Source organism: Limosilactobacillus caccae (assembly GCF_900156885.1).
Classification (GTDB): Bacteria; Bacillota; Bacilli; order Lactobacillales; family Lactobacillaceae; genus Limosilactobacillus; species Limosilactobacillus caccae.
The window spans coordinates 173,015-230,219 of the sequence record NZ_FTOY01000011.1; the positions used below are offsets into that span (position 1 = coordinate 173,015).

The window sequence follows — 57,205 nt, forward strand, 5'->3', positions numbered from 1 at the left end:
GCATTGATCCGGATGAATGGATCAATCGGTCTAGCAAATCGAAGTTTAATTCTTAATATTCAAACTGAAAATCCGGCGATTGCCCGGCGAATTTATTCGTTACTTAAGCAATTTTATAAGGTTGAGAGTGAAATCGTCGTCCGCCGGAAGATGAAACTGAAGAAAAATAACCAATATATTGTCCGTTTACGGTATTCCGCGCAACGGGTCCTTGATGACCTGGGAATCCTGCAAAATTTCCAAATCAAGGAGCAAGTACCATTGGAACTGCTCAAGGACGAGTGGATGGTGCGGTCATACCTGCGGGGAGCCTTTCTGGCAGGAGGGTCGGTTAATAACCCAGAAACCTCCCGCTACCATTTAGAGATTTACTCCCTTTACGAGGAACACAATGAAATGATTGCGGAGATGATGAATAAGTTTGGCTTAAACGCCCAAACAACCGCCCGGCGTAGTGGCTTTATTGTCTACCTCAAGGAAGCAGAAAAAATTGCGAACTTTATGTCGCTGATTGGGGCGACAAACTCGATGCTGCAATTTGAAAACTTCCGGATTGTTCGCGATATGCGTAATTCGGTCAACCGGTTAGTTAACTGCGAAAATGCCAACCTAAATAAGATTGCCAATGCGTCAACGAAGCAGATTAAAAACATTGAATTTATTGACTCACGGGTGGGGCTGGGGAGCCTCCCTGATAAGTTGCGGGAAATTGCCGAGACGCGGCTTGCCCACCAGGAGGTTAGCTTAAAGGAACTAGGAGAGCTGGTGCCTGGTGGTCCAATCTCAAAGTCCGGTGTTAACCACCGCTTGCGGAAGTTAAACGCATACGCTGATGAATTACGGGCATCACAAAAAATTGGTTAAAAGAAAAAAGCCTCGCGTAGCTAACCGTGGACAGATATTGCTGTCCATGGTTGCTCGCGAGGCTTTTTCTAATATAAAAGAGCTACAAAAATTTGCAGCTCTTTTAATCATTTATTTTAACTTGGAATTATTTTCCATAATTCCGTCAAGCAGGCCGTAATCAACCGCTTCTTGAGCTGACAAGTAGTGGTCACGCTCAGTATCGTGGTTAATCTTTTCGATTGACTGTCCTGAATTTTCAGCCAAGATGCCATTAATCATCTTCCGGGTCTTCAAAATTTCAGTAGCAGCAATTTCGATTTCCGTCTGTTGACCTTGGGCACCACCAGATGGTTGGTGAATCAATACTTGAGAGTGTGGTAAACCGAACCGCTTACCCTTTGCACCTGAAGATACTAATACACTTGCCATTGATGCTGCCATCCCGATAACGATGGTTTGAACATCAGCCTTGATGAAGTTCATCGTATCGTAGATTGCCATCCCAGAGGTAACAACACCACCAGGAGAGTTGATGTATAAGTAAATGTCTTTAGTTGAATCTTGCGCGTCTAAGAACAAGAGTTGCGCAACAATTGAGTTTGCCATTTCGTCTTCGATTGGGCCAGAAAGCATAATGATCCGGTCCTTCAGAAGCCGTGAGTAAATGTCATAAGCACGTTCACCGCGTGATGATTGCTCAATGACAGTTGGAACTAAGTTCATAGTGTGGCCTCCTTAATTTAATTAGCACTCGTCAGCGTCAGATGCTAACGGATAATATTACTATACTCGATTGGTCAAAAAAGGTCAAATATTTAACAAGCAAATCCTAAAATAATTTAACCAATCGGCGTAACAATGTAAGTAAAGCACAAAAAAACGACGCTGTCGACAATTACGTCCCAGCGCCGGTTCCCCCAAGATAATCTGATGATTACTTTTGATTAAGGCTTTCGCTTACTAAGGCTAATTCAGCGGCAGCACATTCTTGGTCTAATTCTTTCCAATTAGTTGTAACATTAAAGATGTTTAATGCGTTTGTCTTCATCATAAATTCCTCCACGAGCATCTTGCTCATAACTTTATATCTCATAACTTCACCTTGTATAATACTATAATTGGTATGATTTGCAAGCCTTTATTTAATGGGATTTATAAAAACTAACGATAAATTGGTCTAGTCTTATTGGTGGAGGAATTGTCATGGCGGGGAAGATAATCGTTTATCAAAATGGCAAATAATTTCGCAAAAAAGTGAAATTATTGAAGGACTTGCTTTTTATTGCATGGACCGGTATAATCGAAACGTTAATTAATTTACGTTTAATAATAAAGGAGGCATATTCACATGCGTAAAGCACACCCATACGGCGTTCAAGGTCGTCGTCCAATCGCTCCTAAGTACAAGCGAGCATTAAAAGAAAAGAAGATTGAAGCTATTCGTAAGTGGGCAAAGGAAAAGCCAGCTGAAGAAAAGTAATTTAAAAATCATAAAGGGTCAGGCATATCCTGGCCTTTTTATTTTTAAATAATACTTGCACACTTGGTTATTGATTGATGTGTGTTCATCGGCCTTGTGACAGTAAATGAACATTTTAATGCTGGTTGCCTACGGGGCCCCGACGACCTTAATTGAACTTCCGGGACTAGCACTGTTTTTGAGTTTTAACCTGGCAGGAATTGTCATGATGCTGCCGAATACCAGCTTTAGCCAGAAATAACATTCTATAGAAAAAGCACCGCCCAAAATTGAGCGGTGCTTTTTCATGCCATTATTGCAAAAACAAAAACGACCGAGAATTAACTCGGTCGTTTTCTAGGATGCGCCCCCCGGGAGTCGAACCCGGATCTCGAGAACCGGAATCTCACGTGCGATCCATTACACTAAGGGCGCGTCAACAAATATTATATTATCTTACTCTAAAATGAATTGCAAGCATTATTTGAAAAAATTAATCAAAAAACCGCTTACATCAGAAATTTGCTATGTTTGAATAGACAATTCACTTTAAGATGAGTATTATTAAGGTCGTAGGGTATGTACGATGTTTAGACCTTACCACTGCGTCACTTACAATGGTTGACCTTGCGATGCTGATGTAATGTGATAAACTAAACAGGTACATTAATTATGTTTTTCCTAAAGGAGGAATTTGCAGTATGACTGTAAAAATTGGTATTAACGGTTTTGGCCGTATTGGTCGTTTAGCATTCCGTCGGATTCATGAACTTCACACTGATGACATTGAAGTTGTTGCAATTAACGATTTGACTACGCCATCAATGTTGGCTTACTTACTCAAGTATGACTCAACTCATGGTAAGTTCCCTGGTGAAGTTTCAGCTACTGATACTGGTATTGTTGTTGATGGTAAGGAATACCCTGTATACGCTGAACGTGACGCACGTAACATTCCTTGGGTAAAGAACGATGGTGTTGACTTTGTCCTTGAATGTACTGGTTTCTACACTTCTGCTGAAAAGTCACAAGCACACTTGGACGCTGGCGCAAAGCGTGTATTGATTTCAGCACCTGCTGGTAACATCCCAACTGTTGTTCCTGGCGTTAACTTGGATACTTTGAAGGCTGAAGACAAGATCGTTTCAGCTGGTTCATGTACTACTTCATGCCTTGCACCAATGGCTTACTTCCTTAACAAGGAATTTGGTATCAAGGTTGGTACGATGACTACTATCCACGCATTTACTGCTACTCAAGCTATCCTTGATGGCCCTCGTGGTAAGAAGATGCGTAACAACCGTACTGCAAGTGTAAACACTATTCCTCACTCAAGTGGTGCTGCTAAGGCTATCGGTTTAGTTATTCCTGAATTAAACGGTAAGCTTTCAGGTCACGCACAACGTGTTGGTGTTGTTGACGGTTCATTAACTGAACTTGTTTCAATCTTGGACAAGAAGGTTACTGTTGACCAAGTTAACGACTTGATGAAGAAGGCTACTGAAGGTAACGACGCTTACGGTTACACTGAAGACCCAATTGTATCAACTGATATCATTGGTTCAACTTACGGTTCTGTCTTCGATCCTTCCCAAACTGAAATCATGGAAGGTGACGACGGTTCACAATTAGTTAAGACTGTTGCTTGGTACGACAACGAATACGGTTTCACCAGCAACATGATCCGGACTTTGCTTCACTTCGCTACTCTCTAATCGAGTAAGTCTGGATTAATTGATTAAGGTGGGAGGAGGTATACTCCGCTCACCTTTTTTCATCAAGAAGGAGGAAACAAACATATGGCTAAATTAACTGTAGAAGACCTTCCTTTAGAAGGTAAAAAAGTTTTAATGCGGGTCGACTTTAATGTTCCAATTAAGGACGGCGTTGTTGGTGATGACAACCGGATCGTCGCTGCATTACCAACCATTAAGTACGTTATCGACCATGGCGGCCGGGCAGTATTATTCTCCCACCTTGGTCGGATTAAGAAGGAAGAAGACAAGCCAGGCCTTTCAATGCGCCCAGTTGCTGAACGTCTTTCTAACTTAATCAATAAGCCAGTAACTTTTGTGCCAGTTACTGAAGGCAAGCAATTAGAAGACGCAATTGACAACATGAAGAACGGTGAAATTTTGCTTGTTCAAAACACCCGTTACGAAGATGTTAAGGATGGCGAATACGTAAAGCGTGAATCTGGTAACGACCCTGAATTAGGGAAGTACTGGGCTTCACTCGGTGACGTATTTGTAAATGATGCTTTTGGTACTGCTCACCGGAAGCACGCTTCAAACGTTGGAATTGCTACTAACATGCCTGGCAAGGCTGCTGCCGGTTACTTGATGGAAAAGGAAATCAAGTTCTTGGGTGACGCAGTTGATAACCCAGAACGGCCATTTGTTGCCATCTTAGGTGGTGCGAAGGTTTCTGACAAGATTGGTGTTATCGACAACCTTCTTGAAAAGGCTGATAAGATTATCATCGGTGGTGGGATGGCTTACACCTTCTACGCTGCTAAGGGTATCAAGATCGGTAATTCCCTTGTCGAAAAGGACAAGATCGACGTTGCTAAGCAAATCCTTGACAAGGCTGGCGACAAGTTAGTATTGCCAATTGACAACGTCGTAGCTGACAAGTTCAACAACGATGCTGACAGCAAGGTTGTTGAAGGCGACATTGACGATGGCTGGATGGCCTTAGACATCGGTCCAAAGACAGTTAAGTTATACGAGGATGTTTTAAAGGATGCCAAGACGGTTGTTTGGAATGGCCCAATGGGTGTATTTGAAATGCCAAACTTCGCTAAGGGAACCCTTGAAATTGGTAAGTTCCTTGGTACTTTGACTGATGCGACGACAATCGTTGGTGGTGGTGACTCAACTGCCGCTGTTAAGGAATTGGGTGTTGCTGACAAGCTTACCCACATTTCAACTGGTGGTGGTGCTTCATTGACTTACCTTGAAGGCCAAGAATTACCAGGAATTGCAGCAATTTCTGAAAAGTAAATTAATTAAACGCGGGACAAGCCTTTAGGCAAGTTCCGCTTTTTTTGAATCATTAAGAGGGTGAACAAAAATGCGGGTACCAATTGTTGCAGGGAACTGGAAAATGAATAAAAATGTGGCAGAAGCCATCGCCTTTGTCAACCAGATCAAGGCCTCATTGCCGCCAGCTAGTCAGTTAGAAACCGCCCTCGCTGCTCCCACGCTGTGTTTAGTCCCGATGATTGAGGCAGCGGAAGGATCCCCATTAAAGCTGATGGCAGAAAACTGCTATTACAAGGATGCCGGCGCTTATACTGGTGAAACGAGCCCGCGGGCGTTGTACCAGGCGGGAATCCATCACGTCATCCTTGGTCATTCTGAGCGGCGGACATACTTTCATGAAACTGACGAGTTAATTAATAAAAAGGTTAAGGCGGCATTGAAAAATGGCTTGTGTCCAATCGTCTGCTGCGATGACACAATGGGACGGCGAGTTGCCGGCAAAAAAGTCCACTGGGTCGTTAGCCGGATCTTAGCTGACCTGCATGGCCTATCTGATGATGAGATTTGCCACGTGACGATTGCCTATGAACCAAGCTGGGCGATTGGGACTGGCGATAGTGCTGATCCGGCACAGGCGGCGGAAGGTTGTTACCTTATTCGGCAGACAATTGCGGATATGTACGGTGATAATGTTGCAAATAACGTCCGTATCTTATACGGCGGGAGTGTCACCACGGTAAATATTAATTCGTTAATGGCGAAGCAAGATATTGATGGTGTTTTAGTGGGAAAAGACAGCTTAAATCCAACAACATTTTTGCAATTAGTTAACCATTAACCCCGTTAAATGCTTGTTTTTAGTTGTGCAAAATAATACAATGTTAAGTGGAATTGCTTTCCAAATAATTGACAGAGGAGAGATTCATCAAATGTCACTCATTACAGATATTTACGCACGCGAAGTTCTTGATTCACGTGGTAACCCAACAGTTGAAGCAGAAGTTTATACAGAAGCCGGCGGTGTTGGCCGCGGGATCGTTCCTTCCGGTGCTTCAACTGGTGAACACGAAGCCGTAGAATTACGTGACGGCGACAAGAACCGTTTTGGCGGTAAGGGTGTTTTAAAGGCTGTTTCAAACGTAAACAACATCATTGCTAAGGAAATCGTTGGCATGGAAGTTACTGACCAAATTGCAATCGACAAGGCAATGATCAAGTTGGACGGTACTCCAAACAAGGGCAAGTTAGGTGCTAACGCAATCTTAGCTGTTTCATTAGCTGCTGCTCGGGCTGCTGCTGACGAATTACAAGTACCTCTTTACAACTACCTTGGTGGTTTCAACGCTCACGTATTGCCAACACCAATGATGAACGTTATCAACGGTGGTGCGCACTCAGATAACAAGGTTGACTTCCAAGAATTCATGATCATGCCAGTTGGTGCACCAACTGTTCGTGAAGCTATTCGTTGGGGTTCAGAAACTTTCCACGCTTTGAAGAAGGAATTGGAAGATGCTGGTAAGGTAACCTCTGTTGGTGACGAAGGTGGATTTGCTCCTGACTTTGCTAACAACGAAGAACCATTCCAATACTTAATCAAGGCAATTGAAGATGCAGGTTACAAGCCAGGTAAGGACATTGCCATTGCCTTTGACGTTGCTGCATCAGAATTATGGAATGACGAAGACAAGAAGTACAAGCTTCGTTGGTCAACTGGTGAAGAATACACCACTGAAGAATGGATTGACTACTTATCAGGAATCATTGAAAAGTACCCAGTAGTATCTGTTGAAGACCCAATTGACGAAAACAACTGGGATGACTGGGTAACCATCACAAGCAAGTTAGGCAAGAAGGTTCAACTTGTTGGTGATGACTTCTTCGTAACCAACACTGATTACTTGAAGAAGGGAATTAAGATGGGTGCTGCTAACTCAATCTTAATCAAGCTTAACCAAATCGGTACTTTGACTGAAACTGTTGAAGCTATCGAAATGGCTAAGGAAGCTGGTTACACTGCCATCGTTTCCCACCGTTCTGGTGAAACTGAAGACACAACCATTGCGGACTTAGTTGTTGCTACTAACGCTGGACAAATCAAGACTGGTTCAATGAGCCGGACTGACCGTCTTGCTAAGTACAACCAATTAATGCGGATTGAAGATCAACTTGGCGACGTAGCTAAGTACAAGGGTATCCACTCATTCTACAACTTGAGTGAACAAGCTCGTCAAGATATCGAAAACCGTTAATCAGCAGACAACACGCTGTTGATTGTAAAAAGAAGCTGGATTTTCTCCGGCTTCTTTTTCGTTTTAAACGCTAAAAAAATAAAATCAAACAACATTAAAAAGTAATGAGAAAAGATGTTTGCATTTGGTAAAAAATATAATATAATCTTAAAGAGTTTAACTTGACGAAAAGGACATGATAAAAATGAAAAAATCGGCACCGGAGCTCAAACGGTCGATGACTGCCGGCCAGATGGAAATGATTTCTCTCGGTGGGGCAATCGGGGTTGGGCTCTTTATGGGGTCTACTTCGACGATTAAGTGGACAGGGCCGTCCGTCTTATTAGCATATGCATTTGTCGGTCTTATCCTCTATATTGTAATGCGGGCCCTGGGTGAAATGATCTACATCAATCCTGGAACGGGTTCCTTTGCGGACTACGCGACAGAATATGTGCACCCGCTGGCGGGATATTTAGCTAAGTGGGCGAACGTCTTTGAATACATTGTCGTGGGGATGTCTGAGGTGGTCGCCGCGACGGAGTACCTGAAATATTGGTGGCCGCATATGCATACCTGGATTGCCGGGGTGGTAATCATCGTCTTCCTTGTACTAGCCAACCTTGCTAGTGCGAAGGCCTACGGGTCACTTGAATTTTGGTTTGCAATGATTAAGGTAATTACAATTATCTTTATGATCCTCCTCGGCTTCATGGTCATCTTCTTTGGTTTTGGTAATGGTGGGCACCCGACTGGCTTTAGTAATCTCTGGGCGCACGGTGGCTTCTTTACCGGCGGCCTAAGTGGCTTCTTCTTCTCAATGTCGATCATTGTTGGTTCGTATGAAGGAATTGAGTTATTGGGAATCTCGGCCGGTGAGGTTGCTAACCCCCAAGAAGCAATTGTTAAGTCTGTTAAGTCGGTATTATTTCGAATCTTGATTTTCTACGTGGGAGCAATCTTTGTGATCGTGACGATCTACCCATGGAACCAGTTGAGCAGTGTGGGGTCACCATTTGTTTCGACGTTTGCAAAAGTCGGAATTACGGCAGCGGCGTCGATCATTAACTTCGTTGTTTTGACCGCAGCTTTATCCGGGGCAAACTCTGGGATTTATAGTTCCAGCCGGATGCTGTTCAAACTTTCTCATGAAGGAGATGCACCAAAGATTTTCGGGCGCTTATCCAAACGGGTAGTTCCAGATGCCGCCATTCTTGGCATCTCTGGGGGAATTTTGATCGGCTTTATTATCGATATGATTTCTTCAATTTATAGCAAGTCAACGTCTGATATGTTCGTGGTGGTCTTTAGTTCGTCGGTGCTTCCGGGAATGATTCCGTGGTTTGTGATCCTGCTGGCAGAATTACGCTTCCGGCATAACAACCACGACTTGATGACTGACCACCCGTTTAAGCTGCCACTTTACCCTTTTTCAAATTACTTTGCTTTTATAATGTTGATTGTGATCGTTGTCTTTATGTTCATTAATCCGGACACCCGGATTTCGGTGATTGTCGGGGCACTAGTCCTGATCATTGCTACGGTCGTTTACATTGCTCGGCACGGCTTAAAGCGCCAGCGAGTTGAATAGGATTTCATTGGCTGTGGAATTTATCCACGGCTTTTTTGTTTAATTACTGAATTTTTTAGGATCTTCGTTGGCAACGGTTGGGGAGACTGTAGTAAAATGACAATTAGACTTTTTAACGAATGAGGGAAAAAGATGCATAGTAAAGGAGAAACAATTCGCCAGCAAAATCAGTTAAGCCAGTTAGTGCGGGCAATTATCATCGGAATGTTGACCGGCCTAGTCGTAAGTCTCTTCCGGTTAATCATTCAGCACTTTTTACAATTTGTTCAAGCGAGTTTTCACTACTTTCACGGTCACCCCTGGGGGTTAGTCCCGTGGACAGTTGGGTCGGTGATCCTAGCACTTCTCCTTGGGTGGATGGCCCAGCGCAATCCAAACATTAAGGGGTCCGGGATTCCCCAGGTTGAGGGGCAGCTGACCAACCAGTTTGATGAAAAATGGTGGCCGGTTTTATGGCAGAAGTTTCTCGGTGGAATCTTTGCGATTGGCTCTGGCCTATTCCTTGGCCGCGAGGGACCATCAATCCAGCTAGGGGCAACGATTGGTCAGGGGGTTGAAGAGCGGTCAAAAGCGGGCAAGCTGAACCGACAAATCGGGATTGCGAGTGGGGCGGCCGCCGGGCTTTCCGCGGCCTTTAATGCCCCAATTGCCGCCACAATCTTTATCCTGGAAGAGGTTTATCATAACTTCTCACCATTAATCTGGCTGGCGACGTTTGTGAGTGCCCTTTGCTCTAACATGGTGTCGATGCAGTTCTTTGGCTTAAAACCGGTGCTCAATGTTCCGTATAATTATATGCTGCCGAATAGTTTGTACTGGCACCTACTAGTTCTCGGAATTTTACTTGGGGTTCTCGGCCGCTTTTACCAGGTGGTCATCTTACGGCTAAACGGTTGGCTGGCGAAAATTAAGTTTTTGCCGCCAGTGGCTTACCCGGTAGTGCCGTTCTTACTGGTGATCCCGATTGCATGGTACCTTCCCTTGACGCTCGGTGGGGGAAATGAACTGATTATTAAGCTGCGTTTCTTACCGATTTCCCTTGCCTTGTTTGTCGGGCTTTTCGTCCTGCGCTTTGTCTTTTCAATGATTAGTTATGGTTCCCAGCTTCCTGGGGGAATTTTTTTACCGATCTTGACCCTGGGGGCAATCCTGGGGGCGGCGTACTGCGCCTTGATGGTCCAGTTGGGGCTGATTCCTGCTAGGTATATGCCAAATTTCATTATCTATGCGATGGCTGGGTACTTTGCCTGTATCAGTAAGGCCCCGTTCACGGCGATCTTATTGATTACGGAGATGGTTGGCTCGTTAACCCACCTGATGCCGCTGGCCATTGTTGCCGTTGTTGCTTACCTGGTGGTTGACGCCCTGCATGGCGAGCCGGTCTATACGGCAATGTTTAATGCCTTTATTGGCAATAACCCGGAGCAGCAGCGGAAAGAAGATGTCACAATGTCGGTGACAATCTATGCGGGGGCCCGCCTAGACGGGTGCAAGGTGATGAACTTTCACTGGCCGAGTGACTGTATCGTGATGGTTGTCTACCGGGGGGAAGAAAAAATAATTCCGAACGGCCAAACGAAACTGCAGGCTGGAGATACTTTGCTGCTACGGGCTAATTCATCGATGACGAAGCAGGTTTACCATGAGATAACCACTGCTGCTCATTATGCGCAAGGATAGCAATGGCCAGGTAAGTATGGTATTATTATTAAGATATAGCGTGAAAGTATTAGGAGGAAAAATCCTTGTATAACACATTAATGTTTTTATTCTTAATTGATTGCGTTGTTCTGATCGCGTGTGTGATGATGCAACCAGCAAAGAACAATAATGATGCAATGTCAGCGTTAACCGGTGGTGCAGGTGACTTGTTCTCACGGCGCAAGGCCCGGGGGTTTGAAGCGGTTATGCAGATTGTTACGACAATTTGCGGGGCGTTATTCTTCATCCTGGCATTGGCAATGATTTATGTTTCGTCACATTAAACTTAAAGTACCTCCTGCAGTTTTTAATTTCAGGGGGTACTTTTTTATCATAAGGAAGCGGTAAGGGGATGTTGTAATGAAGACTTATACCGGTGAGTCCTTTTTCTTCCCCCATAGTGGGAAACGTGGTGTAATCTTGCTCCATGCTTACACCGGCAATACTAACGATGTTCGGATGCTTGCGCGCCATCTAAACTGGTGCGGTTATACTGTCTTTGCGCCGCTCTTTAGTGGGCATGGCGGTGATCCCAAGAAGATCTTAGATTCGCGCGGGCCCGCGGACTGGTGGGATGATACCCGGATGGCAATCTTTCGCCTTCGTGACGTTGGGGTTGACCAGATTGCAATCTTTGGCTTATCACTCGGCGGCCTTTTGGCGACTAAGGCTCTGGAAAATGATCCGCGGCTTGTGGGCGGGGGTGTCTTTGCCTCGCCAATCACCAGTTGGGGGCAGTCTAATGTTCCGGAGTACTTTCCCAAACTGGCGGCTAACTATTACCGGCAGCAAAAGATGTCACCAGCGCTAATTGAGGAAAAGGTTGCAAAACTGGAAAAACGATTACCCTCCCAGCTAACGGCAATTCAGGAGATGGCCCACCAGATTAGTGATGACCTGGGAAAAATTCACCAGCCATTTTTTATTGGCCAGGGCGGGCAGGATGAAATGATCGATTCACAATCGGGCGCCCAGCTAAAAGAAGCGCTGACGGCAAACCAAACACCGGTGGACTACCATTATTACCCAGACGCAAGCCACTTATTGACTATTAATACTGCGCATCGCCAGTTATTTAGCGATGTTGAAAAATATCTACAAAATTTATTCGAGGTATCACTTAATGACAACAAACAATAACCTAAAGGAAAAAATTCTGGCCCATTTAACTGCCAATGCGGGGATGAGCTTTTCGGCTGAACGGATTGCCCACCACTTGGGGATGACTGATGCTGATCAATTTACACCAATCATTCAAGAATTAGCGCAATTAGAGCGGGAAAAGAAAGTTCAGGTTACTGACCAGGGAGAATTTCAGGCAGTGATTAAACAACAACCACTGACCGGGGTCTTCCACGGTAATGACAAGGGCTTTGGCTTTGTCGATTATGATCCGGACCTAGATGATATGTACATCAACCCGGACCACACCCTGCACGCGCTAAACGGTGACACAGTTGAGGTCAAGGTACTGCGGACTGCCAAGCCGGGGAGTGACCAGGGCCCAGAAGGACAGGTCACCCGGATTGTTGAGCACAATTACGAGCAAATGGTCGGTGAATTCAAGCAGGAGACCGTGGGTAATTACATCGGTGAGATTCTGCTTAAAGATAAGAAGCTTTCCCAGTTCCGTTTCTTTGTGACTGCCAAGGGGTTGAAGCCCCTTGATGGGCAGATCGTCACTGCAACGATTGAGACTTACCCAAGCGATGAATCACCACAAGTCTTGACCGGGGCCGTCACGGAAGTCATCGGGGATAAGGATGAACCCGGAATTGATATCATGTCGGTCATCTATGCCCATGATGTGCCACATGAATTCCCCCAGGAGGTCATGGACCAGGCCAATAGTATTCCGCTTCATGTTCTGCCAGAAGAAAAGAAGGGGCGGCGGGATATTACTAAGCAGCCGTTAGTGACGATTGACGCGATTGAATCGAAAGACTTGGATGACGCGGTAGTCGCTTGGAAGATGGATAATGGTCACTATCACTTAGGGGTTCATATTGCGGATGTTAGCCACTATGTTCAGCCGGGGACGCCGCTTGACCGGGAAGCCTTTAAGCGAGGAACCTCCGTTTACCTAACTGACCGGGTAGTGCCAATGCTGCCAAAGCGCCTTTCTAACGGGATCTGTTCCCTAAACCCTGGTGAAGAGCGGTTAGCGATGAGCTGTGAGATGGAAATTGATGAGCAAGGGCGGATTGTTAAGCATGATATCTTCCAAAGTGTGATGAAGTCGCATGCGCGGATGACTTATAAAGCGGTCAACCGGATCTTGGAGGCTCATGATGCGAAGACCATTAAGCAGTACCAGGAATTAGTTCCAATGTTTGAAACGATGGGGGAATTACACAAGATCTTGCTCAAGAGCCGGAAGCGGCGAGGGGCAATTGATTTTGAAGCCCCAGAAGCAAAGATCATTGTTGATGATAAGGGGCACCCGATTGACATCCAGCTTCGCGAGCGGGGCTTGGCGGAACGGATGATTGAGTCATTTATGCTTGCTGCTAACGAAACGGTGGCGGAACACTACTTCAAAGAACATGTGCCGTTCCTTTACCGGATCCACGAAACACCTGATACTGACCGGGTTAAGTCTTTCATCGACTTCCTTAGTGTCTTCGGGATTAATGTCCACGGGGATATTAACAATATCAAGCCCAAGATGTTACAACAGGTCTTAAAGGACGTTGCCGGCAAGCCGGAAGAACAGATGGTTCAGGTGATGATGTTGCGGAGTATGCAACAGGCAAAGTACGCGGATGAAGAGTTGGGTCACTTTGGACTCGGTGCAAAGTATTACACCCACTTCACCTCACCAATTCGGCGGTACCCTGATGATACCGTTCACCGCTTAATCAAGTGGTATGACCAACACGGCAAGGATGAGAGTGCTAAGGCCCACTGGCGGGAGAAATTGCCAGAGATTGCGGAACATACGTCAGTGACAGAGCGGCGGGGGATTGATACCGAACGTGATGTCGATAGTATGAAGAAGGCTGAATACATGGAAGATCACGTTGGTGAGACCTTTGATGCCGTTGTCAGTTCAGTAATGAAGTTTGGCCTGTTCGTTGAGCTTGAAAACACGGTTGAAGGGTTGATCCACATTAGCGTTATGAAGGACGACTTCTATGAGTATTCAGAGAAGCACTTGGCGTTAATCGGCCGGCGCTCCCACCGGATTTTCCAGATTGGGCAGCCGGTTAAAGTTAAGCTGTTGCGGGCAGATAAGGATCTCCGGGAAGTTGACTTTGAGTTGATCAATCCGGAAACTGCCCCGAAGACCAAGATTCGGATTCCACATAATGATGACCGGCGTGGTGGTCGCGGCCGTGGTCGTGGTTGGCGTAATAATAATGGCGAGCACCGCGGTCATTACCGTAATACACAGGGTAAGTGGCGCCACAGCAATGAAGAGAATGGTCACCAAAACAACCGGCAAATCAACCGTGGACAGACCCGTCACCACAATAATTCACGTGACCACGAAGGTAATAATAACCGTCGTCGTCGCCGTCATTAAAAACGGGGAGGGATAACATGGCTAAGAAATCCCAGCAAGAAAATAACCGGAACTTAGTTGCTCAAAATAAAAAGGCCCGTCACGATTACTTTGTGACGGACACATTTGAAGCCGGCTTAGTTCTGACGGGGACAGAGATTAAGTCTGTCCGGGCACACCGGGTTAACTTGAAGGACGGTTTTGCCCAGGTGCGCAACGGCGAAGCATGGTTAATGAATGTTCATATTAGCGAATATGATAATGGAACCTACTTCAACCAGGACCCGTTGCGCAATCGAAAGCTGCTTTTGCATAAGAAAGAAATCAATAAACTTACTGGTGCGTTGCAGGATAAGGGGGTTACCCTTATTCCACTTAAAATGTACATTAAGCATGGCTATGCAAAGGTCTTGCTTGGCTTGGCGAAGGGTAAACACCAGTATGATAAGCGTGAAGCAATCAAGCGGCGCGAACAAAACCGAGAAATTGAACGGGTAATGAAACACTATTAGTGTCTTCTAGACGTTAAAAGGTAAGAGACCAGGGAAATGGCTCCCTGGTCTCTTACCTTTTAAATTTATTAACTGGGTTATTTAACTGATTGCTGATTGAAAATGACATGCTGGTTCCCCAGGTGGGATTGCACTTGCGTAAGCGGGCCAGGAGTGGTTCCTGGTCGCCGCGGCGGGCCCAGTGGTTGAGGATGCTAGCGACTAAGATCGCTAAGGGCTCGTCCGCTTCATTACTGACCTTTAACTCGTGACAATATCCCCCGGAGAACTCGACGGGCTGAATTGAAAAAACAAGGTGACTGCCCCGGAAAACCTTATACCGGCTAGTCAGCGGTGAACCTACAATGATCCAATTGATTCCCCGGATATAGACAACTTGTTGCATAAAGCCGAGACCCTTGCCGATTGTACCGACACGCTGGCGGTTAACGTATAGTGCAAATTTAGGAAGGAGACCAAGGGTGAGTTGCTTTACTTCCGCAAGCAGCTCCCCGCTGATTGCATAGAGGGATAACGCATCGTGGTGCATCCCCCATTTGCCAACGAGTAGGTAGCAAGACTGCCCTTTTTGATCACGAATGACGGTTGTCCCGTGAAGGTCAGTCGAACGGTCTCGAATATATAATTGTCGCACTTTACCACCACCATTCTTCGGTAATCTATCCTTTATTTTACCAGCTTCTTGCAAAAATTGGTAAATAAACTACAGTTCTAAAAAACGCTTTCATTTTATCGCACGGCTTTGTTTACTTATGCTAAAATAAGAAATGAGGTGCTGATAATCGTGAAACAATTAATTCATAATGACTGGTGGGAAGTTTTAAAACCCCAGTTTGAGAGTGCGTACTATGCACAGTTGCATAACTTTTTAAAGGAAGAATATACTCATCAGACGGTTTATCCCGAGATGCATCATATTTTTGAGGCATTTGAATGGACGCCTTTTAGTAAGGTTAAGGTCGTCATCTTAGGCCAAGACCCGTACCACGGTCCACACCAGGCTCATGGGTGTAGTTTTTCCGTCTTGCCGGGGGTACCGGTACCGCCGTCCTTGCAAAATATTTATAAAGAACTGCAGGCAGACCTCGGTTGTACACCGGTTAACCACGGCTACTTAAAGAAGTGGGCGGACCAGGGGGTCTTGTTATTAAACTCAGTGCTGACAGTCCGTGATGGGCAGGCATTTTCCCATAAAGGTCATGGCTGGGAACGGCTAACGGATGCTGCAATCCATGCCTTGTCAGAACGACCACAGCCAGTTGTCTTTATATTATGGGGCCGGGCAGCACGTAATAAGAAGACCTTGATCAATCTAAAGACGAATATTGTCCTTGAATCGGCCCACCCGAGTCCCCTTTCTGCTAACCGCGGATTTTTCGGCTCCCGCCCATTTTCAAAGACAAATGAAGCACTTCAGGCAATGGGAGAACAGCCAATTGACTGGCAACTCCCCGCCACCCCAACTATCGATAAAGGCGTGACTGCCTAACCAGTAGTCACAACTTTAAAAAATGTTTAGTAACCATTAAGGAGGTACTTGCATTATGGAATTATTTGATGAGATTGCTGCAAAGGTAAAGGGACAAGACAAGACGATTGTTTTCCCTGAAGGTGAAGATAAGCGGGTTCTAGGCGCTGCTATCCGGCTGAAAAAAGATGGCCTCGTAGAGCCAATCTTACTCGGTAAGAAGGCCGAGATCGACGAGACGGCAGAAGAAAACAGTCTTGACCTTGCCGGATTACAAATCATTGATCCAGCGACGTATCCAGAAGCAGATAAGAAGGCAATGTTTGATGCTCTGCTTGAACGGCGGAAGGGGAAGAACACCCCTGAACAAGTTCACAAGATGCTTGAAGACGTTAGCTACTTTGGGACGATGCTGGTTTACATGGGCAAGGCTGACGGAATGGTTTCCGGCGCGGTTCACTCCACGGGTTCTACTGTTCGTCCAGCATTGCAGATCGTTAAGACTAAGCCAGGCGCTCACCGGATCAGCGGGTCCTTCTTAATGATTAAGGGCGACCAACGTTACATCTTTGCTGACTGTGCAATCAACATCGAACTCGATGCACCAACGATGGCCGAAGTAGCAGTGCAAAGTGCTGACACTGCTAAATTATTCGGCATTGATCCCAAGGTTGCCCTCCTAAGCTTCTCTACTAAGGGTTCTGCTAAGGGTGACATGGTTACTAAGGTTGCCGAAGCGACAAAGCAAGTTCATGAATTGGCACCAGACTTACCTGCCGATGGTGAACTGCAATTTGATGCGGCCTTTGTTCCAGAAGTTGGGGAATTAAAGGCGCCTGGCTCAACAGTTGCTGGTCATGCGAACGTGTTTATCTTCCCAAGCCTTGAAGCTGGTAATATCGGCTACAAGATTGCCCAACGGTTTGGTGGCTTCACCGCTGTTGGCCCAATCTTGCAAGGACTTAATGCCCCAATCGCTGACTTATCACGGGGCTGCAACGAAGATGACGTATACAAGGTTGCCCTGATTACGGCGGCGCAAGCACTATAATTACTACTGACTTAACTGAGGTTGGGATTAGTCCAGCCTCTTTGTTGTTTTAAAAGTAAGTCGATGCAAGTATACTCCAGCGACCGGCTAGTCATTTGCGACTGAATAGTTCACTTCACTTCCCTAATAGGCTACAATAAGGTTAATTATTTAGCGAGGAGAAAAATGATGAAGGAATTAACTTTAACTAGTCGTGAGAAGACGATTGAACTGGGGAAAAGAATCGGTGAGCAGCTGCAATCGGGGGACGTCCTTGTCCTTGATGGTGACCTTGGAGCGGGCAAGACGACCTTTACGAAGGGGATTGCTGCTGGATTGGCAATTCCAGACATTATTAAGAGTCCAACCTTTACCATTATTCATGAATACCAGGATGGGCGGCTACCGTTGTACCACATGGATGCCTACCGGTTAGAGAATGGTGGTGCCGCGGATCTTGGCCTTGAAGAATATTTTGATGGCGATGGCGTCTGTGTTGTTGAATGGGCCGAGTTTGTTGCAGAAGAACTTCCGGCTGACTTTTTAGCGATTCACTTCAAGCGAACGGCTGATGATGAGACACGGATTTTAGCATTTGAGCCTCACGGGGCCCACTTTACGCAAATTGTAAAAGATGTGACAGCATAATGGCAGATGAAGTAACAATTAAATTAGCTCAAAGTACTGATGCCGCAGCTGTGTTGCGCTTTCTTCGCGAAGCCGCGACTGAGAGTGATGCAGTCCTAATTCCCCACTTGCAGGACGTTAGTGTTGACCAGGAGGCTCATAACATTGACCTGATTAACACCTTTGATGACTGTGTGATGCTGTTGGCGGTGCTGGGCGAGGAGATCGTTGGCCTGGTGACCATCATGGTGCTTGCTGACCAACCGACGACCGGCGAGCTAGGGGTAGTTGTCCGGAAGAAATACTGGCGGAATGGCATCGGCCAGCTCCTCGTTGACGAAGCAGAGTACTGGTTTGACCATTATTCCAGCTTGGAAACGCTGATCTTATCAGTTTTTCAAGAAAATCTCCCGGCAATTAAGCTTTACCAGAAGATGAACTTTGTCCAAACCGGGGCCGCCGACGAGGAAGGCCACCATGCTATTCAGATGAAATATGTTAAAGAAGAAAAAGAGTGAAAAGCCACCGGTGACTTTTTCACTCTTTTTATTTTTTATTAAACATCTGCTTAATGTTTCGCCAGAGGGAACCACGCTGTTGGTGGTTGCTGACATCTTGGGTGACCTCAACGCAACCGACATAGTTATTATCGTCATCGCGAAGGGCATAGAAAGAAATATTGATTGGCTTATCGTGGTGTATGATTGTGATGCTGATGGAATCACGGTCACCACTGTGCATATCATGGAGGACCTGCTTAACCCGGCCTTCACTGTGGCCAGGATGGACTTCCAGGACGTGCTTACCGAGGTCGTCGTCGGTCCGTTTGAAGATCCGGTGACGGTTAGCTGACGACCAGCGGACAATGTCATTTTCATCAATGAAGTCGAACTCCTGGGGAATCGTTTCAAAAATTGTGTTTAGTTGTTTGCGGGTGAGCTGACCACCCTTAAGATTAATCTCAGTCATTATTGAAGCTCCTTTAGCCAACCATGTTAATAAAGGGTTGAATTTGTTGAGGGGTAAAGTGATGACTCTGGTAAAGCAGGATGTTGGCGCAAGCCTGAGCGTCATCAAGGGCATTATGGTGGTGGTGCAAGTCGATGTCTAAAGCATCACAGATGGTATTTAGCTTATAGTTGGCTAAACCGGGGATGAGCTGGCGACTACTCTTGACGGTATCAAGGGTCTGGTAGGCCGGTGCTTCGATCCCGTAATGTTCCAGGGTGCTTTTGAGGACGCTATTATCAAAGCGGTTATTATGCGCAATCACCAGTTTATCCGGGGTATAGAAGTTTTTGATGTGTTCCCATACTTCGGGAAAGTCCGGGGCATCTTGAACGTCACGTTCATGAATCCCGTGAATTTGGACGTTCCGCCAGAAAAAGTCAGTATGGGGGTTAATTAAGGTGTAGAATTCATCAGCGATCTGTCCGTTGCGGACGATTGTGAGAGCTAATGAACAAGCGCTGTAACGTTTGCCGCTAGCGGTTTCAAAATCCATTGCCACAAAGTTCATCGATTATCCTCCTCGTAAAAGGTTAATACTTTTATTGTACAGAGCAAGAGGAATTTTTTCAAAACTTTTAAGTAAAAATGATACAATAGCTGAGGAGAGAATTAAATGAAAAGGAAGACTAATAATGGCTAACTTAATGAATGAATTTCCAGAGATTGATATTAAACAAGATGAACCATTGATGAATTATACTTATACCCACACTGGCGGGCCAGCAGATTGGTTGGCTTTTCCCACGAGCGTGGCGCAGGTAAAAGAACTTGTCGACTACGTGCGGGCAAATGAGATGCCGCTGACTGTTCTAGGCAATGCCAGCAACTTGATTGTTGGGGATGGGGGTATTGATGGGTTGACCATTATCCTTACCCGTCTTGATAATATTGAAGTAAATGGTAATGAGATTACTGCGCAGGCCGGAGCGTCGTACATCAATACGACCCGGGCAGCGTTAGATCATAAGTTAACCGGCCTTGAATTTGCGGCAGGAATCCCCGGGAGTATTGGTGGAGCAATCTTTATGAATGCTGGCGCTTACGGTGGCGAGACTAAGAATGTTGTTACTGATGTGACGGTGATGTTGCCGGATGGCACGATTGAACACCTTAACAATGAAGAATTAGACTTTGGCTACCGGCACAGTAGCGTTCAGGATAACCATGGCGTGGTCTTAGATGCCACCTTTACCCTTGAACCTGGCGATTACGATGAGATCAAGGCAACGATGGACGACTTAAATGAACGGCGGGCTGCTAAGCAACCACTTGAATTGCCTTCTTGTGGAAGTGTCTTTAAGCGGCCAAAAGGCTACTTTGCCGGTAAGCTGATCCACGATGCCGGCTTGCAAGGTTACACTTCTGGTGGAGCCCAGGTTTCTACTAAGCATGCTGGATTTATCGTGAACATTGACCACGGGACGGCAGCCGACTATGTCAACGTAATTCACCATGTGCAAAAGACAGTTAAAGAAAAATTCGGCGTTGATTTGGAAACAGAAGTCCGGATCATCGGCCGCCAAGATTATTAATGTTAATTGACTAGCGCAAATTTCGGCGCTAGTTTTTTAAGTTTAAAGGAAGTTGCTCACAATTTGCTCATCAAAAAATAATAATCAGCGCGGAAAAGCGATTTCATGCCTTTTTAAGGTATATCGTTTTATGCATTTAGACGTAAAGCTTTGTAATCGCTTTCAGAGTATGATAGGATATTTGGGTCACGTTTTTGAGAGAAGTTCACAAAGTTAGGAGAAGAGTTATGAGCAATAATGTAGTTGTTTTAGGAAGTATAAATGTTGATACAACTTACCACGTGGAGCGTTTCCCCCAACCTGGTGAGACGATTTCAGCGGTAAGCAAGAGTTCTGCACCAGGTGGAAAGGGTGCTAACCAGGCGGTTGCTGCTGCACGGTCAGGAGCAAAGACGGCCTTTATCGGGGCGGTTGGTTCTGATAAGGAAGGGGCATACATGCGCGAAGCCCTTGAAAATGACAACATTGATATCCACCACATTACTACTGACAAGTTACATGGGACCGGTAGTGCAGCGATCACCCTTGATGCTAACGGGCAAAATGACATCATGGTATACGGTGGTGCTAACCAGGCGATGACTACTGATGTATTAGCCGGAATTGACGACATCCTTGAAGGAGCAGACTTCTTGATCAGTCAATTTGAGACACCACAAGAAGTGACCTTAGAAGCATTTAAGCAGGCTAAGCAACACGGGGTTACGACAATCCTAAACCCGGCTCCTGCCCACAAGATCATTCCTGAATTATTACACTACACTGATGTAATCGCCCCTAACGAGAGTGAATGTGCGCTACTTACTGGTATTGAGATCACTGATGAAGACTCAATGGCAAAGAGTGCTGACTACTTCCATGAGCAAGGGGTAAAACACTTATTGATTACGCTTGGCTCAAAGGGTGTTTACTACAACACACCGGCTGGTCAAGGATTAGTACCAGCATTTAAGGTTAAGGCGGTTGATACGACGGCTGCTGGTGATACCTTTATTGGGGCATTGAGTTCACAACTTCAAAATGACCTTTCAAATGTTGCTACTGCCCTGGTATACGCACAACGAGCTTCAAGCTTGACCGTTCAACAAATGGGTGCAATGCCATCAATTCCAACCAATGATGAAGTTGAAAAGGCATTAGCAGAAAAATAAGGAGGAATAGACGATGAAGAAGACGGGAATTATTAATTCAGAAGTTTCCGCAGTTGTTGCCAACATGGGACACATGGACTGGTTGTCAATTGGGGATGCTGGGATGCCTGTTCCAGCGGGCACCAAGAAGATTGACCTGGCAGTTGACAAGGACTTACCAAGTTTCATGGACGTTTTAAACAACGTCTTAAAGGAAATGGCGGTCCAAAAGATCTACTTAGCTGATGAGATCAAGGACCAAAACCCAACCCAGTTGGAAAACATCAAAAAGGTATTGCCAGGTGTGGAAATTGAATTTATGCCCCACAGTGATTTAAAAAAGGACCTTGCAAAGACCCATGCCTTTATCCGGACTGGTGAGATGACACCATATTCCAACATCATCCTCGAATCCGGGGTTACATTCTAAATAAATTAATTGCATAGGAGAGAAGAGAGAATAACGAAAAACAACAAAGTTGGGTTCAGCTACCAGATGGGTACCTGAACCGGACACCGATGTTTCAGTTTGTTATTTTATGTTTGATTTTCCCGTTATGGGGAGCTGCTGCGAGTCTTAACGATATTTTGATTACCCAGTTTAAGACTGTTTTCACATTAAATGATACCGCCACTGCCTTTGTGCAGAGTGCATTCTATGGTGGTTACTTCTTGATGGCAATTCCTGCCTCAATCTTGATTAAGAAGACATCCTACAAGTTAGCAATTTTAACCGGACTTTTATTCTATATTATTGGTTGTGGAATGTTCTTCCCAGCTTCACACGTTGCAACTTATAGTATGTTCTTAGCGGCGATCTTTGCGATTGCGATTGGTTTGAGTTTCTTGGAGACTTCTTGTGACACCTATGCCACGATGTTTGGTCCCAAGGAAACGGCTAACAAGCGGTTAAATGTTGCAAACGTGTTGATCCCGCTGGGAGACATCATGGGGATCGTCCTCGGTAAATACCTGATCTTTGGTGAAGGTGGTAACATTGCCGATAAAGTTGCGGGAATGTCGAAGGCGGAAGCGGAAGCCTATAACCAGCACTTATTGCAGCTGACTTTACGGCCGTATAAGTACATCTTGATTGTCTTGATTATTATCTTTATTGTCCTGGCAGTCACTAAGATGCCGCGGGCAAAGGCACTGGCAACGGCAGAAGAAGCGCAAGAAGCACCCGAAGAACAACCATCACTTGGTGAAACGCTCAATTACTTGTTCCATAATAAGCGGTACATGAAGGGGGTTCTTTGCCAATTTATCTATGCCGGGATGCAGACAACGGTATGGTCATTCACCATCCGGTTAGCATTACGGTTGGACTCACACATTTCTGATGCTGCTGCTTCAACGTTCATGATTTACAGTTACATCGCCTGGTTCTTTGGTAAGTTGGTAGCCAACTGGTTCTTAAACCGGTACTCAATCACGAAAGTGCTTACCTGGTTCTCCCTTCTCGGAACAATCTCGCTGATTATTACTTTTACCATTCCAAACATGACGGCGGTTGTTGCGGCAATCGTGACGAGTTTCTTCTTTGGTCCAGAATGGCCAACAATTTATGCCCACACCCTGGATCAGATTCATGAAAAGAAGTACACCGAAACTGGTGGGGCAATTATCGTAATGTCCTTGATCGGTGGGGCAATTGTACCAACCATCCAAGGACGGGTATCCGACCTTACTGGTTCAATGCAATTTTCATTTATCGTTCCAGCTATCTGTTTTGCCCTTATTACGATTTACTTCTGGACAGAACACCGGTGGGAAAAGGCCCATCCTGAACAAGTACAGGAACATTAATAATATTTCCCAGGAAATAATTTAAAGAGGCTGAGAAGAAACAGAAGTTTCTTCTCAGCCTCATGTTTTTTTTATCTCCGAATATTACACAGCAATCGCGGGAAACCAATAGGCTAGCTCCGCGTCGAAAGCGAGCCCCTCAAGGGTAACTACGGACAAACGTCGGCCCGTGCCGTGCCAACGCCCGTCCTAGGTTACCCCACCGGGGCTCCGAGAAGCTTTTTTCCCAGCTTGCTCTTTTCTTTAAGTCAAACTAGTGATGAAATGATATAATATGAACGTGATTTAGAGGATGGTGAATGCGATGCAATTTTTAGTTTCGCTTTTGACATGGCAGAATCTGATTCACTTAATTGATATCTTAGTAATTTGGTTTTTAATTTACGAATTGTTAATGCTAATTCGTGGAACAAGGGCGGTACAGCTTTTCCGGGGAATTTTAATTATTATCCTGGTAAAGATTATTAGTTGGTATGTTGGACTGAGTACCGTTTCCTGGGTGATGGACCAGATTATTAACTGGGGTGTTATCGCAATCGTTGTTATTTTTCAGCCAGAAATTCGGCGAGGATTGGAACACCTTGGTCGCGGTAGCTTCTTTACCCATAACCAGACGGCTAATGAGAAAGAAGAAGATATGATTAAGCAGCTGGACCAGGCAATTCAATATATGTCAAAGCGACGGATCGGTGCGCTGATCAGTATTCAGATGAATACGGGACTTGAGGAATATATTGAGACCGGGATCCCGCTTGATGCTGACATTTCTGGCGCCCTCTTGATTAACACGTTTATTCCTAATACCCCGCTACATGATGGGGCGGTAATCATTAAGAATAATCGCATTGCAGTTGCTGCGGCGTACCTACCGCTTTCTGACAGTAAGTTGATCCCGAAGGAATTAGGGACCCGTCACCGGGCAGCCGTAGGTATTAGTGAGGTGACTGATGCGTTAACCGTGGTAATCTCAGAAGAAACTGGTGAGGTTTCGATTACAAAGGATAACGAGTTAATCCGCAACCTATCCCGGGAAGACTATTTGAAATTCTTCCGGGCACAGTTGTATACCCATGAGCCGCAGCGTGAAAACCTGTTGACTAAGGTTTATGCAAAGCTGCAAGGTAAGGGAGGTGGCCGTCATGGACAAGGATAAGAAGGGCTTCTTCCGGCGCAAGTGGTTCTTGCGTCTTACCTCACTGGTGTTAGCACTATTTCTATTCATGTATGTCAATGGAAGCAAGAGTGGTTTTTTACGGCAAAATACCCGGAATAACAACCAGAGTAGTGCATTGATGTCAAATAAGTCGGCAACGATCAAGATGCCGTTAGACGTGACAGTCGATAATTCAAAATATATTGTCAGTGGCTACCCGCAATATGTTAAGGTAAAGGTCAATGGGCCGTCAGCATTAGTAACGACGACCATGAACACCCAAAACTTTAAGGTTTACGCTGACCTATCCGACCTCGGACCTGGTAAGCACAAGGTGAAGCTTAAGACGAGCGGCCTTAACTCAGAGTTAAAGTCGACAATCTCCCCGTCAACAATTACGGTTAACGTGCAACCACGGAAGACGATTACGATGCGGGTAAGCATTCGCTTAAGTAATAAGAGTCTGGATGATGGTTACCAACTGGGGCACCCTCGTAGCGATATTCAGAATGTTCAAGTTACTGGATCACGTGAACAGGTTAACCGGGTAGACCGGATTGTGGCCTTTGTGGCGGTACCACGAGATACTAAGAACACCATTTCCCGCCAGGTAACACTTCAGGCGGTCGACAAGAATGGTCAGATCCTTAATGTCGTTATTTCGCCAGCAACGACCAACATTGAGATTCCGGTCGTTTCTGGTGACAGCAGTAGCAGCAGCACGGATAATAATAGCAGCAGTGATGCAAAGGAAAGTAATAGTAACCGGGCGACGAGGTCATCAACCGCATCGTCGACCCAGACATCACAGGCATCAAGCAGTTCTAGTGCTGCCGATGAAAATGATTCAAGTACGAGTAATACGAATGAGTAGGTTAGATTAAAGGAGAATATTCAATGAAGTTAAAATATTTTGGTACTGATGGAGTACGCGGAGTAGCAAACCAAGATCTTAGTCCCGAGCTCGCGTTTCGCGTTGGCCGGGCCGGGGGATATGTCCTTACCCGTCACTCCGACCGGAAACAACCACAAGTATTGGTTTCCCGTGACACCCGGATTTCTGGTCAAATGCTAGAAAACGCATTAGTTGCCGGACTGCTTTCAGTTGGGATCGAGGTTTTGCGGCTAGGGGTCGTAACTACCCCTGGTGTGGCTTACCTAGTGCGCGCCCAAGAAGCGGATGCGGGGGTAATGATCACTGCTAGTCACAACCCAATCAAGTACAACGGGATTAAGTACTTTGGGGGTAACGGCTTTAAGCTTTCTGATGACTTAGAATACGAAATTGAACAATTGCTAGATGCCGAAGAAGATACTTTGCCCCGTCCATCTGATGAGGGCCTCGGGACAGTTGCTGATTACCACGAAGGTGCCTTGAAGTACACTTCCTTCTTAGAGCAGACTGTTTCAACCGACTTGGCTGGCTTGAAGGTTGTTGTTGATGCGGCCAACGGGGCAACTAGTGGATTTGTTTCCAACCTCTTTGCTGACATGAACGTTGACTTTATTCCGATTAATGACCAGCCTAACGGGTTAAACACTAACTTAGATTGTGGTTCAACCCACCCGGAGGGCTTGCAAAAGGCCGTCGTTGAAAATGGTGCGGACTTAGGGTTAGCCTTTGATGGTGATGGTGACCGGTGTATTGCTGTTGATAATGAAGGAAATATTGTCGACGGTGACAAGATCATGTACATCTGTGGTAAGAAGATGGATGAAAAGGGCCTATTGAAGAAGGACACCGTGGTTACAACTGTGATGAGTAACTTGGGGATGTACAAGGCCCTTGAGGCGCACGGGATGAAGAGTGTTAAGACCAAGGTTGGTGACCGGTACGTTGTTGAAGAAATGCTTAAGAACGGCTACAACCTTGGTGGTGAACAGTCCGGCCACATCATCTTCCTTGACCACAACACGACTGGTGATGGGATGTTGACGGCCTTACAGCTATTATCCGTAGTTAAGGATTCTGGCAAGGCCCTGGCAGAATTGGCTAGTGATGTAACGACTTACCCGCAAGAATTATTAAACATTAAGGTTGCTGATAAGGCAGCAGCGATGGAAAACGAAAAGCTAAAAGCGGTTATCGAAGAAGTCGAAAATGAAATGAACGGCGACGGGCGAGTACTTGTCCGCCCAAGTGGGACTGAACCATTGTTACGGATCATGGCCGAAGCGGCAACCCCTGAGCTGGTCCACCAATACGTTGAAAAGATTGCTGACGTTGCGCGGGCAGAATTAGAAGTTAAATAGCGAAGCTGGTAAAACAGCAAAACAAAGAGACCTGGAGAAAATAATTTCTCTTGGTCTTTTTTATATTCTTAATTTTGCTAAAGTCAGCTGACGGGGACATGAGCAGCAACTTGGGTGAAAAAATCTGACAATAGACCAATTAGACAAAATGATTGACAATTAAAATCAAAAACTGTACTATACAATACAGTTGCTTAGGGCTAGCGGTTGCGCTAGTTATCTATACCAATTTTATTTAAAGGATGGAATTTAATTATGTGTGGAATTGTTGGAGTTACCGGGACTGACAAGAGTTTGTCAATCTTGATTAATGGTTTGAAGCGGCTTGAGTACCGTGGTTATGACTCAGCGGGTGTTTATGTCAACGACCAGCAGGGGCATGACTACCTAGTTAAGCGTCCTGGACGGATTAGTAACTTGGAAGCGGCATTGACTGATGATGTGCAGGGAATGGCCGGGATTGGTCATACCCGGTGGGCTACGCATGGTGAACCAAACGAAGCCAATGCACACCCACAGTACTCCCAAGATGAACGTTTTTACCTGGTGCACAACGGGGTAATTGAAAACTATACTGAATTAAAGAAGGAATACCTCGCTGACGTTAAGTTTGTCAGCCAAACAGATACTGAAGTGATTGTTCAGTTAGTTGATAAGTTCGTTGTCGAGTCCCAAATGTCAACGGAAGCAGCATTATTAAAGGTTCTCCACTTGATTAGTCCAGATTCATCATACGCCTTTGTGTTAATGGATAAGGAGACGCCGGATACTCTCTATGTTGCCAAGAACAAGAGCCCATTATTAGTGGGGGTTGCTGATGGCTACAACATGGTTGGTTCTGATGCAATGTCAATGATCAAGGAAACCGACACCTTCATGGAAATCGGTGACCACGAATTAGTGATTGTTAAGCCAGACCACGTGACAATCAAGGACTTTGAAGGTAATGAAGTTCACCGGGACACCTTTAAGGTTGACATGGACGCCAATGCTGCTGACAAGGGGACTTACCCATACTACATGTTAAAAGAAATTGACGAACAACCTGCGGTAATGCGGAAGCTCGTGCAAAATTACTTTGGCGACCACGATACGGCGCAAATTGATGAGCAGCTATTGAAGGACATGGCTGCTGCTGACCATATCTACATTATCGGTGCGGGGACTAGTTACCATGCCGGTTTAGTGGGTGCCCGGATCTTTGAGCGGCTTTGCGGTATTCCAACTTCTGTTCACATTTCTTCTGAATTTGCATATGAACAACCACTGCTTTCCAAGAAGCCATTCTTTATCTTCCTGAGTCAAAGTGGTGAGACCGCTGATAGTCGGGAAGTATTGGTTAACGTTAATAAGAATAACTGGCCAAGTTTGACGATCACCAACGTTGATAAGTCAACCTTGTCACGGGAAGCTACGTACACTGAATTACTTTACGCTGGTCCTGAAATCGCGGTGGCATCAACGAAGGCTTACACTGCCCAAATTGCTGTTGAAGCGATCTTAGCTCAAGCCCTCGGTATCTACATGGGAAAGGATGCTGCCAAGAAATTTGATGTTAAGCACCAGTTAGGCCTCGTTGCCAACGGCATGCAAGCCATCACTGACAGCAAGGACAAGATTGAAGAAATTGCTTCTCGCTACCTTTCTAAGACGCCAAATGCCTTCTACATTGGTCGGGGCATGGACTGGTCAGTTTCACTTGAAGCAGCCCTCAAGCTTAAGGAAATTTCCTACGTTCAGGCAGAAGGCTTTGCTTCTGGTGAATTGAAGCACGGGACGATTGCATTGATTGAGGAACACACGCCGGTAATCGGGATCATCACCCAGGACCGGACTGCTGGTTTGACCCGGAGTAACCTTGAAGAGACTGAGGCCCGGGGAGCAAGCACGATCACGATTGTTTCCCGCCACCTTGCCCAAGAAGACGACACGATTGTCTTACCAGATGTCGATGAAGTATTGATGCCATTGCTCAGTGTAATCCCTGCCCAACTGTTGGCATACTACACTAGTCTTGGCAAGGGCTTGGACGTTGATAAGCCACGGAACTTAGCAAAGTCCGTTACAGTTCAATAAGATCAAAAAAAGCTACAGCAAGACTGTAGCTTTTTTAATATCTAGCAACCGGCAGTCAACTTGATAAAAAAAGAAATTTTGTTAATAAAACGGTTGACTTATTTAGATGAAACCGCTATCATAATAGTTGCAAGGTATTAAGTATTTACCTTCTAATCAATTCTCTTTCTCTCTTATGCCAATCATCGTCTTACAGACGATGATTTTTTGGTTTAAACTCGCTATAATTAAAAGGGTTGAAAGGGGCAAGCAAAAAGTGGAAGAACAACATGAAACTTTAACGTTGATTGAAGAAATTACCCGTAACGACGGGTCGAAATATTATGAGATTGGTAACATGGTGCAAAATGGCCGGGCAGAACTAGCGGCCGAACGTGGCTTTATCAAGGAAGTACGGATCCTTGAGCTAAATATTCCCCATTCAAAAAATGTTATTAAATATGAGCACTTTATCAATACCCATTACAAGATGCAAGACGAATCAATGGATCACTGGGAAGAATGGAAACGCCCAGCAGAGATTGATGATGTTGTAAAAGCCATCTTGAAAGAAAATCACGTCGGTTAACCAAAATAACCTAAGACTAATTTATGATAAAATCTGGCAATTAGCCTTGGGCCTTTTTAGTTAAATTACTATTGAAAAATTTATGTGGAGGTCTGGCAATGAAGCCAAATTTTAATCCGTCGGCAGGGATGCATTCCCGGCATTTCATTACGGGAATTGATGGGCTGCGAACGTTAGCGGTTCTCGGTGTAATCATCTATCATCTCTTACCGAACGTATTGCAAGGGGGGTACCTTGGTGTACCGCTATTCTTATTAGTTTCTGGTTATTTTATAACCTATCAATTTAGCCAGCAGTTGACTTATGGTGGGCGAATTAATGTCGGTCATTTTTACGCTAAACGCTTTCGGAAGCTTTACCCGACGCTAATTGCGATGCTGGTGCTGACAACGGCGTATATCACCTTGTTTGCCCGTGAGTTGCTCCATAATATCCGGGTAACGATTATCACCAACCTTGCCTGGGTTTACAACTGGTGGGAGATCAGTCACGGGCAGTCTTACTTTGACCAGTTTGGGGGAGCCTCCCCATTTACCCACCTGTGGACACTTGGGGTTGAGGCACAGTTTTACATTTTGTGGCCGTTAATCATTACGTTGCTATTTTGGCTATTTAAAAATGCCAAAAACGTTCGGCGGGTCATCTTTGGGTTGGCAGTTTTGTCAGCAATTGAGATGGCAGTCCTATACGATCCCGCCAATATCAACCGGGTATATTACGGGACGGATACCCGGGCATTTTCCCTCTTATTAGGGTCCTGGCTGGGGCTTGCCTGGCCATTAAACCGCCTGCGGGCCAACTTACAGCGAAATAGCCAGCAGATGCTTAACGCTGTCGGGATTATCATGACAATCGTAACCCTAATTGGCTTCTTTACCTTAAACGGCCAGTCCCCATTCACTTATCGGGGCGGGATGTTTATCTACAGCCTGGTGGGGATGGTGTTAATGGCGACAATCCTTCACCCGGGTGCCAAGATGAATAACTGGTTTTCCAACCCGGTCTTTCACTGGGTAGGCCAGCGTTCCTACGGGATTTATGTCTACCAGTATCCGGTGATGATTTTTTACGAACGGCTAGTTAAAGTTGGGACGCATCCGCTGTTAAACGCGATTATTGAGATTGCAATTATCCTCGTGGTGAGTGAACTTTCTTACCGGCTAATTGAGCAGCCATTCGCCCATTACCACTGGGCAAACCTCGGCGCTGATATTAAGCAGCTTACCTCGCGGAGGGATGTTTCCTGGCAGGCATGGACGCGGCTGGGGGCCGGCCTAGTTGTCTTTGTCATCGCCGTAGTTGGTTTTTGCCAGCCAAACCGGGCACCGCAAAAGACGGATGTTCAACAACGGATTGAACAAAACCACCAGGCAGCCGAAAAGCACAACCAGGAGATTGCTAAGGGGAAGAAGGTTGAAAATACAGATAGCGATAACGATAAGCTGCAAAAGCAGTACGATCTCAGTCCGGCAGAGGTTAAAGCAGCCCAGAAACTACAGGTAACTGCGATTGGGGACTCGGTGATGGCCGATGCAGCCAGCAGCATCCAGAAGTTGATGCCTAATGCATACGTCGATGCGCAAGTCGGCCGCCAGGGGTCAGCAACGCCAGCAGTAATCAAGCAGTTAAAGGCGAATGGTAACCTGAACCAAATCGTCGTCCTTAACCTGGGGACAAACGGGGCGATGACGTCGCAGACAATCAACCAGATTCTGGATGAAATTGGGCCGGGACACCAGGTTTACTGGGTGACCGCTCACGTTCCAACAAAGCCATGGCAACAGACGGTTAATAATCAGATTAAGGATGCGGCAAAGAAGCATAAGAATGTCCATGTGGTTGACTGGTACAAGGTGAGTCAAGGACACCCAGAGTGGTTTGCCAAGGATAGCGTCCACATGGGGCAAAGCGGGAACGAGAGCTTTGCCCGGCTAGTTGCGAAGTCAATCCTGGCTAACCAGTAGGAGGAGTAGAAATGGCAGTCGAAGATGAACTATTAGACCAGGCAATCAGTATCTATTTGACGGGGCTTAAGGGCCTTGATACCTTTATTTCCGAGCCGGCTAGCGAGTATGAGTTATCCTTTGAGCAATTTCTGATCTTACGGACAATTACCAAGCAACCGAAGATTAAGCTGATGGATATTGCCGAACAGCGGCAGGTCACCCGAAGCGCTGTTTCCCGGCAGCTGAAGGTCTTGTTGCAACATGACTATGTTAACCAAGAGGCAGACCCTGCTGACCGGCGGCGGATGTTTTTGGTGCCAACCGATACCGGTAAGCAGGTTGAGGCAAAAATCTGGCAAAAAATTAATCACCGCTTCTCCCGATGGGTTAAAATCTATGGTGAGGACCGGGGAAGAGAATTCCTCAACCTTTTTGAGGATTTTAACAAGCAGATTATCCAGGGAACGGCAAAGAGTAAGGAGAAGTAGAAAATGATTAAGATGATCGCACTAGACTTAGATAACACGCTCTTAAACAGCAATAAGGAAATTAGTCAGCGGAACGAAAAGGTACTGAAAAAGCTCCATGAGAAGGGAATCCACGTTGTATTATGCACGGGCCGGCCGATTAACGCTATCTGGCCATACATTGAGCAGCTCGGGCTGACTGCGCCAGATGACTTTACCATCACTTTTAACGGGGGTCTGGTAATCAATAATGTTACGAAGGACCACCTGTTTGAACTGGGGATGCAAAAATCTGACTTACAACCGTTATTTGACTACGTAAGCGACAAACAGATTCCACTTGATGTCTTGGACTTTGAACGGGTCTATGAACTAACCGACAATCCGGGGTCGATTTACCGGACAGTTTTGAAGAATATTGAATTCCAAGATACCGCGCTGAAAGACTTACCGACAACAACCTACAGTAAGGCGGTAATGGCTATTCCGGCGGAAAAGTTGACGCCGATTATTAAGGCCTTACCAACCGACCTCACAGCTCACTATCACGCAGTCCAGTCACAGCCAATGATTATGGAGTTTCTTCCCCAGAACGTCGATAAGGCAGTCGGCCTTAAGGCGTTACTAGGTCACTTCGGTTTGGACTTTAGTAACCTGATGAGCTTTGGCGATGCCGATAATGACCTGGGGATGATTAAGGCCGCAAGCCAGGGGATTGTAATGGCAAACGGTTTGCCTGCGGTAAAGAAAGCGGCTACTGCTTTGACAGATAGTAATGATGATGACGGGGTCGCTACTTATTGTGAGCAATATTTTGCAACAATTCTGTAACAAAAGGACTATTTTGGGACAATAAAAGGACCACTTCAACGAAAAATATGAATTTTTCTTGAAGAATTGGTCCTTTTTATTGCCCTTTTTTAGTAAAAGGCCACGAAATGTTATGTCTACCGAAACCCCTTGTTGCCAAAGGGATTGCGAGCGAAAATGATTTAAGTTTTCGTTAAATGTTACAAATAGGTTACGAATAAGAGAAGGAGAATGGAAAATAGAAATGGCGTTGTTACAGGTTAGTAATATTGGGAGTGTAGTATATAGGGTGTTGAAACGGAAATAAATAATTTGCTAAATAATAAAGGATGGTTGTTTAATTTATGATTTCTAAGAAAAACTTTGCTAAAGTATCTGCTACTCTTGGTGCAGTGGCCTTAGGTGTGGGTGCAACTGCTAATGTTGCCAACGCCGACGCAATCTACACCGTGCAAAGTGGTGACACACTTTCAGGTATTTCTTACAAATTTGCTAAGGACAACAGCATGATCAATGATCTTGCTAAGAAGAACAATATCTCTGACATTAACAAGATCTACGTTGGTCAAAAGTTAATCATTAAGAGCGATGGTGAAATCCAAGAATACAACGCTCAAAATGCTGCAAAGGCAAACCTCAATAACTCACAACAAGCTGCTCAACAAAACACCCAGGCAGCACAAAGTCAACAAGGCCAAGCTAGCCAAGGCTACACTTCAAATGCTTCTGGTTCAGAAGCCGCTGCAAAGGCATGGATCGCTGCGCGTGAATCTGGTGGTAACTACAACGCTACCAACGGTCAATACATTGGTAAGTACCAATTATCAGCTTCATACCTTGGTGGTGACTACTCACCAGCCAACCAAGAACGGGTTGCTGACCAATACGTTGCAAGTCGTTACGGCTCATGGCAAAACGCTCAAGCCCACTGGCAAGCAAACGGTTGGTACTAAAATTAACCGAAGAAATAAAACGAAGCACATCGAAAACGGTGTGCTTTTTTGTATGCAAGGGATTGGAGATATGGTAAGATAAGAGGTGTTCATGGGGATGTTTTTTGGATTCGACAGGTATAGTTCGAGTTTCAACTGCGTTTCGAAGGTTGCGTCTTCGTAAAAACGCTCAGTTTTAAATTATAACTGCAAACAATAATTCAAACTCATACGCATACGCTGCCTAACAAGTAGCGCGCGTAGATCTGCACCGGGTTCGTCCATGATGCGGCTGTAGGTTTTATATGTTAGTGGACTACGCTTATTACTCCCGTTTGAAGTACTAAGAAGAGATTAATCAAGCTAGCTAGTCAAGTTGGCCCTGATCAACGGCGTTTTGGTTAGCGAATCTTAAATAGTTGAGATATGAACGTAGAGGTTGGAATGGCGATATGCTTGGACACGGGTTCGACTCCCGTCATCTCCATTTTGTAGGTTTTTAGCGCTTTTGTATCTGCTTAAAACGTTGATATAAAGGCGTTTTTATTTTTGAAAAAACACTGAAAACAGTATTTTTACAATGTTTGCGACAATACTGCGACAAAATTTTCTTTTTGGTATATCCGAAAAGCTGGAAACTGAATATAAATTTTTCTAGGCAATTGGACTCTGCTTATACTGAAGCAGTGTTTGATTGCCTAGCTTTTAGTATTCACATCATTATCAGACAACCACATTTCATCCAATTACCTCAATTTTTTCCAACTCATAATCAAGCCTCATGACATAGCGTCTCGCTAAGGGGCCGACCGCTGGCACAAAGGTGATATAGGATCCCTCATCATCATTGTCCCAGCTGGAAGTTACGTCGATTAGGCGGCCTGTTAAAATTGTCCCGTCCTTAAAGATGGCCCTGATATAGGCTGGTTGTTCAAAGATAAGGTCATAAAACTTCATTACTTCATTTTCTGTCATGCGAGCACTCCCTGTATGCGGGATTTTTATTTTTGCTAAAAACTAAAACTGATTATCGACCACCCGGTTGTAATAAATCAGGTGCTGGTCAAGGGTGTGGGGATCGACGACGATCTTGGAAACACTACAGTTAGTTGGTTCGAGGATTTCTAGTCCGTGAGTGTCAACTGCATTAGCGGCAAATGAACGGACGGTAAAGCCGTGGGTGACGACAACAACCCGCTCGTCAGGATGGCTGCTGACGACGTCCTCCGTAAATGAGCGGACGCGTTGCTCTACCTGGGCAAACGTCTCGCCGTGAGCCGTGGTGGCATAGTCCGGCCGCACATCCTTGATTAGCGGGTAGAAGAGGTCCGGGTACTTGGCCATCAGCTCGTTGTTTTGCTGCCCGTCCCAGTCACCGTAGGAAATCTCCAGGAGCCGTTGGTCAACCGTGACGGGTAAGTGGAGTTGGTCATTGATGATTGCTGCCGTTTGCCGTGTCCGGTGAAGAGGGGAAACGTACAGGTTTGTTAGCTTTCCTGGATTAAAATATTTTGCAAGCCGCATTGCCTGTTCTTTTCCGGTCGCTGATAGGTGAGTCCGGTGGTCGTCGATTGTTCCCTGCTTTAAGCCAGCGGCATTAGCGGCAGTTTGCCCGTGGCGGATGATATAAAATTCTGTCATTAGCGTTTCTCCTTTTTGACTTTATTATAACAAAGTCTTGACTAAAGATGAAAAATAGATTAGAGTTTAATTAACGATTTTGAAGCCAACAGATAGGAGGACACCATCATGCAATTAGGACATACTGTAATCGCATTAACATCCTCCCAGTCTTCTAGTAATTAGAAGGCTGGTCTTTTGGCGCGGCCTTCACTTATGAGTGTGGGGGCCGATTAACGGCGATAAATATCATACGCCCCCACTTTCACCGGTGGGGGCTTTTTTAATACTATTTTGGAGGAAAGACAGATGACAGGATATAACTTTGCTGCAGGGCCGGCAGTCTTACCACGGCCAGTGTTAAAGAAAGTTCAAGCAGAACTATTAAATTATCATGATACCCAGATGAGTATTCTGGAGATCTCTCACCGGTCAGCACTGTTCGATGAGATTTATACGGCAGCTAAGGAACGGGTCCTTAAGTTATTAAAATTAGCTAGTGATGATTATGACGTCTTGTTCCTGCAGGGCGGGGGAACTCTCCAGTTTGCGATGGTCCCGCTCAACCTGGCAGTTAACCATCACCGCGTGGCCTATGCCAATACCGGGCACTGGTCAACACGGGCAATTGCGGAAGCAAAGAGAATTCCCGGACTGCAGGTCGATGAGGTAACCAATGCTGGCCCAGACTTTACCACAATTCCGGAAGTACCTGCTTTAGCGGCTGGAAAGTACGACTACTTGCATATCACGACCAACAACACAATTCACGGGACCGCTTATCAGGATTTGCCCGTGACTGATGTTCCCTTGGTTGGTGACCTATCGTCAAACTTCCTGGGGCAAGTCTATGACTTTACTAAGTTTGACCTGCTGTATGCTGGTGCCCAGAAGAACTTGGCCCCGGCCGGGTTGACAATTGTGGTAGTCAAACGCGAACTGTTAAATAAAGAGAGTAACTTGCCAAGCATGCTCAACTATCCGGCCCTCGCAAAGAAAAATTCAACCTTGAACACGCCGCCAGTATTTCAGATTTACGTTGCCAACCTTGTTTTGCAGTGGTTAGACGAGCAAGGTGGGGTTGCCGCGGCAGAAGAACAAAACAAGCGGAAATCAGCGCTGATCTATGACTTCCTCGATAACTCAAAGTTATTTACCAATAAGGTGGTTCCAGATGCCCGGTCACTGACGAACATTCCGTTTACCACGGGGAAGGAAGAACTGGATCAACAATTCATTGCTGCCGCTAATCAGGCGGGCTTGCTCAACCTCAAGGGTCACCGTTCAGTTGGCGGGATGCGGGCAAGCCTCTATAACGCGATGCCATACGCGGGCGCGGTTGCGTTGCGCGATTTCATGGCAAAATTTGAACAGGAACACTAAGGGAGGAATTACGATGTATCAAGTAAAGACCTACAATGCAATCGCCCAACGCGGGTTAGACGAACTGACAGCTGACTACCAGGTGAATCAAGAAGGCGCGGCAGTCGATGCCTACATGATTCGGAGTGTCGACCTTCATGACCACCACTTTCCCGACTCGTTAAAAGTAATTGCCCGCTGTGGGGCTGGCTTTAATAATATTCCCCTGCATGTAGCGTCAGAAAAGGGGATCGCGGTATTCAACACTCCCGGTGGTAATGCCAACGCGGTCAAAGAACTGATTATTGCAATGATGATTGCCACTAATCGAAACCTGATTGGAGCGGCTGAATGGAGTGCCCAAGCCGCACCCGGTGCCGACATTACCCTGCGGACGGAAAAGCAAAAGACCCAGTTTAAGGGGCAAGAAATCCTCGGTAAGCGGCTTGCGGTAATTGGGCTGGGGCATGTCGGCTCGCTGGTTGCCAATGCCGCGGTTGACTTGGGGATGGACGTCATTGGTTATGACCCATACTTGTCAGTAGAGTCGGCATGGAACCTTTCCCGGGATATTAAACGGGCCGGGACAATTGCCGAGGCAATCAAAGGAGCAGATTTTGTCACCGTCCACGTTCCCAAAAATGAAGAAACGACCGGCCTAATCGGTGTGCCCGAGTTTAATGAAATGAAGCCAACAGCGGTCCTGTTAAACTACTCTCGCTTAGGCATTGTCGATAATGCGGCGGCGGTTAAAGTATTGGCAAACGACCAGTTACGCCACTACTGCACCGATTTTAGTGACGAGCAGATTTTGGACAATGACAAGGTAACGATCACACCCCATATCGGTGGGTCAACCGGGGAAGCGGAAGCCAACTGTTCACTGCTGGCGGCTCGTGAAATTATGGAGTTCCTGGAAAACGGGAATACGGTCAACGCCGTCAACTTGCCAAATGTCAAGATGCCTTTTGCTAGTCCCTACCGGATTACCGTCATCCACCGTAACATCCCTAACATGCTGGGGCAGATAACAACGGTGCTTGCTGGCGCAGGGTTGAACATTGAAAACCTGGTTAACCGGGCGAAGGATGACTATGCTTATACAATGGTCGATGTCGACCGCCTTGACCAAGCGGTAGTTGCGGCGCTTGAAGAGATTGACGCAGTGAGCCGGGTGCGGCTGATCGTGAAAGAAGGTTAGGAAAGAGGGGCGAAAAGTCGCTCTTTTTTATTCAGTATTCTATTTATAGATTGATAACTTTGCTTGTAAAAAATAAGATTGTGAGAATTGGAAAATGTTTTTGTAACGCACAATATTATATGGTATTTTTGAAATTGGGGGTAATCAGTTATTTATAGGAGGATAATTTAAAATGGAGAAGCAAACTAGTGAGCAGGCACAGGTGCCGTCTGCGGAGTCGTGGTTTAAGAAAAATAAGTGGCTGGCAATTATCGGCGGCATTGTTATTTTAATCGCAGTTGTCGCTTGTGGGTGGTTATTAGTCCGTCCCCGGGTATACGGGACTTATGATGGCTACATTGATGGCAAAAAGGAAGTAAAGCTGGTGATTAATAAGGAAGGCAAAGACACCAAGCAAGGGTATTTGCAGTATACTTCCTCATCAGAAACCGGCCGGGCCATCAGACGGTTCACTAAATCACTGAATAAGAATGAGACAATTATCAATGAGTTTAGTGAATACCTGCAAGACGGTGACTCCGCAACCCTTAAGAAGATGATGCGCAGTGACCTGTATAAGAATTACCTTGAAAAAGGTAAGATGCCAATCCTCGTAGTTAAGCACGATGGTGACTGGTACTTCCAATTAGATGAAGAAAAGTACCTTGATGCGGGCTTTGAAAAGAAGGGCCTTGATGATATCCGTAGTGGCCTTTTTAAGAAGGGCAAGTACTCTGAAGATAATAAGATTCACTATGGCTTCCACAAGTTGACGGTGGGACCAAAGGATAAAAATAATCTGTTCTACCGGGCAAATTACAAACCAAGTGACCCCGAGGACTGGGAAGATAAAAAGAATGAGCGGAAGTTAGCTAATGACTTTAATGAACTCGCTGATGATTTGGATGAACTATCAACAATGGTGGATACAATGCGCAATGTCGCTGCTCTTGGTGAATTAAGTGATATGCTTGATGAAATGGATGATGGTGACCTTGATGATTATGCCTTAGAAGACGGCGATGATGCAGATAGCAAAGCCGCTGATAAGAGCAGTATTGATGGTGATAATGCTGAAGACATCAACTATCTTCCTGGATTTCACCAACCACGGTTAGTCCTTGAATAATATCAAGAAATAGCGATGAGGTTGACGAATTATTCGTCGGCCTTTTTTATTCATTCCTTTTAGGATAAATCGTCCCGTGTGTTAAAATAAGGCATGCCCGCAATGGGGTGAATAATTTCTTACTTGTAGTATAAGGATATGATAGTTATGCAAATTTTGATGATCGAAGATAACCATTCCGTCTGTGAAATGATGGCAATGTTTTTTAAAAAAGAAAAATGGCAGTACGAGTTTGCCTATGATGGGGTTGAAGCAGAAGAAAAATTTAGTGCCGATCCTAATAAGTGGGATATTATCCTACTTGACCTAAACCTGCCGAAAAAGGACGGGATGCAGGTGGCGGCGGATATCCGGCGGGTCTCACCGACTGTTCCGCTGATCATGCTAACTGCACGGGACACAGAGAGTGACCAAGTCCTTGGCTTAGAGATTGGGGCGGATGACTATGTTACTAAACCCTTTAGTACGATTACCTTAATCGCCCGCATCAAGGCCCTCTACCGGCGGACACACTTAAATAAGTTAGAAGATGTTCAAGACACTGATAGTGATGAGACGTTTGATGTGAAGACGAAGAACTTTAAGATGAATACAAAGACCCGGGAAGTTTACCTCTATGGCAAACCAGTCAGTGACCTAACCCCGAAGGAATTTGACCTCTTAAAGACTTTGGCGGCTAAGCCACGGCAGGTATTTACCCGGTCACAACTATTACAGCTAGTCTGGGACTATGAATATTATGGGGATGAACGGACCGTTGATGCCCACATTAAGAAACTGCGGCAAAAGCTGGAAGACATCGGCCCCCAGGTTATCAAGACCGTCTGGGGGGTTGGTTACAAGTTTGACGATGAAGGTAACGACTGATGAAGTTAATGTACCGGTTGATGCTGTCGTTCTTTACGATCATCGTGACCCTAATGATTATTGTCAGTATTTCATTTATTAACGTGACCAATAACAGCATGTACCGTAATACCTGGCAACAGTTAAAAAGCTATTCTGATAGTCTTATCCAGGACTCAATCCGTTATAACATGGCGACCCAAAACTTTGAAGGCTTTGCAACGGCGTCATTGAATAGTAACGCCAACCTGCTGACCCGGCAGAACGTGCACTTTGCGATTTATGACACAACCCAGCGGAAAATCTTTGCCAGCAATGGCTTCGCGCCGACGATGAGCCGGGAAGACTGGAAAAAACTGCAAAAGGGTCAGACGGTTTATACTAAATTAATTACACCGAAGATCAATACCCGGATTTCTAACACGACGGCGCCGCGGATGACCGAAGTTTCACGTCCCTATTTTTATAAGGGCAAGATGATTGCCGTCGTGTCGATCGCAACCTTTGTTTCAACAATTGAGCAGAATATGCACCAAATAAAGGTCAACCTAATCATGGCCTTATTGATTGCCAGCCTAGTAACCTTAGCCGTCAGCTACTTCCTTGCCCGGTCAATCACCCGGCGAATTGGTCGTTTGCGGATGGCCACTCACCAAATTGCCCGGGGAAACTATAATGTAGAAGTTGATGAAAAGGGCCGTGATGAAGTGGCCGATCTGGGGCGGAGTTTTAACCAGATGACGGCTTCACTACGGGCGTCGCAGCAGGAAATCCGTCGCCAGGAAGAACGACGGCGGCAGTTTATGGCTGACGCCGCCCACGAGATGCGGACACCATTGACGACGATCAACGGGATCCTTGAGGGCTTGCAATACGATGCGATTCCGGAAGAGGATAAGAAACACAGTATTCAGTTAATGCAAAATGATACCCGGCGGTTAATCCGGCTGGTCAATGATAACTTGGATTATGAAAAAATCAGGACCAACCAGATTGCGATGGAGCGGAAAGTCTTTGATGCCGCCGCCGTTTTGACTAACCTGCGTGAGCAGTTATCGAAGAAGGCAACGGAAAAGGGCGATGAACTCCAACTAGCAGTGACGCCAAACTTGCGGGTTTATGCGGATTATGACCGTTTTGTTCAGATTATGTTTAACATCATCCAAAATGCCATTCAGTTTACTGACAACGGAGTCATTAAGATTAGCGGTAAGCGCCAGGAACACGGCAGTCAATTCCAGATTGCAGATAACGGGATTGGGATGACGAAAGACCAGCTTGATAATATCTGGGAAAGATATTACAAGGCTGACCGTTCCCGGATGAATACTAAGTATGGGGAGTCGGGTCTTGGCCTGGCCATTGTCCACCAGCTAGTCCACCTCCACGGCGGAAAAATCGCCGTTGATAGCGAATACGGTAAGGGGACGACGTTTACCCTTTACTTCCCTGACCGGGACTATGCCCCGCACAATAACCAGCAAACCGACCATAGTGATAAAAAGTAAGCCAATAATTTAACAAAACGTTTTAACGCAAGTGTTAAAGCGTTTTTTACGTAACTAGACCAATTTTAAATTTTAAACAATCGAATGTAAACGGTTGCGTAAGCGTTTACCCAGTGATAAACTATTAACTCGTAATATAAATATTGCGGATTGATAGGAGAGAATTAATTATGAGTTACTTACTTGCTTTAATCCCCGCAATCGGTTGGGGAATCATGCCACTGATCACTGGTAAGATTGGTGGATCTGCTGTTAACCAGATGTTTGGGATTGGTGCGGGGGCAACACTTGTTGGATTAGTTGCCTTTATTATTGGCCACCCAACGGTTAGCACCGCTGGTTTCTGGTTCTCGGTTCTTTGTGGAGCCTTGTGGACGATTGGTCAAATCGGGCAGTTTATTTCATTCAAGCGGATGGGGGTTTCCAACACAATCCCGCTGTCAACGGTGCTCCAGTTGATCGGTAACTCCTTGATCGGGGTAATCATCTTCGGTGAATGGCGTGGTGCCCGGGCCTTGACAGTTGGTTTCATCGCCTTGGCAATCGTTGTGGTTGGGGCCTTAATGACTTCTGTTTCTGACGAGTCATCGGACCAGAAAGTGACGGCAAAAAACTTCTTATTCTTACTTGTTACGACTATTGGGTACTGGGTTTACTCCGCATTCCCCAAGATGCCAATGGTTGCTAATGATAGTTCTTTGGGGATCTTCCTTCCAGAAATGTTGGGGATCTTACTTGGTTCAATCATTTACGCAGTTTGTTCTGGCAACATTGATTCCTTCAAGCAAAAGGAACAATACCAAAACATCCTGGGAGGGATCTCTTGGGGGATTGCGGCCTTGGCATACATCTTTGCTGGCCGGGCCCTTGGGATCAACACCGCCTTCGTCTTTACCCAGATGAATGTTATTATCGCAACAATCGGGGGGATCTTTATCCTTCACGAAACGAAGACCAAGCGGGAAATGTCATTTACTGTTCTCGGAATTATCTTCATCGTTGCTGGTAGTATCTTGACAAACTTTGCTTAAAGCATAAGCAACTTAAAAACAGGAGACTGAGAAAATATCTCAATCTCCTGTTTTTCTTTATCTAATTAATATGGATAATTTTCTAGGCGGTCCTTTTCGGTAATCTGGCGGATGACTTTACCGGGGACCCCGACAACAAGAGAGTTAGCGGGAATGTCCTTCGTTACCACTGTGCCGGCACCAAGGACGCAGCCATTGCCGATCGTTACTCCTGGACAGATGGTCACGTTTGCGGCAAGCCAGCAGTTATTGCCAATCGTGACTGGCTTCCCGTATTCATAGTCATCGATTTTCCCGTCCGCTTGTTTGCGGAGGTTCCGCTGTTGGTACATTAGGGGATGCATGGCGGTAATGATCGAAACGTTGGGGCCACACATGACATTATCGCCAATTGTTACCGGACAGGTATCGAGGACGGTGAAGTTGAAATTGGCATAGAAATTGTCACCAATTGTTGTAAAGCGTCCGTAGTCAATATTGATTGGTCCCTGAAAGTATGGCGACTTGCTGTGGTGGGGGAAAAGGCGGTCAATAATTGCTTCCCGTTCGACCGTGTCCTCATCAGCGGTCAAATTGTAGTCCCGGCATAAGCGGTGGGCGAGATGGGAAAATTCATCTAGCTCGGCAGTCCCCGGCCGGTAAGGCTTGCCGGCTAACATATCCTTAGTATTTTGCTCCAAAGTAGGTCATCCTTTCTCTAGCAAAGAAAACGTTATCATAATTGTTTTAATTATGGCGACGCTGGATAAAATTGTCAATATCGTCGATTAATAAAAAATTACTGGTTCTGATTGAAACCGACTTCATTATCCGCTATCATTTAATTGTTAAAATAAAAAAAGAAAGAAGCTATTGGAATGACACACATTAAATTTGACAGTAGCGCACTGAAGCAATTTGTCCACAAAAATGAACTTGGTGAGATGCAGGCAATGGTAAATGCCGCTGACGACCAGTTGCGTAACGGGACAGGTGCTGGTGCGGACTTCCGTGACTGGCTCCACTTGCCAACTAAGTATGACCGGGAAGAATTTGCCCGGATTAAGCAGGCGGCATTAAAGATTCAAAAGGACTCTGACGTCCTCGTCGTTATTGGGATCGGTGGTTCTTACCTCGGTGCCCAGATGGCAATTGACTTCTTGCACAACACATTCTACCAAGCGCAAAAGGCTGAAAAGCGGCAAGCACCACTGGTTGTCTTTGCCGGTAACTCCTTGAGCTCAACTTACATTCACGACTTGATTGAGTTGATTGGAGACAAGGACTTCTCGGTCAACATCGTTTCAAAATCTGGGACGACGACTGAACCATCCATCGCCTTCCGGATTTTTAAGGACCTCTTGATCAAGAAGTATGGCGAGAACGAGGCTAATAAGCGGATCTATGCAACGACTGATAAGGCTAAGGGTGCCTTGAAAGTCGAAGCGGATGCTCACGGCTACGAGAGCTTTGTTATTCCTGACGGTGTCGGTGGCCGGTACTCTGTACTGTCAGCCGTTGGGCTATTGCCAATCGCTGCTTCAGGGGCTGATATTGATAAGCTGATGGCCGGGGCTGCCCAAGCGGAAAAGGATTATGTTGATCCAGACTTGAGCGTAAACGAAGCTTACCAATACGCTGCCTACCGGAACATCTTGTACCGCAAGGGTTACGAGACCGAACTGCTCGAAAACTACGAACCCAACATGCGGATGTTTGCCGAATGGTGGAAGCAATTGGCTGGGGAGTCCGAAGGGAAGGACCAAAAGGGAATTTACCCATCGAGTGCCAACTTCACGACAGACCTCCACTCTCTTGGACAGTACATCCAAGAAGGACGCCGCTTCTTAATGGAAACGGTCGTTAAGCTTGATAAGCCAAACCATGACGTGGAAATTCCAACAGAACCAGATGACTTGGATGGCCTTGGTTACCTTGAAGGGAAGTCAATGGACTACGTTAATACTAAGGCTTACGAAGCGGTTGTTGCTGCCCACACTGACGGTGGTGTTCCAGTAATGACGGTGCACATCCCACAAGAAGATGAATACACCCTCGGTTATTTGATCTACTTCTTTGAAGTGGCAATGGGCATTTCTGGTTACTTAAACGGGATTAACCCGTTCAACCAACCAGGTGTTGAAGCTTACAAGACCAACATGTTTGGCCTGCTCGGCAAGCCAGGCTACGAAGAAGTCGGTAAGCAATTACGGGAAAAGATGGCGAAGAACGATTAATTATCATTTAGAGAGGTACGGGAAATCTTCCTGCTAACCTCTCTTTTTGTTTGTTGAGAGAATTATGGAGGAAAGCATGAAAAAAGCAGAACTAATCCGCCACCGTGACCGGGTGCGGACTCACTTAGTAGTGTGGATTGTCCTGGTGATTTGCTTGCGGATTCTGGCGAGTTTTCACCTGCTGGTCTTTTTAATGAATGTTGTCTGGCTAGCGGTCGCTTACTGTGCCTTGCTTATCATCCTGTGGTGCTATTTTGAGCTGCGAATTTTGAGGGCGGCAGATTAAGTAGCGGTAAATAGTTGTCGAAAAAGAAAATAGTGTTAAAATTTGATTATAATCTAGTTAGAAACAGTGGACCCGAAGGAGGAAGCTATTATGGCATTTAACTTACGTAACCGGAGTTTCTTAACTCTTGCAGATTTTAACACGCGGGAGATGGAGTACCTATTGGACCTGGCAGCAAGCCTGAAAGAGGCTAAGTATGCGGGGACAGAGGGACAGCGGCTGGCCGGGAAGAATATTGCATTGATTTTTGAGAAGAGTTCAACCCGTACCCGGTGTGCATTTGAAATCGGCGCCAAGGACGAAGGGGCGCATGTTACCTACCTCGGGCCATCTGGATCCCACATCGGCCATAAAGAATCGGTTAAGGATACTGCCCGGGTCCTCGGAGGGATGTTTGACGGCATTGAGTACCGGGGCTTTTCCCAGCGGAATGTCGAAATTTTGGCTAAGTATTCTGGCGTGCCGGTATGGAACGGCTTGACGGATGAAGACCACCCAACCCAGGTGTTAGCCGACTTTTTAACAGCTCACGAAGTATTGAAGAAGCCGTATAAGGAGATTAAGTATGCTTTTGTCGGTGACGGGCAGGATAATGTTTCGAATGCATTAATGCTCGGAGCGGCGGTGATGGGGATGGAGTATCATGTCATCACGCCAACAGAATTAGCCCCGACGGCGGAAGTCCTTGAGAGGGCAAGAGCAATTGCGGCCAAGACGGGGGCCAAGATTGTCGTCACCGATGATCTCAATGCTGGTGTTAAGGGGATGGACGTAATCGCAACCGATGTGTGGGTTTCCATGGGTGAGCCCGATGAGGTCTGGGCAGAGCGGATCAAGCTGTTGTCGCCATATCGGGTAACGATGGCGGTCATCAAAGCGGCCCAGAACCCGGATGTAATCTTCGAACACTGCTTGCCAGCATTTCATAATACTGAAACAGAGGTTGGTCAGGAGATTGCAAAGAAGTTTGGCATAAGCGAAATGGAAGTGACCGATGAGGTGTTTGAAAGCAAGTACTCGGTTGTGTTCCAGGAAGCGGAAAACCGGATGCACACCATCAAAGCAGTAATGGTCGCGACACTTGGCGATTAGCGATTACTGTGTATCATTCGGAGCTAAAAACAAGAGGCCGTGGAAAAAAGTAGTTTTTCCACGGCCTCTATTGTTTAATTTGCCAAGTAGCTTGTTCAGCTACCCTTTATTTTTTCGGGCACCCGGATATTAATTGCGAGGACCGCTACGATAACGAGGATTGAGCCGATAATGTCAGCCCCGGTCATCTGCAAATGCAAGAAGATGACTGAGCCAATAGTGGCTGATAAGGGCTCAAAAGCGTCCATCAGGCTAAAGGTCGTTGCGTCGATATAACGCAAGGAGTTATTGGCTAGCTGGAAAGGAATCAGCGTCCCGATAACAAGGATGCCAAGTGAGTAGAGCCAGACTGACGGTACGTTTGGAACATGCGGCTGGCTAGGGTGGATGGCAAGAAGGGTCAGGCCCGCGAATAAGAGCCCCCAGCCGGTAATGATAAGTGAGGGAACTTTTCCTTCCCGGAGCATATTTTGCGGAATCAGGGTGTTAGTTGCCACCCCGACAGCAGAGATTAGCCCCCAGATCAGCACGCTCGGGGTCATGGCTAGGTGGTTAAACTGGCCATGGGTTGCAATCGTAAAGACCCCTAAAAAGGCAAAAATTGCGCAGATAATTTCAATCCGCCGGGGTGGGAGGTGGCGGAAGACTGCCTGGTAAGCAATGATAAAGAAAGGGCCGATGAACTGTAAAATAGTGGCGATCGACGCATTACCATATTGGACGGCCATGAAGTAGGCAAACTGCACGGGCACCAGGCCGAATACCCCGTATGCAAAGATGACCCACGCCACGTGTAAGTCGGTAAAGATCCGGAATGGGTGGTCACCACGGAGCTGGCTAATGAGGACTAAGATAATTCCAGCGGAAATCATCCTGGTCTGCGTTACCCACATTGAAGTGATTGAACTACTAACATTAAAAAGGGCCTTTGCAAAAAGCCCCGAAATTCCCCAAAAGGTACAGGCGATGATGATCATCGCGGTCCCTAATACTTTTTTATTTTCCATATAACTACTCTTTCCAATTTTAAAATTCCATCCTTTATTTTAACATAGCAATTTTACGAACGGCGGACGGAAAAGGAACTTTTAGCCTAGTTACTTGCTACAGAACCGTCCGCACTGTGCTGGACCGGTTGGGGAGTCTTGCGATATAAGGAGCGGACGTGGTCGATATCTGTTGGTTGGATCGCGTAGTAGGATCCGGCCGGCTGCATGACGGATTGCTGGTTTGTATGTTCAAGGCCAATGGCGTGGCCGAGTTCGTGTTCAGCTGTATTGACAATCCGTTGTTGGGAGTAGCCAAAGACAGGGTTGAGAAGGTAGTAAGAATTAAGCTCAACATCTGCCTGGAGAAAGTAGCCAGTTGCAGCGTTCATGCTCGTATTAGTTAGCCCTGCTGCACCGTTATCTGCTTTATTAACGGCGGTGACGGTAATGTTTGCATCTTCTTTATTACTTGTTTGTTTAAAATGAAAGGCACCGCTGGCGTTCCATTGACGAATGGCAGTTTCTGCCGCGCTCTTGAGAATCTTGTTGTCGATATCAACATAAATTGTTGCAGAATTTTGCTGCCAGCGGGCATTTGCTGGCCGGTCTGTTGACTCAGTTGGTAAATCAACAGTTTGCTTGGTTGGGGCGAGACTTTGCCCGGTTAGTTTCCGGTATAGGGTTTGGGTAATGACCTGAGTATTATGGATGCCGATGTTCACCTGGGCTTGAAACGACGGGCTGTTTTGGTAAAAGTAAATGATCCCGCCGAAGAGCAATAGGTAAACTAGCGGTAAAAGAAAACCATGTTTTTTCGTTGTCCTCACCTCCTTGTATGCTCAAGTGTAATTAAAAAGGGCGGCAAGGTCCATTAATTTAATGGTTAAGCTTTTGTGTTGACGAATGTAAACGTTAATTATAAAATTAAGGTAAGTTATAGATTACATTTGTAAACACAAAGGAGCGAGTAAACGATGCAAGGATTAACAATTATTATTGCAATTATTTTAATCGGCTTTATTATCTGGTGGTTCTTTGGTAAGCACGAAGAAGCGGCGGGGCAATCCGCCATTACTAATGATCAGCAGGAAGCAACAATTGTGGTTAATGGTGGTTATTCACCAAAAACGGTTGTCTTAAAAAAAGGGATTCCTGCGAAAGTAACCTTTGATATGCGTGATAAGACTGCTTGCTTGTCCCACGTTGTTTTTGACGAATTAGGCTTGGATAAGGATCTGACTAAGCAAGCAACAACGACGGTGGAAATCCCAACAGATAAGGCAAAGGAATTTAACTTTGCTTGCGGGATGAATATGTTCCACGGGAAGGTGATTGTTAAGTAATGAGATTATCAAATTTACAGCGCTTTTGGTTATCATTCGTGCTGGCACTGCCATTACTTATTCAAATGCTGCTGATGCCTTTTCACTGGATGATGCCAGGTTATAACTGGGTGGCATTGGTTACCACTACTTTAATAATGCTTATTTCTGCACGAGCATACTGGACAAGTGCCTGGGCTGCCTTCCGCCATCACCGGGCAAACATGAACACCCTGGTTGCCATCGGGACCGCAGTTGCCTACTTTTACAGTGTGTTTGCGATGGTAACTGGCCGGGAAGTATACTTTGAAAGTGCGGCTTTTGTGACTGTCTTTGTGATGCTGGGGGATGCCCTAGAAGAGCGGATGCATAACAACGCCACGAATGCACTAGAGAAGCTAGCAAACCTCCAGGTGAAAACCGCGGCGGTCCTAAGGGATGGCAAGTTTGTTGAAGTGCCGCTAAGCGCAGTTCAAGTCGGTGACATTATCCAGGTTAAGCCGGGGCAAAAGTTGCCTGTTGACGGCGTAATCACCAGTGGTAAGGGATCAATTGATGAATCAATGGTGACCGGTGAGAGCATGCCAGTTGAAAAGCATGTTGGAGACGAAGTGATTGGGGCGACCCTTAACCAAGCCGCAAGCTTTACTTTCCGGGTAACGAAGGTCGGTGAAGATACTATGCTGGCGCAAATCGTTGAGATGGTTAAACACGCGCAAACCAGCCACGCACCAATCCAAAAGCTGACTGATCGGATTGCGGGAATCTTTGTCCCAATCGTTTTAATTATCTCTATCCTAACTTTCGTTGCCTGGTATGCCTTGATCGGTACCAGTGCGGTTTCGGCGATGTTATTTGCCGTTGCGGTGGTTGTGATCGCCTGTCCCTGTGCACTTGGGTTAGCCACACCGACTGCTTTGATGGTTGGCACCGCCCGGGCAGCGAAGATGGGGGTCTTGATCAAGGACGGTGAAGCCCTTGAAGAAGTAAGTCAGGTCAAAACAATCATCTTTGATAAGACGGGAACAATCACAAGCGGTAAACCAAAAGTTACGGATATTGTTGGTGACCCTGCTGAAGTTTTACCCTTGGCCGTGAGCCTCGAAGAACAGTCCGAGCACCCGCTGGCACGTGCAATTACTGAATATGCTAGTGAAAAGCAGGTTGCGCCATTAGCGGTGACCGACTTTGCCGTGGTCGAAGGAAAAGGGGTCCGGGCGGTCGTTGATGGGCAAACTGCCTTTGTTGGTAATAGCAAGATGATGGTTGCTGAAGAACTGGCACCTAAGTTAGCCGCTGAAATTAAGCGTCTGCAAAAGGAAGCAAAGACAGTGACGATTGTTGGTCGCGGCAAGCAAGTGATTGGGGCAATTGCCATCCAGGATACGCCCAAGCCAGGGGCAAAAGAGGCAATCGCAGCCCTTAAAAAGCAGGGGCTTAAGACCGTTATGCTGACTGGGGACAACCAGGATGTTGCCCGGGCAATTGCTGCCCAGGTTGGCATTGATGAAGTGATCGCTAATGTCTTACCAAATGAAAAGGCCGACCGGGTAGCGGCATTCCAACAGGCCGGCAAGGTTGCCTTTGTCGGTGACGGAATTAACGATGCTCCGGCATTGACCCTTGCAGACGTTGGTATTGCGATGGGTTCCGGAACGGATATTGCGATTGCTTCTGGAAACATTGTGCTTGTCCAAAATGACCTCGCTGGTGTCGTGCGGGCGTTGAGCATTAGTCAGAAAACATTCAACCGCATTAAGCTCAACTTATTCTGGGCCTTGATATACAATGTTGTTGGAATCCCGATTGCCGCCGGATTATTTGCCGGCCTCGGAATAATGCTTAGTCCTGAATTGGCTGGGCTGGCGATGGCCTTTAGTTCTGTTTCAGTTGTCGGTTCTTCATTGTTGTTGAATAAGAGCAAGATTGCTGGGGAACCGGCAGTTGTGGAAGGATAAATACTAATTCACGGAACTGGAAAGTGGTATTTCAGTTCCGTTTTTTGTATTCAACATCACAATGTAAAAGGGTTTTGCGGTAAAATAAAAATATAGAATACAAACGAGGAGGGAGAAAAATGGCAACAACTTTTTTGCTTCACGTTCAGTTGAGTTGGGGTGAAGAACGGGACTACCTGATTGCAAATGACGTGGAGCCGGGCTTAATGCACCGTTATCAGACGCGGGATAATTGGCAAGAGGTGATTATTGACGCATTAATCAATGTGCCCGTTGCCCCGTACCTCCCAAGTAAGGCGGTCAATCCCCCAATTGCCACCGCAAAAGTCATGTCAGTTAAAGCCATTGACCTCGCTGATGCGCAGCCAGATGTTCAGCGGACAAGGAGTCAATTTATTATGGCCGTCGTATGGCAAAAACAAACGTCAGCAGCTAACTATAACTTTTTGCACCATGACTATGATAAGTGGACCCAGCGGCAGATTAAGGCTGATGTTGATTACTGGTGTGAGCATAAACGCCACCCGCTAACCACCCTGGTTACAAAATGGCGCTGTGCAGAGCAACGCCGCCGTTTTCACCGGGAAATTATGGAATAAATTCAAAAAAATTTGCCAAAAGAGTTGACTAATACGCAAGTTCCATGTATATTATTTAGTGTTGTAAGTCAACATTATTGGGCATTCGCCAAACTGGTAAGGCAGTGGACTCTGAATCCATAATTTACTGGTTCGAGACCAGTATGCCCAACTTACTAAAAAAGCTGTAATGATAAGATTGCTTGACCTTATCATTACAGCTTTTATTTTTTATGTTCAGCGAGTTCATCCAAGAACCGTTGGAGCTTAATCCGCCCGCCTGTTTTCCGCTTTCCCTGCTGGTAGAGCATTTCGCTATGGACATTTTCATAGCCGAATAAGGAATTTGCTAAATCACAAAGCTGCTCGTCATAAGGATTATCAATTAGCCGGTTGGCGGTATTTGTAAGGCCAACTTTAATTGCCCGGCGAATCCGTTGCTCAACAACTTTCTTTTCATGATCACTAAGTCCGAGGAGACCATTTAAGTCGAGTGCGCGGTAGTTCACTCCTTGGCTCTGCATTAAGACTATTATTTGCAAGATATCAGTTGTCCCCTTTTCTGACGTCATCCCAAGGTACTTCAGGATGTCGCTTTGCTGGTTTGTCTTTGCTGGCGTAGTTGGTTGCTGGGCTGGCTGGTTATTGCTATTGATCATGTTAGAAATCGAAGTGAGTTTGGAGGCCATCCGGATACTTTGCTCGACATTTTTAAGGACGGCCTTGACTTCGATTAGGTTGATTGGCTTGCTGATAAAAAAGTCAATTCCTGATTGGTATGCTTCTGCTCGCATATCACCATCTTGTACTTTTGAAATCATTACGAAGCGGGTATGTGGTTTGACTTTTTTGAGGTGTTTGACAAGCTCAATTCCTGATAATTCAGGCATTAAAAGGTCGACTAGCACGATATCAACATCGCGGACGAGTAACTCTTTTAATGCAGTCGTGGAGTGGTCGCTTACGCCAACTACCTCGTCGTTGAAGTTTTGTTCGATTATATTTTGTAAAACATAGATGACCGATTGATCATCGTCAACAATAAAGTATTTCATGTGATTATTCCCCCGTCGTTGTTAGTTTATTGCGGTCAAGAGTAACCGCAAAGGTAGTGCCAAGTTCTGGCGTTGAGTCAACCGTAATCTGGCCGCCAAATTGTTCGCGCGCAATGGTCTGGACGCTGGATAAGCCAATTCCGCGATAGATATCCCCTGAAGAATCAAACTTAGTTGAAAAGCCTGGCTTAAAAATTAAATTGATGAGGTTGGCGGGGATCCCCTTGCCATTATCCGTCACGGAAATATAAACCCACTTTGCATCCTCAGTGACCTGGATTAGGATCTCACCGTTTGGCTTCTTCTCAATTGCGTCAATCCCATTTAAGATTAAATTCGACAAGATGGTAACAAGATAGTAGTGCTGTGGGATCTTCGCATCGACCTGGTTTTGGACGACGAGGTTAATTGCCGCTTTCTTTTTCCGGATGATCATTTGCGAATAGGAAGTCACTATTTTTAAGATATCATGCATTAGCATTGGTTCATTGCTGCTGTCATCAAAATAATCCCCAAGGCCCTTAATGACGTTTTGATAGGAATGCTTAATTTCGTGAACATGCTGGGCAATTTTGTAAGCGATCGCTTGTTCTTCTGGTCGTTGCTCATCTTTTAAGCGTTCATTTAATAGGTAGGCGTTTTTAGTTACCCGTTCAATTTCATTGATTGTCTTTTTCATAAAATAGACTTCGCTTTTGACCGCGGACGCAACCCAGATAAAGTGGTAATACTGCCGTTCGTGACTATCACTGCTGACGGTGAGCAGGCGGACATAATGAACGCCAAAGGCCAGGGCAAAGGCAAGGGTTGAGCGGCAGAGGGCAATGATGAATAACGCTTGAATAATGTGGAGCGTAAACGGGTGGAAGTGGTTTAGAAAGGATAACTCAGCAATATTTGCCAGGTAGTCACAAATGATAATGGTTAAAAAGAAGGCAATATTATTCTGAAAAGTCCGCCGCCAATAAAGCAGGTAGTAAATTAATGTGTAGCATGCGAAAAAGATGATGTCTGCAAGGGTATAAAGCAAGACATTACTAGTGGTCGTTTCCTGGGTAATAAAGAGGTAAAAGCCCCGAAAAATTGGTGAGGCAAGGGCAATTGCCAGTCCCAGCTGTAATGGGTTTAGGTCTTGGTTAAAGTAGAGAAATAGTGGTAAAGCAAGGGCGGAGATAGCGATAATATTTCCCGGAACCAAAGCATTTACCCCAATCTGTGAGGCAAGGGCAACGCAGATTGAGGCAATAATTATCCGCTGGTATTTACGATAACGGAGAAAATTAAGATTTCGTAACATGAGGACTCCCAACATTATCACAAAGAGTTGTGATTAAAAATGATTATTTCTGAATAATTGTGTAAGCGCTTACTAGAATCATTCTTGTAAGCGGTTAATTAATGTTAACCTGATTACTACTCTTTAGCAACCTCCCACGGTAATTTGGTGGTTGCTAATCAAAGAAATATTTTAGTAAGGAGTAAGGTTATGGATGCTTCAGTAAAACCAAAGAAGAAGTGGAAATTAAAGATGCCTGGTGCCTTTACAATCCTCTTCTTCTTAACAGTAATCTCTGTTTTCTTAACGTGGTTTGTTCCTGCGGGAAGCTACTCAAAACTCTCATATAGTCATGACCATCTTCAAGTCACCGCACCGAGTGGGGACAAGACGGTCTACCCAGCGACCCAGCAAACCCTGGATAAGCTTAACGTTAAGATCGATGTTGACCAGTTTAAATCGGGGGCGATTAGTAAACCTGTCTCGGTTCCAGGAACTTATGAGCGCTTAGCCCAACATCCAGCGAGTCTCTACTCTGTCTTTACAAGTATGGTTAACGGGACGATGGAAGCAGTCGACATTATGATCTTTATCTTTGTCCTAGGAGGATTGATCGGTGTCGTAAAGGTGAGTGGCTCGTTTGAATCTGGCCTATCCGCTTTAACAAAGAAGACCAAGGGAAAAGAGTTCATCCTCGTCTTCATGGTGTCAGTTCTGCTGGCCCTTGGGGGGACCCTGTGTGGGATTGAGGAAGAAGCAGTTGCCTTTTACCCAATTTTGGCCCCAGTATTTATTGCAATGGGGTATGACTCGATCGTGACGGTCGGGGCTATTTTCCTTGCGAGCTCGATTGGGACGACATTTTCGGTTATTAACCCGTTCTCCGTTGTGATCGCCTCGAATGCAGCTGGAACCCAGTTTACTGAGGGGATGCTTGGCCGGATTATCGGGTTAATCATTGCCGTTATCTGCTTGCTCTTTTACTTACATTGGTATGCGCAAAAGGTTCAAGACGACCCAACTTTCTCTTATACGTATGAAGACAAAGCCCAGTTTGATAAGATGTGGGCAATGGATTCATCTGAAGAACAAGATCAGACCTTTACCCTGAAGAAGAAGATAATCCTCATCTTGTTTGCGGCCGCCTTCCCAATTATGATCTGGGGAGTAATGGCCAAGCAGTGGGCCTTTCCACAGATGGCAGCGGCATTTTTAATCATCGCCGTAACGATTATGTTCCTGACTTGTTTTGGCAAAAAGGACGGTCTTGGCGAATACAAGACAACGACTGCCTTTGCTGAAGGGGCAGCAAGCTTAGTTGGGGTATCGTTAATCATTGGTTTAGCGCGGGGGATTAATATGATCCTCAATGAAGGATACATCTCTGACACGATTCTTTACGCTTCATCCAAGCTAGTTGCCCATATGAGCGGGCCAATCTTTATTATCGTAATGATGCTAATCTTCTTCGTTTTAGGATTTATCGTGCCATCTTCATCTGGATTAGCAGTTCTGGCAATGCCGATCTTAGCACCATTAGCGGATACTGTTCATATTCCGCGCTACATTGTTGTTACTGCTTACCAGTTCGGGCAATACGCAATGCTATTCTTAGCACCAACCGGTTTGGTAATGGCTACTCTCCAGATGCTCGATATGAAGTACTCCCACTGGGTTCGTTTCGTTTGGCCAGTAGTAGTCTTCGTTCTTGTCTTTGGTGGTGCCTTGCTGATTGCCGAAGTATTATTAGCATAAATGTTGCAAAGTTAAACAGTGAAATATACCAACCTTAGTTCAGGGGATTGATTTCTTCCTGAACTTTTTTATTGCCAAAAAAGGCCATCGACTAGGAGTGGCTTGCTCTTGAAAGGAGTAGAAATTATCCCGGCGGTAAAATATTTTGATCTTCTTTGAAGAAAAATGATTATTTTTGAAAGCGCTTACTATGATATAACATGTAAACAACATCAAGGAGGATATTTAATCATGGCATTTAATTTACGTAACCGGAGCTTTTTGACTCTTTCAGACTTTAGCACTCGTGAAATGGAATACCTGCTCAACCTCTCTGAGGATTTAAAGAAGGCAAAGTATGCTGGAATTGAGCAACAGACCTTAAAGGGTAAGAACATTGCGTTAATTTTTGAAAAGAGTTCGACTCGTACCCGCTGTGCATTTGAAGTTGGTGCTAAGGATCAAGGTGCCCATGTTACTTATCTTGGGCCTTCTGGTTCCCACATCGGCCATAAGGAATCTGTTAAGGATACCGCCCGAGTTCTTGGGGGAATGTATGATGGAATTGAATATCGTGGCTTTTCACAACGTAATGTTGAGATCTTAGCAGAATATTCTGGTGTACCAGTTTGGAATGGTTTGACTGATGAAGACCACCCAACACAAGTATTAGCAGACTTCTTAACGGCGCATGAAGTACTTAAAAAGCCTTATGACCAGATTAAGTTCGCCTTTGTTGGTGATGGGCAAGACAACGTTTCAAACGCTTTGATGCTCGGTGCTGCCGTAATGGGGATGGAATACCATGTTGTAACACCGAAGGAGCTTGAACCAACAAAGGAAACCCTTGATAAAGCAAACGCAATTGCTGCCAAGACGGGTGCCAAGATTGTTGTTACTAATGACATTAAGGCCGGAGTCAAGGGAATGGACGTTATTTACGCCGATGTATGGGTTTCAATGGGTGAATCTGATGAGATGTGGGAAAAGCGGATCAAGCTTCTCAAGCCTTACCAAGTAACTAAAGAAGTGATGGACGCTACTGAAAATCCAAAGGCAATCTTTGAACACTGCTTACCTGCCTTCCATAACCTAGACACTGAAGTTGGTAAGGAAATTTACGAGAAGTTCGGCTTGAAGGAAATGGAAGTAACTGAGGAAGTATTTGAAAGTGAACGGTCAGTTGTGTTCCAGGAAGCGGAAAACCGGATGCACACTATTAAGGCGGTAATGGTCGCAACTTTAGGTGAAACTAACTAGGAGGCTAGACAGATGGCTAAAGTAGTAGTTGCCCTTGGTGGGAATGCACTGGGGAAATCACCTGAAGAACAGTTAAAACTCGTAAAGAATACTGCATCATCATTGATTGGCTTAATTGATGCCGGAAATCAAGTCGTGATTAGCCATGGAAATGGTCCGCAAGTTGGGGCAATTAACCTTGGTATGAATTTTGCGGCAGAAAATGGGAAAACTGCATCCTTCCCATTCCCAGAATGTGGTGCAATGAGCCAAGGGTACATTGGCTACCACCTGCAGCAGAGCTTGCAAAATGAACTGCACCGGCGTTGGCTAAATAAAAATGTTGCAACCATTGTGACGCAAATTGCCGTTGATCCTACAGACCCGGCATTTGATAATCCTTCCAAGCCAGTCGGGGACTTTTACACCAAAGAGCAGGCAGACCAAATTGCAAAGGAGAAGGGCTATACCTTTAAAGAGGATGCTGGCCGGGGATACCGGCAAGTTGTCCCTTCACCACTACCGATTAAGATTTTAGAGCTTGCTAGTATCAATACCCTAATCGAAGCTGGCGACCTTGTTGTCGCTGGTGGTGGCGGTGGTGTACCAGTAATTATGACGGAAGACGGCTTACAGGGTGTACCTGCTGTTATTGACAAGGACCGCTCAAGTGCTTTGCTGGCGGATAAGATTGATGCGGAGACATTGATCATCTTAACTGCGGTTGACCATGTCTTTATCAACTACGGCAAGGAAGATGAACAGGCTTTACGGCGTCTTAACGTTGCTGAGGCAGAAAAGTACATGGCAGAAGGTCAGTTTGCCGCTGGTAGCATGCTGCCAAAGATTGATGCTTGCTTGTCCTTTGTTAAGGGCCACCCTCACCGCAAGGCATTGATTACATCGCTTGATGGACTAGATGATGCCCTTGCTGGAAAAGTGGGGACAATTATTAGTGACAACTAAATGTGTGGGCAATAAAAGGCTGGGGCAACCTGGCCTTTTTGTGTTGGCCGGGTAGTGTTTGGAACAACGGGCGGTTACTAATAGCTTTAACCCGTTAATATTATTTGTTATAATTGCAGGCAAGTGAGGGGAAGAAAATGGCTAGTAATTCAGATTCGATATACTATGTTC

The 57,205-nt window shown here is 45.7% G+C and carries 57 protein-coding genes, 2 tRNA genes and 1 other RNA gene (2 of these 60 cut by a window edge); 48 read left to right on the forward strand and 12 right to left on the reverse strand.

All coding sequences use genetic code 11. The annotated features are described in order from the left end of the window. On the forward strand, positions 1-864 hold the 3' portion of the coding sequence (whiA, locus tag CZ502_RS06885) for a DNA-binding protein WhiA (protein WP_076460937.1). 78 nt of this gene lie to the left of the window's left edge; only the last 864 of its 942 coding nucleotides appear in the window; its start codon lies beyond the left edge, outside the window; the stop codon is at positions 862-864. A 111-nt stretch (positions 865-975) separates the two neighbouring features. Here whiA and clpP read toward each other — a convergent pair whose 3' ends face one another. After that, a complete protein-coding gene (gene clpP / locus CZ502_RS06890) occupies positions 976-1,569 on the reverse strand; it encodes an ATP-dependent Clp endopeptidase proteolytic subunit ClpP (RefSeq protein ID WP_076460939.1) in 594 nt (197 codons plus the stop codon). Positions 1,570-2,194: 625 nt separating this feature from the next. Here clpP and CZ502_RS10945 point away from each other — a divergent pair. Both CZ502_RS10945 and CZ502_RS10950 read left to right on the forward strand, forming a co-directional pair. Next, positions 2,195-2,326: a hypothetical protein gene (locus CZ502_RS10945; RefSeq protein ID WP_255372237.1), complete on the forward strand. Its 132-nt coding sequence runs from the start codon at positions 2,195-2,197 to the stop codon at positions 2,324-2,326. A gap of 106 nt (positions 2,327-2,432) precedes the next feature. Then, a complete protein-coding gene (locus CZ502_RS10950) occupies positions 2,433-2,567 on the forward strand; it encodes a hypothetical protein (protein ID WP_255372238.1) in 135 nt (44 codons plus the stop codon). A gap of 101 nt (positions 2,568-2,668) precedes the next feature. Here CZ502_RS10950 and CZ502_RS06895 read toward each other — a convergent pair. Next, positions 2,669-2,740 (reverse strand) — tRNA-Arg (locus CZ502_RS06895). Between the two features lie 266 nt (positions 2,741-3,006). Between CZ502_RS06895 and gap the strand changes: the two genes are divergently transcribed. The 10 genes from gap to smpB all read left to right on the forward strand — a co-directional run bounded on the left by gap (position 3,007) and on the right by smpB (position 14,835). Further along, positions 3,007-4,020: a type I glyceraldehyde-3-phosphate dehydrogenase gene (gap, locus tag CZ502_RS06900; protein WP_076460941.1), complete on the forward strand. Its 1,014-nt coding sequence runs from the start codon at positions 3,007-3,009 to the stop codon at positions 4,018-4,020. Positions 4,021-4,104: 84 nt separating this feature from the next. Next, entirely contained in the window at positions 4,105-5,310 is a 1,206-nt protein-coding gene (locus tag CZ502_RS06905) for a phosphoglycerate kinase (RefSeq protein WP_076460943.1), read from the forward strand. Between the two features lie 70 nt (positions 5,311-5,380). Further along, complete coding sequence (tpiA, locus tag CZ502_RS06910; protein ID WP_076460945.1) at positions 5,381-6,130, forward strand: triose-phosphate isomerase; 750 nt, start codon at positions 5,381-5,383, stop codon at positions 6,128-6,130. A 91-nt stretch (positions 6,131-6,221) separates the two neighbouring features. Continuing rightward, positions 6,222-7,544 (forward strand): phosphopyruvate hydratase, encoded by a 1,323-nt coding sequence (eno, locus tag CZ502_RS06915; RefSeq protein ID WP_076460947.1) that lies wholly within the window; start codon positions 6,222-6,224, stop codon positions 7,542-7,544. A 184-nt stretch (positions 7,545-7,728) separates the two neighbouring features. Then, the gene (locus CZ502_RS06920) at positions 7,729-9,114 is read left to right on the forward strand and encodes an amino acid permease (protein WP_143457278.1); all 1,386 of its coding nucleotides are present in this window, start codon (positions 7,729-7,731) and stop codon (positions 9,112-9,114) included. A gap of 132 nt (positions 9,115-9,246) precedes the next feature. After that, positions 9,247-10,794: a ClC family H(+)/Cl(-) exchange transporter gene (locus tag CZ502_RS06925; RefSeq protein ID WP_076460951.1), complete on the forward strand. Its 1,548-nt coding sequence runs from the start codon at positions 9,247-9,249 to the stop codon at positions 10,792-10,794. Between the two features lie 65 nt (positions 10,795-10,859). Continuing rightward, positions 10,860-11,099 carry a preprotein translocase subunit SecG gene (gene secG / locus CZ502_RS06930; protein WP_076460953.1) on the forward strand — a complete coding sequence of 80 codons (240 nt, stop codon included), beginning with the start codon at positions 10,860-10,862 and terminating at the stop codon, positions 11,097-11,099. 76 nt (positions 11,100-11,175) lie between these two features. Continuing rightward, positions 11,176-11,955, forward strand: a complete 780-nt coding sequence (locus tag CZ502_RS06935) for an alpha/beta hydrolase (protein ID WP_076460955.1) — start codon at positions 11,176-11,178, stop codon at positions 11,953-11,955. Continuing rightward, on the forward strand, positions 11,939-14,344 hold the full coding sequence (gene rnr / locus CZ502_RS06940) for a ribonuclease R (RefSeq protein ID WP_076460957.1): 2,406 nt from the start codon (positions 11,939-11,941) through the stop codon (positions 14,342-14,344). The genes CZ502_RS06935 and rnr overlap by 17 nt, the downstream gene beginning before the upstream one ends. A 17-nt stretch (positions 14,345-14,361) precedes the next feature. Further along, on the forward strand, positions 14,362-14,835 hold the full coding sequence (gene smpB, locus CZ502_RS06945) for an SsrA-binding protein SmpB (RefSeq protein WP_076460959.1): 474 nt from the start codon (positions 14,362-14,364) through the stop codon (positions 14,833-14,835). 52 nt (positions 14,836-14,887) lie between these two features. Here smpB and CZ502_RS06950 read toward each other — a convergent pair whose 3' ends face one another. After that, on the reverse strand, positions 14,888-15,469 hold the full coding sequence (locus tag CZ502_RS06950; protein ID WP_076460961.1) for an LURP-one-related/scramblase family protein: 582 nt from the start codon (positions 15,467-15,469) through the stop codon (positions 14,888-14,890). A 150-nt stretch (positions 15,470-15,619) separates the two neighbouring features. Between CZ502_RS06950 and CZ502_RS06955 the strand changes: the two genes are divergently transcribed. The 4 genes from CZ502_RS06955 to CZ502_RS06970 all read left to right on the forward strand — a co-directional run bounded on the left by CZ502_RS06955 (position 15,620) and on the right by CZ502_RS06970 (position 18,478). After that, a complete protein-coding gene (locus CZ502_RS06955) occupies positions 15,620-16,324 on the forward strand; it encodes a uracil-DNA glycosylase (protein ID WP_076460963.1) in 705 nt (234 codons plus the stop codon). 55 nt (positions 16,325-16,379) lie between these two features. Then, positions 16,380-17,354, forward strand: a complete 975-nt coding sequence (gene pta, locus CZ502_RS06960; protein ID WP_076460965.1) for a phosphate acetyltransferase — start codon at positions 16,380-16,382, stop codon at positions 17,352-17,354. Between the two features lie 168 nt (positions 17,355-17,522). Beyond that, positions 17,523-17,981 carry a tRNA (adenosine(37)-N6)-threonylcarbamoyltransferase complex ATPase subunit type 1 TsaE gene (tsaE, locus tag CZ502_RS06965; RefSeq protein ID WP_076460967.1) on the forward strand — a complete coding sequence of 153 codons (459 nt, stop codon included), beginning with the start codon at positions 17,523-17,525 and terminating at the stop codon, positions 17,979-17,981. Next, positions 17,981-18,478, forward strand: coding sequence for a GNAT family N-acetyltransferase (locus tag CZ502_RS06970; protein ID WP_076460969.1), 498 nt, complete (start codon positions 17,981-17,983; stop codon positions 18,476-18,478). The genes tsaE and CZ502_RS06970 overlap by 1 nt, the downstream gene beginning before the upstream one ends. A 28-nt stretch (positions 18,479-18,506) precedes the next feature. Here the strand turns inward: CZ502_RS06970 and CZ502_RS06975 are convergent, their stop codons facing one another. Together CZ502_RS06975 and CZ502_RS06980 are read right to left on the reverse strand one after the other, a co-directional pair. Further along, a complete protein-coding gene (locus tag CZ502_RS06975) occupies positions 18,507-18,929 on the reverse strand; it encodes a PAS domain-containing protein (protein WP_076460971.1) in 423 nt (140 codons plus the stop codon). Positions 18,930-18,942: 13 nt separating this feature from the next. Further along, on the reverse strand, positions 18,943-19,479 hold the full coding sequence (locus CZ502_RS06980) for a 3'-5' exonuclease (RefSeq protein WP_076460973.1): 537 nt from the start codon (positions 19,477-19,479) through the stop codon (positions 18,943-18,945). Positions 19,480-19,603: 124 nt separating this feature from the next. Here CZ502_RS06980 and murB point away from each other — a divergent pair, with 124 nt between their 5' ends. The 14 genes from murB to ssrA all read left to right on the forward strand — a co-directional run bounded on the left by murB (position 19,604) and on the right by ssrA (position 34,137). Continuing rightward, complete coding sequence (gene murB / locus CZ502_RS06985; protein ID WP_076460975.1) at positions 19,604-20,503, forward strand: UDP-N-acetylmuramate dehydrogenase; 900 nt, start codon at positions 19,604-19,606, stop codon at positions 20,501-20,503. 227 nt (positions 20,504-20,730) lie between these two features. Further along, entirely contained in the window at positions 20,731-21,654 is a 924-nt protein-coding gene (gene rbsK, locus CZ502_RS06990; RefSeq protein WP_076460977.1) for a ribokinase, read from the forward strand. 13 nt (positions 21,655-21,667) lie between these two features. Beyond that, positions 21,668-22,063: a D-ribose pyranase gene (gene rbsD, locus CZ502_RS06995; protein WP_076460979.1), complete on the forward strand. Its 396-nt coding sequence runs from the start codon at positions 21,668-21,670 to the stop codon at positions 22,061-22,063. Positions 22,064-22,137: 74 nt separating this feature from the next. Further along, positions 22,138-23,442 (forward strand): L-fucose:H+ symporter permease, encoded by a 1,305-nt coding sequence (fucP, locus tag CZ502_RS07000; RefSeq protein ID WP_076460981.1) that lies wholly within the window; start codon positions 22,138-22,140, stop codon positions 23,440-23,442. Between the two features lie 304 nt (positions 23,443-23,746). Next, positions 23,747-24,595: a diadenylate cyclase CdaA gene (gene cdaA / locus CZ502_RS07005; protein ID WP_076460984.1), complete on the forward strand. Its 849-nt coding sequence runs from the start codon at positions 23,747-23,749 to the stop codon at positions 24,593-24,595. Next, entirely contained in the window at positions 24,582-25,469 is an 888-nt protein-coding gene (locus CZ502_RS07010) for a CdaR family protein (protein ID WP_076460986.1), read from the forward strand. Before cdaA ends, CZ502_RS07010 begins: the two co-directional genes overlap by 14 nt. Positions 25,470-25,492: 23 nt before the next feature. After that, positions 25,493-26,848: a phosphoglucosamine mutase gene (glmM, locus tag CZ502_RS07015; RefSeq protein WP_076460988.1), complete on the forward strand. Its 1,356-nt coding sequence runs from the start codon at positions 25,493-25,495 to the stop codon at positions 26,846-26,848. Positions 26,849-27,103: 255 nt separating this feature from the next. Continuing rightward, positions 27,104-28,924 (forward strand): glutamine--fructose-6-phosphate transaminase (isomerizing), encoded by a 1,821-nt coding sequence (gene glmS / locus CZ502_RS07020; protein ID WP_076460990.1) that lies wholly within the window; start codon positions 27,104-27,106, stop codon positions 28,922-28,924. Positions 28,925-29,180: 256 nt separating this feature from the next. Beyond that, a complete protein-coding gene (locus tag CZ502_RS07025; RefSeq protein WP_076460992.1) occupies positions 29,181-29,492 on the forward strand; it encodes a hypothetical protein in 312 nt (103 codons plus the stop codon). A gap of 98 nt (positions 29,493-29,590) precedes the next feature. Further along, positions 29,591-31,456 (forward strand): acyltransferase family protein, encoded by a 1,866-nt coding sequence (locus CZ502_RS07030; protein ID WP_076460994.1) that lies wholly within the window; start codon positions 29,591-29,593, stop codon positions 31,454-31,456. A gap of 11 nt (positions 31,457-31,467) precedes the next feature. Then, positions 31,468-31,926, forward strand: a complete 459-nt coding sequence (locus CZ502_RS07035; RefSeq protein WP_076460996.1) for a MarR family winged helix-turn-helix transcriptional regulator — start codon at positions 31,468-31,470, stop codon at positions 31,924-31,926. A gap of 3 nt (positions 31,927-31,929) precedes the next feature. Further along, positions 31,930-32,736, forward strand: coding sequence for a Cof-type HAD-IIB family hydrolase (locus CZ502_RS07040; protein ID WP_076460998.1), 807 nt, complete (start codon positions 31,930-31,932; stop codon positions 32,734-32,736). A gap of 323 nt (positions 32,737-33,059) precedes the next feature. Beyond that, positions 33,060-33,668, forward strand: a complete 609-nt coding sequence (apf, locus tag CZ502_RS07045; RefSeq protein ID WP_076461000.1) for an aggregation-promoting factor — start codon at positions 33,060-33,062, stop codon at positions 33,666-33,668. Between the two features lie 93 nt (positions 33,669-33,761). Continuing rightward, positions 33,762-34,137, forward strand: a transfer-messenger RNA (tmRNA) gene (gene ssrA / locus CZ502_RS07050). A gap of 248 nt (positions 34,138-34,385) precedes the next feature. Here ssrA and CZ502_RS07055 read toward each other — a convergent pair. Next, complete coding sequence (locus CZ502_RS07055; RefSeq protein ID WP_083673336.1) at positions 34,386-34,622, reverse strand: hypothetical protein; 237 nt, start codon at positions 34,620-34,622, stop codon at positions 34,386-34,388. A gap of 42 nt (positions 34,623-34,664) precedes the next feature. Then, complete coding sequence (locus tag CZ502_RS07060) at positions 34,665-35,288, reverse strand: histidine phosphatase family protein (RefSeq protein ID WP_076461002.1); 624 nt, start codon at positions 35,286-35,288, stop codon at positions 34,665-34,667. Positions 35,289-35,576: 288 nt separating this feature from the next. Between CZ502_RS07060 and serC the strand changes: the two genes are divergently transcribed. From serC to CZ502_RS07090, 6 genes are all read left to right on the forward strand, one after another. After that, positions 35,577-36,650, forward strand: coding sequence for a 3-phosphoserine/phosphohydroxythreonine transaminase (gene serC, locus CZ502_RS07065; RefSeq protein ID WP_076461004.1), 1,074 nt, complete (start codon positions 35,577-35,579; stop codon positions 36,648-36,650). A 13-nt stretch (positions 36,651-36,663) separates the two neighbouring features. Further along, positions 36,664-37,830: a phosphoglycerate dehydrogenase gene (locus CZ502_RS07070; RefSeq protein ID WP_076461006.1), complete on the forward strand. Its 1,167-nt coding sequence runs from the start codon at positions 36,664-36,666 to the stop codon at positions 37,828-37,830. A 172-nt stretch (positions 37,831-38,002) separates the two neighbouring features. Further along, positions 38,003-38,938 (forward strand): hypothetical protein, encoded by a 936-nt coding sequence (locus tag CZ502_RS07075; RefSeq protein WP_076461008.1) that lies wholly within the window; start codon positions 38,003-38,005, stop codon positions 38,936-38,938. A gap of 147 nt (positions 38,939-39,085) precedes the next feature. Next, positions 39,086-39,805: a response regulator transcription factor gene (locus CZ502_RS07080; protein ID WP_076461010.1), complete on the forward strand. Its 720-nt coding sequence runs from the start codon at positions 39,086-39,088 to the stop codon at positions 39,803-39,805. Beyond that, positions 39,805-41,292 (forward strand): sensor histidine kinase, encoded by a 1,488-nt coding sequence (locus CZ502_RS07085; RefSeq protein WP_076461012.1) that lies wholly within the window; start codon positions 39,805-39,807, stop codon positions 41,290-41,292. The genes CZ502_RS07080 and CZ502_RS07085 overlap by 1 nt, the downstream gene beginning before the upstream one ends. Before the next feature lie 170 nt (positions 41,293-41,462). After that, positions 41,463-42,323, forward strand: a complete 861-nt coding sequence (locus CZ502_RS07090; protein ID WP_076461014.1) for a GRP family sugar transporter — start codon at positions 41,463-41,465, stop codon at positions 42,321-42,323. 65 nt (positions 42,324-42,388) lie between these two features. On the opposite strand, the gene CZ502_RS07095 is transcribed toward CZ502_RS07090, so the two are convergent. After that, positions 42,389-43,003: a sugar O-acetyltransferase gene (locus tag CZ502_RS07095; protein ID WP_076461016.1), complete on the reverse strand. Its 615-nt coding sequence runs from the start codon at positions 43,001-43,003 to the stop codon at positions 42,389-42,391. 177 nt (positions 43,004-43,180) lie between these two features. Here CZ502_RS07095 and CZ502_RS07100 point away from each other — a divergent pair, with 177 nt between their 5' ends. The 3 genes from CZ502_RS07100 to argF (CZ502_RS07110) all read left to right on the forward strand — a co-directional run bounded on the left by CZ502_RS07100 (position 43,181) and on the right by argF (CZ502_RS07110) (position 45,917). Then, a complete protein-coding gene (locus tag CZ502_RS07100; RefSeq protein WP_076461018.1) occupies positions 43,181-44,539 on the forward strand; it encodes a glucose-6-phosphate isomerase in 1,359 nt (452 codons plus the stop codon). A 76-nt stretch (positions 44,540-44,615) separates the two neighbouring features. After that, positions 44,616-44,825 carry a hypothetical protein gene (locus tag CZ502_RS07105; RefSeq protein WP_076461020.1) on the forward strand — a complete coding sequence of 70 codons (210 nt, stop codon included), beginning with the start codon at positions 44,616-44,618 and terminating at the stop codon, positions 44,823-44,825. 90 nt (positions 44,826-44,915) lie between these two features. Further along, positions 44,916-45,917, forward strand: a complete 1,002-nt coding sequence (argF, locus tag CZ502_RS07110) for an ornithine carbamoyltransferase (protein WP_076461022.1) — start codon at positions 44,916-44,918, stop codon at positions 45,915-45,917. A gap of 95 nt (positions 45,918-46,012) precedes the next feature. Here argF (CZ502_RS07110) and CZ502_RS07115 read toward each other — a convergent pair whose 3' ends face one another. Together CZ502_RS07115 and CZ502_RS07120 are read right to left on the reverse strand one after the other, a co-directional pair. Next, positions 46,013-46,924: an EamA family transporter gene (locus CZ502_RS07115; protein WP_076461024.1), complete on the reverse strand. Its 912-nt coding sequence runs from the start codon at positions 46,922-46,924 to the stop codon at positions 46,013-46,015. Between the two features lie 86 nt (positions 46,925-47,010). Continuing rightward, entirely contained in the window at positions 47,011-47,598 is a 588-nt protein-coding gene (locus CZ502_RS07120) for a matrixin family metalloprotease (RefSeq protein ID WP_438267735.1), read from the reverse strand. A 282-nt stretch (positions 47,599-47,880) separates the two neighbouring features. On the opposite strand from CZ502_RS07120, the gene CZ502_RS07125 reads away from it, so the two are divergent. From CZ502_RS07125 to CZ502_RS07140, 4 genes are all read left to right on the forward strand, one after another. Continuing rightward, entirely contained in the window at positions 47,881-48,249 is a 369-nt protein-coding gene (locus CZ502_RS07125) for a cupredoxin domain-containing protein (RefSeq protein WP_076461026.1), read from the forward strand. Next, positions 48,249-50,186 (forward strand): copper-translocating P-type ATPase, encoded by a 1,938-nt coding sequence (locus CZ502_RS07130; protein WP_076461028.1) that lies wholly within the window; start codon positions 48,249-48,251, stop codon positions 50,184-50,186. The genes CZ502_RS07125 and CZ502_RS07130 overlap by 1 nt, the downstream gene beginning before the upstream one ends. A 119-nt stretch (positions 50,187-50,305) precedes the next feature. Next, positions 50,306-50,785 carry a DUF7679 family protein gene (locus CZ502_RS07135; protein ID WP_076461030.1) on the forward strand — a complete coding sequence of 160 codons (480 nt, stop codon included), beginning with the start codon at positions 50,306-50,308 and terminating at the stop codon, positions 50,783-50,785. A gap of 78 nt (positions 50,786-50,863) precedes the next feature. After that, positions 50,864-50,936, forward strand: a tRNA-Gln gene (locus tag CZ502_RS07140). A gap of 52 nt (positions 50,937-50,988) precedes the next feature. Here CZ502_RS07140 and CZ502_RS07145 read toward each other — a convergent pair. Both CZ502_RS07145 and CZ502_RS07150 read right to left on the reverse strand, forming a co-directional pair. Next, on the reverse strand, positions 50,989-51,819 hold the full coding sequence (locus CZ502_RS07145; RefSeq protein ID WP_076461033.1) for a response regulator: 831 nt from the start codon (positions 51,817-51,819) through the stop codon (positions 50,989-50,991). A gap of 4 nt (positions 51,820-51,823) precedes the next feature. Beyond that, positions 51,824-53,116, reverse strand: a complete 1,293-nt coding sequence (locus tag CZ502_RS07150; protein ID WP_076461035.1) for an ATP-binding protein — start codon at positions 53,114-53,116, stop codon at positions 51,824-51,826. Positions 53,117-53,305: 189 nt separating this feature from the next. On the opposite strand from CZ502_RS07150, the gene CZ502_RS07155 reads away from it, so the two are divergent. The 4 genes from CZ502_RS07155 to CZ502_RS07170 form a co-directional block, all read left to right on the forward strand. Next, on the forward strand, positions 53,306-54,850 hold the full coding sequence (locus CZ502_RS07155) for a YfcC family protein (protein WP_076461038.1): 1,545 nt from the start codon (positions 53,306-53,308) through the stop codon (positions 54,848-54,850). A 231-nt stretch (positions 54,851-55,081) separates the two neighbouring features. Then, entirely contained in the window at positions 55,082-56,089 is a 1,008-nt protein-coding gene (gene argF, locus CZ502_RS07160) for an ornithine carbamoyltransferase (RefSeq protein ID WP_076461040.1), read from the forward strand. 12 nt (positions 56,090-56,101) lie between these two features. Next, positions 56,102-57,034 (forward strand): carbamate kinase, encoded by a 933-nt coding sequence (gene arcC, locus CZ502_RS07165; RefSeq protein ID WP_076461042.1) that lies wholly within the window; start codon positions 56,102-56,104, stop codon positions 57,032-57,034. A gap of 137 nt (positions 57,035-57,171) precedes the next feature. Next, positions 57,172-57,205 carry the 5' end (the start) of a hypothetical protein gene (locus tag CZ502_RS07170; RefSeq protein ID WP_076461044.1) on the forward strand. Its footprint extends 296 nt past the window's final position, so only the first 34 of its 330 coding nucleotides appear in the window; the start codon lies at positions 57,172-57,174; its stop codon lies beyond the right edge, outside the window.

Excerpts from the sequence above, each read along its gene's own strand:
- rnr (WP_076460957.1), top strand. The coding sequence starts at position 11,939 with ATGACAACAAACAATAACCTAAAGGAAAAAATTCTGGCCCATTTAACT.
- CZ502_RS07100 (WP_076461018.1), top strand. The coding sequence starts at position 43,181 with ATGACACACATTAAATTTGACAGTAGCGCACTGAAGCAATTTGTCCAC.
- tsaE (WP_076460967.1), top strand. The coding sequence starts at position 17,523 with ATGAAGGAATTAACTTTAACTAGTCGTGAGAAGACGATTGAACTGGGG.
- CZ502_RS07035 (WP_076460996.1), top strand. The coding sequence starts at position 31,468 with ATGGCAGTCGAAGATGAACTATTAGACCAGGCAATCAGTATCTATTTG.
- CZ502_RS07125 (WP_076461026.1), top strand. The coding sequence starts at position 47,881 with ATGCAAGGATTAACAATTATTATTGCAATTATTTTAATCGGCTTTATT.
- CZ502_RS07155 (WP_076461038.1), top strand. The coding sequence starts at position 53,306 with ATGGATGCTTCAGTAAAACCAAAGAAGAAGTGGAAATTAAAGATGCCT.
- CZ502_RS07075 (WP_076461008.1), top strand. The coding sequence starts at position 38,003 with ATGGAGAAGCAAACTAGTGAGCAGGCACAGGTGCCGTCTGCGGAGTCG.
- CZ502_RS06925 (WP_076460951.1), top strand. The coding sequence starts at position 9,247 with ATGCATAGTAAAGGAGAAACAATTCGCCAGCAAAATCAGTTAAGCCAG.
- argF (WP_076461022.1), top strand. The coding sequence starts at position 44,916 with ATGGCATTTAACTTACGTAACCGGAGTTTCTTAACTCTTGCAGATTTT.
- CZ502_RS07130 (WP_076461028.1), top strand. The coding sequence starts at position 48,249 with ATGAGATTATCAAATTTACAGCGCTTTTGGTTATCATTCGTGCTGGCA.
- CZ502_RS07060 (WP_076461002.1), bottom strand. The coding sequence starts at position 35,288 with ATGACAGAATTTTATATCATCCGCCACGGGCAAACTGCCGCTAATGCC.
- pta (WP_076460965.1), top strand. The coding sequence starts at position 16,380 with ATGGAATTATTTGATGAGATTGCTGCAAAGGTAAAGGGACAAGACAAG.
- CZ502_RS07150 (WP_076461035.1), bottom strand. The coding sequence starts at position 53,116 with ATGTTACGAAATCTTAATTTTCTCCGTTATCGTAAATACCAGCGGATA.
- CZ502_RS07070 (WP_076461006.1), top strand. The coding sequence starts at position 36,664 with ATGTATCAAGTAAAGACCTACAATGCAATCGCCCAACGCGGGTTAGAC.
- CZ502_RS07115 (WP_076461024.1), bottom strand. The coding sequence starts at position 46,924 with ATGGAAAATAAAAAAGTATTAGGGACCGCGATGATCATCATCGCCTGT.
- rbsD (WP_076460979.1), top strand. The coding sequence starts at position 21,668 with ATGAAGAAGACGGGAATTATTAATTCAGAAGTTTCCGCAGTTGTTGCC.
- clpP (WP_076460939.1), bottom strand. The coding sequence starts at position 1,569 with ATGAACTTAGTTCCAACTGTCATTGAGCAATCATCACGCGGTGAACGT.
- cdaA (WP_076460984.1), top strand. The coding sequence starts at position 23,747 with ATGCAATTTTTAGTTTCGCTTTTGACATGGCAGAATCTGATTCACTTA.
- rbsK (WP_076460977.1), top strand. The coding sequence starts at position 20,731 with ATGAGCAATAATGTAGTTGTTTTAGGAAGTATAAATGTTGATACAACT.
- eno (WP_076460947.1), top strand. The coding sequence starts at position 6,222 with ATGTCACTCATTACAGATATTTACGCACGCGAAGTTCTTGATTCACGT.
- argF (WP_076461040.1), top strand. The coding sequence starts at position 55,082 with ATGGCATTTAATTTACGTAACCGGAGCTTTTTGACTCTTTCAGACTTT.
- CZ502_RS07030 (WP_076460994.1), top strand. The coding sequence starts at position 29,591 with ATGAAGCCAAATTTTAATCCGTCGGCAGGGATGCATTCCCGGCATTTC.
- CZ502_RS06975 (WP_076460971.1), bottom strand. The coding sequence starts at position 18,929 with ATGACTGAGATTAATCTTAAGGGTGGTCAGCTCACCCGCAAACAACTA.
- CZ502_RS07085 (WP_076461012.1), top strand. The coding sequence starts at position 39,805 with ATGAAGTTAATGTACCGGTTGATGCTGTCGTTCTTTACGATCATCGTG.
- CZ502_RS10950 (WP_255372238.1), top strand. The coding sequence starts at position 2,433 with ATGAACATTTTAATGCTGGTTGCCTACGGGGCCCCGACGACCTTAATT.
- CZ502_RS06970 (WP_076460969.1), top strand. The coding sequence starts at position 17,981 with ATGGCAGATGAAGTAACAATTAAATTAGCTCAAAGTACTGATGCCGCA.
- apf (WP_076461000.1), top strand. The coding sequence starts at position 33,060 with ATGATTTCTAAGAAAAACTTTGCTAAAGTATCTGCTACTCTTGGTGCA.
- serC (WP_076461004.1), top strand. The coding sequence starts at position 35,577 with ATGACAGGATATAACTTTGCTGCAGGGCCGGCAGTCTTACCACGGCCA.
- CZ502_RS07145 (WP_076461033.1), bottom strand. The coding sequence starts at position 51,819 with ATGAAATACTTTATTGTTGACGATGATCAATCGGTCATCTATGTTTTA.
- CZ502_RS07135 (WP_076461030.1), top strand. The coding sequence starts at position 50,306 with ATGGCAACAACTTTTTTGCTTCACGTTCAGTTGAGTTGGGGTGAAGAA.
- tpiA (WP_076460945.1), top strand. The coding sequence starts at position 5,381 with ATGCGGGTACCAATTGTTGCAGGGAACTGGAAAATGAATAAAAATGTG.
- CZ502_RS06935 (WP_076460955.1), top strand. The coding sequence starts at position 11,176 with ATGAAGACTTATACCGGTGAGTCCTTTTTCTTCCCCCATAGTGGGAAA.
- CZ502_RS07105 (WP_076461020.1), top strand. The coding sequence starts at position 44,616 with ATGAAAAAAGCAGAACTAATCCGCCACCGTGACCGGGTGCGGACTCAC.
- CZ502_RS06980 (WP_076460973.1), bottom strand. The coding sequence starts at position 19,479 with ATGAACTTTGTGGCAATGGATTTTGAAACCGCTAGCGGCAAACGTTAC.
- smpB (WP_076460959.1), top strand. The coding sequence starts at position 14,362 with ATGGCTAAGAAATCCCAGCAAGAAAATAACCGGAACTTAGTTGCTCAA.
- arcC (WP_076461042.1), top strand. The coding sequence starts at position 56,102 with ATGGCTAAAGTAGTAGTTGCCCTTGGTGGGAATGCACTGGGGAAATCA.
- CZ502_RS10945 (WP_255372237.1), top strand. The coding sequence starts at position 2,195 with ATGCGTAAAGCACACCCATACGGCGTTCAAGGTCGTCGTCCAATCGCT.
- CZ502_RS06920 (WP_143457278.1), top strand. The coding sequence starts at position 7,729 with ATGAAAAAATCGGCACCGGAGCTCAAACGGTCGATGACTGCCGGCCAG.
- gap (WP_076460941.1), top strand. The coding sequence starts at position 3,007 with ATGACTGTAAAAATTGGTATTAACGGTTTTGGCCGTATTGGTCGTTTA.
- CZ502_RS07090 (WP_076461014.1), top strand. The coding sequence starts at position 41,463 with ATGAGTTACTTACTTGCTTTAATCCCCGCAATCGGTTGGGGAATCATG.
- CZ502_RS07080 (WP_076461010.1), top strand. The coding sequence starts at position 39,086 with ATGCAAATTTTGATGATCGAAGATAACCATTCCGTCTGTGAAATGATG.
- CZ502_RS07055 (WP_083673336.1), bottom strand. The coding sequence starts at position 34,622 with ATGACAGAAAATGAAGTAATGAAGTTTTATGACCTTATCTTTGAACAA.
- CZ502_RS07040 (WP_076460998.1), top strand. The coding sequence starts at position 31,930 with ATGATTAAGATGATCGCACTAGACTTAGATAACACGCTCTTAAACAGC.
- glmM (WP_076460988.1), top strand. The coding sequence starts at position 25,493 with ATGAAGTTAAAATATTTTGGTACTGATGGAGTACGCGGAGTAGCAAAC.
- glmS (WP_076460990.1), top strand. The coding sequence starts at position 27,104 with ATGTGTGGAATTGTTGGAGTTACCGGGACTGACAAGAGTTTGTCAATC.
- CZ502_RS07010 (WP_076460986.1), top strand. The coding sequence starts at position 24,582 with ATGGACAAGGATAAGAAGGGCTTCTTCCGGCGCAAGTGGTTCTTGCGT.
- CZ502_RS06905 (WP_076460943.1), top strand. The coding sequence starts at position 4,105 with ATGGCTAAATTAACTGTAGAAGACCTTCCTTTAGAAGGTAAAAAAGTT.
- murB (WP_076460975.1), top strand. The coding sequence starts at position 19,604 with ATGGCTAACTTAATGAATGAATTTCCAGAGATTGATATTAAACAAGAT.